The sequence below is a fragment of the Pedobacter sp. 22163 genome, from assembly GCF_052045595.1.
GTDB lineage: Bacteria > Bacteroidota > Bacteroidia > Sphingobacteriales > Sphingobacteriaceae > Pedobacter.
On record NZ_JBQEPM010000010.1, the window covers coordinates 115344 to 173014 of the forward strand.

Below are 57671 nucleotides of genomic sequence, written 5' to 3' on the forward strand. Positions count from 1 at the left end.
ATCCTTCAGCACTGCCCACACGTTTTCGGCCAGGATCTTATCCCCTTCGGCAGTTGGATGTATGCCATCGGCCTGGTTTAATTCAGGAACACCGCCAACCTTATCCAATAAAAAAGGGATCAGCACCATCTGGTTTTTCTTTGCCAGATCAGGAAACATGTTTTTAAAGTCTGCAGCATATTTGGCCCCCATATTTGGTGGAACCTGCATACCGGCCAGCACCATTTTAGCATCAGGGTATTTAGCTTTTACCCGATCAATAATCGCCTGAAGGTTTTTAATGGTTTGCGATACAGGGAACCCACGCAATCCATCATTGGCGCCAAGTTCGAGCACGAAAATATCCACACGCTGTTTAAGTAACCAATCAATCCGCCCTTTTCCACCAGCAGAAGTTTCCCCACTTAAGCCACCATTAATTACTTTGTAAGGCATTTGTAAAGAATCGATCCGATTTTGGATCAATGCAGGGTAAGCTTCCGTTGGATCGAGTCCATAACCTGCGGTTAAACTGGTACCAAAAAAGAGGATATTCTTCTGCTCAGTAACTACAGCAGCCGTTTTTTGGTCAGTTGAATCTAAAGTTTTATCGGTATTGCTTTTATTTTCGCGGTTTCCGCAGCTCAGCAGTACAAGGCTCAAAACAAATAGCCCCATTAATCGTTTTCGTAACATATCTAATTAATCTATATCTAATTATTGTTTAAACCATTATCTTAACAGGCAGTGCCTCGTTATGTTTGGCCACAATCTATACGCAACCCTTAAAAATTCAGCTATTGGAAAGCATATTGAACATCCGAAATGTAAGCAAAATTTACCAAAGTGCCGGACGGGAACTCACCGTTTTGGATAACATTAATTTTTCGATAGCAGCTGGCTCAACTGTGGCCATAACAGGTCCTTCGGGAAGCGGGAAAACAACCTTACTTGGTTTATGTGCCGGATTGGACAGGGCCAGCAGCGGAACGGTTGAACTGAATGGTATTGCTTTAGAGAAACTGAATGAAGATGAAAGGGCTGCGATCAGAAATCAATATGTGGGTTTCATTTTTCAGAACTTTCAACTGTTGCCCACTTTAACGGCACTCGAAAATGTAATGGTACCTTTAGAATTAAGGGGAGCAAAAAACATCCGTGCACATGCACTAGAACTGCTGGATAAAGTTGGCCTTGCCGACCGTTCGCATCACTATCCAGTACAACTATCAGGTGGGGAGCAGCAACGCGTTTCATTGGCAAGGGCATTTTCGAACCAACCGGCTATTCTTTTTGCAGATGAACCTACCGGAAACCTTGATGCAGAAACCAGTGAAAAAGTGATCAAGTTGCTTTTTGATTTAAATAAAGATGCGGGAACCACATTGATTATCGTAACACACGATCTTGAACTGGCTGCCAGAACGGCAAGGAGCATTAAAATTAAAGGTGGCGTAATCATTTCAGACGAAAACCCTACTTATGCCTAATATCACCCCAAAACAATCTATTAAGTTTTCGTGGCTGTTTAAAATGGCCTGGCGGGATAGCAGGAAAAACCGTACACGTTTGTTGCTCTTTATCTCATCCATCGTTTTGGGGATTGCAGCCCTCGTTGCAGTTTATTCGTTTAAAGATAATCTTCAAAAAGATATCGATGCACAGGCAAAAGAACTTACAGGAGCCGATCTGGTTTTAGATAGCCGGAAGGGCGTAAGCAAAGCGATGCAAAAAATGCTCGATACACTTGGCGATGAACGATCGCAGGAGAAAACCTTTGCTTCGATGATCTATTTCCAGAAAGGCGGGGGCAGCCGTTTGGTACAGATGAAAGCGCTAGAGGGAAATTACCCCTATTATGGCACAATAGAAACCATTCCTTTAGCCGCAGCAAAAAACTTTCAATCGGGAAGAAATGCATTGGTAGATCAAACCCTAATGCTGCAGTTTAATGCAAAAGTTGGCGATTCGGTAAAAATCGGCGATCTGTATTTCAATATACTGGGCACTTTAACCAAAGCTCCGGGCCAAACCGGTATTGGTGCAAGTATCGCGCCTACCGTTTATATTCCATTACAAATCCTCGATAAAACCAATCTGATTAAAACCGGAAGCCGGATCAACAATAAATTTTATTTCAGGTACAACGATCCGTCCAAGATAGATGAATGGGTAAAAAAACAGGACAGTAAATTAGAAAAAGAAGGTTTCGATGCCGATACAGTTGAATCGAGAAAAGAACAGACCGGAAGATCATTTAAAGATGTAAACCGTTTTCTGGCTTTATCTGGTTTTATCGCTTTGTTGCTGGGTTGCGTTGGTGTAGGCAGCGCTATCCACGTATACATTCAGGAAAAACTAAGCGCTATTGCTACGTTGAGGTGTTTAGGGTTAAAATCGCGTCATGCCTTTTTAATTTACCTTATCCAGGTCTTTTTCATTGGCCTAATTGCGGCTGTTTTAGGGGCAGTTTTAGGCACAGGTATACAATTTTTGCTCCCTTTGGTACTCAAAGATTTTTTACCTGTAGAGATCACCATGCAGGTTTCGTGGCCTGCTGTTGGCCAGGGGCTGTTACTTGGTCTCATCATCTCGATCCTCTTTGCCCTTCCCTCACTCCTATCCGTTAGAAGAATTTCGCCATTAAATGCCATCCGGATATCTTTCGAAAAAGCAACTGGAAATAGAGATCCGCTAACCTGGTTGGTATACCTGCTTATGGCAATCTTTATTACAGCTTTTACGCACTTGCAGATGAAAACATGGATACAAACGCTGGCTTTTACCGCAAGTATTGCCATCGCTTTTGTGCTGTTGATTATACTGTCTAAAATACTGATGTTCCTGGTGAGAAAACTTTTGCCCAATTCATCCCCTTATTTATGGCGACAGGGATTTGCCAACCTTTACCGGCCGAATAACCAAACCCTGATGCTTACCGTTTCTATAGGTTTATCAACCGCATTTATCTGCACCCTATTTTTTGTTCAGGGAATCTTAATGAGCCGCGTTACACTTTCATCAGGCGCCAATCAGCCCAATATGGTGATGTTCGATATCCAAAATACGCAAAAAGAAGGATTGGACAGTTTAACCAAAGCTTTCAAATTGCCGCTAATGAACCAGGTGCCTGTAATTACCATGCGCATTGAAGAAATTAACGGAAAGAAAGCCAGTGCCGATACCAATAACAGAAGGGCTTATCGCAACGAAATCAGGGCTACCTACCAGGATACTTTAACCGCAGCAGAGAAAATTACATCGGGCAAATGGACGGGAAAAATAAAACCCAATGAAACCGTTTATATTTCACTGGATCAGCGTTATGCCCAGCAGATTCATGTTGAGCTGAATGACAAAATTCTTTTTAATGTGCAGGGTATGATGATTCCAACGGTTGTTGGAAGTTTGAGGGAAGTAAACTGGAGCAGGATGCAGACCAATTTCAGGGTTGTTTTTCCGGCAGGCGTATTAGAAGAAGCACCACAATTTCACGTGCTGATGACCAGGGTACCATCGGGCGAAGTTTCAGCTCGTTTCCAGGGAGAAGTGGTGCAAAAATTTCCAAATGTTTCAGTAATCGATTTAGATCTGGTATTAAAACTCTTGGATGAGCTGTTAAGCAAAATCGGTTTTGTGATTCAGTTTATGGCTGGCTTTAGCATGGTTACCGGTTGGATTGTTTTAATATCTTCGGTATTAACCAGTAAAAACCAGCGGATAAAAGAAAGTATTTTATTGCGGACAATGGGTGCGAGCAGGAAGCAGATTTTAGCGATAAATGCGATTGAATATTTCTTTTTAGGTGCTTTTGCCGCAGGCGCAGGACTAATTTTAGCCATTAGCGGAAGCTGGGCATTGGCTAAATTCACTTTCGATGCAACCTTTGTACCTCCATTTGTACCAACCTTATTGTTATTTGGCTCAATTGTATTACTTGTGGTAATTACGGGTGTATTAAGTACCAGGAGTATCCTGAACCAACCACCGTTAAAGATTTTAAGGACAGAAAGTTAGGTTATGTTAAGGCTAACCTATAAATAGACCAAACTTAATAACTACTTCCAGGTTTAGGAAAATGAGCTTTTAAATTTGATTCCCCTAAACAAACTATATGATAATAGCTTTGTTCCTTTTCAAAAGAATTTAAAGATGAATAAAAGATATCCGATATTATTTTTGGCTTTAGGCGTTGGTGTTATAGCGATAAACCTAATTTCCTGTGTGTCTATTCCAAAGGGAGCCACTGCTGTTAAGCCATTTAAAAAAGATAAATACCTGGGCAAGTGGTATGAGATTGCACGAATGGATTTTAAGTTCGAAAAAGATCTTAATAATGTAACGGCTACCTACTCGCTTAAAGATGACGGCAGTATCAAGGTAGATAACCGCGGTTATAATTATGTTAAAAAGGAATGGAAACAGAGTATTGGTAAAGCAAAATTTGTAAATGAAAGCAACGAAGGAAGATTAAAAGTTTCGTTCTTTGGTCCTTTTTATGCAGGCTATAATGTAATCGAGATCGACACGGATTATCAATTTGCTTTGATAGCCGGCAACAACCTAAAATACCTCTGGATTTTATCCAGAAACAAAAGCATTCCGGAAAACATTAAACAGCAATATTTGAGAAAGGCAGAAAGCTTAGGTTATGACACCGCCACTTTGGTCTGGACCAAACACGATTAATAGACAGGAAGTAAAATATAATCTGTTACCATAAACCAAGTACCTATGGTAACAGACTATAACTGAATAACTATGCAGCATCAATTGCTTCGCGAAGTGCCTTTGCAGCAGCAGCAGGATCTTCAGCGCCATAAATTGCAGCACCTGCAACGGCAACTATAGCACCTGCCTGGATAACAGCAGTAACGTTATCAATATTTACCCCACCAGCAATAGAAACCGGAACTCCAGCGCTTGCAGCTTCATCGATAAGCACCTGAATAGAGTAACCAGCCGTCCACTGTTCATCTAAACCTGCGTGTAGTTCTACAAATTCGACACCTAATGCAGTAACCTCTTGGGCTCTTTTAACACGGTCAGGATAACCAATGGTGTCAACCACTACGCCTTTTCCATGTGCTTTTGCCGCTTTAACCGCACCAATAATCGTTGCATTTCCTGCAGCACCCATTACGGTAACCAAATCAGCTCCTGCTTTAAAAGCGATATCAGCTTCCAGTTCACCCGCATCTGCCGTTTTTAAATCTGCAAAAACCAGTTTATCAGGATGTGCAGCTTTCATTGCGGTAATTACTGTAGCGCCCATATTCTTGATCAGCGGAGTGCCCAATTCAATAATATCTACGTATGGAGCTACTTTTGCTGCCAAAACTAAGGCTTCTTCAGTTGTTAATAAATCTATTGCTACTTGTAATTTTGCCATGTTTCTATTTTATCTATAATTAAATTAATTGTTATTCAAGGTTGGCGTGTCTCTTCCATAGTGTTTCTGCAGCTTGTCCGCTCATTTTCCAAAGTGATTGAAAAACGGCATCATTGAGTAAAAGCAAAAACTGCTCGAATAGGCTTCCTGCATATTGAGTAGATACTTTTGCACTGTGGTCTTCTTTTTCTGCCGCTGGCACCCATACCACGTGGCTGGCTAGTTTTGCCAGTAACGATCCGGCATTCGTTGTAATGGCTACCACTTCAGCACCTACCGCTTTCGATTTTTCGGCCGCCCTTACAATCGATCCGGTTGTTCCTGAACCCGAGGCAGCAATTAATAAATCGCCCGCTTCAATGGCCGGACTTGTGGTATCTCCAACATAGTAAACAGTAAGACCAAGATGCATTAAACGCATTGCTGCCGATTGCATGGCGAAACCGGAACGGCCTGCGGCAGTAATAAAAATCCGTTTTGCCCGCTGAATGTGATATACAAAAGGGATTAACTGGTCTAACCCCATCTGTCTGGCCAATCGGGTATTCTCCTCAATAATCTTATCCAGGTTCATTTGCAGATCCCAGGCCAGCTGCTGATTATCAAGGCTATCTATTGCTAACTGGCTGTCTGTAATTGCTATTGGGGCTTTTAAGTCCATTTTATACGCGCTGTTTATTGGCCCAAAGGTATGGGCGCCCCTTAGCATTATGGTTATACATTTAGCTACTTATATGGGACAATCAGGAAATATATAACTACAAAAGTCATCAATTAGCCATATTAAAGGCATGGTTTCCGAATAGTCCACCATTATTACCAGTTAATCCAATCGCTAAAAAATTAAGTGTTTAACTTTAACATCATGAGTTTATCCCCCGAAGTAACCCATCTGGAAAAATCTATTATCTATATCCGCGATCTGAGCAATTGCCCACCCAGTTATCTTAATGACCCGGGCAGAAAAGAGTTCTTCGAAATCGTTTGGTTAAAAAATGAAGAGCCCTTACACGCCCTGCAAGAATCAGCATTCGACAGTAAAGGAGACTGGATTTATCTCATTCCTCCGTACCGCGTGCATCAGCTTAACAAAGCCGGTAAAAACGGTGTATTAATCTCCTTTAAAAGATCTGTTCTTGAAGGGGAAGAAAAAGAATTCCTCCTCGATCTGTTTAAGATCTTTAATGTTCAGGGCGAATTTTCCTGTTTAAGGTTAAACCAGGAAACCGCTTCTGAGCTTAGCGATATTTACAAATTAATTGAGGGTGAATACCAGAAAGCAGGTAATACTTTTATCATTACCAGGGCACTGCTAAAAGTATTTTTATTAAAACTGATCCAGGTAAAAGAACATGAATTTACCAGCCATGATGTACAGCAAAAAAGAGTCTACGAATTTTTGATGTTACTTGAAAGCAATTATCAGCAGGTTAGGAATACCGATTTCTATGCCGGCAAAATCGGCATCAGTTCTAAAAGATTAAATCAGATTTTAAAAGAAAAACTAAATAAAACAGGAATGCAGATCATCCACGATCGCATCATCCTGGAGGCAAAAAGGAAAATCATCCATAGTGCGCATACCATTAAAGAAATTGCATACGAACTGGGTTTTTCGGATCGGCCTTATTTTAGCCGTTTCTTTAAAAAACAAACAGGTCAAACGCCCGAAGCGTTTCAAAAAGAGGCCAGAAACCACATCGAATCAAAATTTAATACACTGGTTTAACGGATTTTTTGTTTTGATTTTAACTTGGCGGCCCCGTTAAAGTTTTTCTTTTATACAGCTTTTGGCAAATTATAATACTTTTACATCATGATCAGATTAAACAACGATACGCCTAACGATATTCTCCAAGATGTAAAAATCGGCGATATGGTAACCGATACTTTTAGCAAAACCGGCCTTGTTGAAAATATAGAGATTAGCGACGATGGCCTATACCGCGTTTACGAGTTTCATCTCGTTACCGGAAGAACCATTACCGTTAAAAAGTAAAAGCGCTAAAAAATGAAAAATTAACCACATATAAAAAGGATAGGCATAGATAATATTAAAATCAGTGTTAATCTGTGTGCATCCGTGGCAAAAGCTACATTTAATCACATAACCTAAGCCCTAACCAAATGTCATTACTTATCCTACTCTTCGGCATCCTGTTGCTTTTCGTGCTGATCTTGAAAAAGATCAATCCAATGATTGCCCTAATTGCTGTGGCAATTATTACTGGTCTTTTATTGGGCATGCCTGCCACAAAGGTAATGAGCTCCATCAGCAATGGTATTGGGAGCACGCTGGGCAGCATGGTAATGGTTTTGGCACTCGGTGCGATGATGGGCAAATTAATTGAAGATAGCGGATCGGCAAAAAAGATCGTTTTCATATTAATCGGGGCCTTTGGCAAAAAGAACATTCAATGGGCTGTGCTGTTAACCGGTTTATTGGTGGGCATTCCTTTGTTTTATAATGCTGGTTTTGTGGTGTTAATCCCTTTAGTTTTTGCCATTTCTGCCACAACAGGAGTATCAAAATTATACATTGGCATCCCGATGGCCACAGCCCTTTCGGTAACACATGGTTTTTTACCGCCCCACCCTGGTCCAGTTGCATTAGCTGGTATTTTTCATGCCGATATTGGTAAAACACTAATTTACGGTTTAACTTTAAGCGTACCTATTGCGGTTATTGCCGGAATCTATTTCCCAAGGTTGATTCTCAAACGGGATCAATCGGTAACTGTTCAGCACTTCAGTATCAACGAAGAAGAAAATCTCCCTTCTGCTTCGAGGAGTTTTATTACCGCATTATTGCCGGTATTCTTAATCATTGCCGGAACAATAGGAAGCAGCTTCCAAATAGATTATATCGGTAAACCGCTGTTTATATTTTTAGCCGATCCAACGGCAGCCCTTTTAATCTCTGTTATTATTGCTTTAGCCGTTCAAAAAACTTCCATTACAAAAGCAATGGAATCGTGCGCGGAAGGTGTTAAGAGTATTGCCATGATTATCCTCATTATTGCAGCTGGCGGTGCCTTTAAACAGATTTTGATCGATAGTGGGGTGGGCGAAACCGTAAAACAGCTTACTGGCGGTCTAAATTTATCGCCATTATTACTCGCATGGCTAATCACCGCATCGCTTAGGGTAACCTTGGGTTCAGCAACAGTGGCCGCACTAACCGCATCTGGTATGGTATTGCCTTTAATAGGGCCTGGCGTACCACCAGAGTTAATGGTATTATCAGTCGGTGCAGGGAGTTTGATGTTTTCTCACGTAAATGATACAGGTTTCTGGATGTTTAAAGAATACTTTAACCTAAGCCTTAAAGAAACCTTTAGCACCTGGACTATGATGGAAAGCCTGGTTTCGGTTTTAGGGCTTATTGGGGTGTTGGTACTTAATCAGTTTGTGTAAGGGGAAGATAGCGTTGTAAACTTTTAATAGCCATCTCGCCAGTAAGTTGACAACGCTTGTCAAGCGCTTATCCCCCATTACACTTTGCTCCAGTCGGGATGACGACCTATCACATGCATTATTTTTTTTGGAAAGCATCGGCAGAAGCGTTTAGGCAGAAACAGCCCCGCTCCCGCTTCTGCCAATTAGAAGAAATTGGCATCCCGCTCAGATCGGGTTTAGTGATCTTAAACAATGCTACTATCCAGGGTAAAATAAACCCGACCGACAGCGTTATTCCTCCAGATTTTACATCGGGATTCAAAGGAATTAAGCAAAGGGCGGGGCTAGCGGAACCAAAGCACCACAGACATTGCTTTTCAAAAAAAATGGTCAACGCTATAGATCCCTCCATTTCGCTACGCTCCAGTCGGAATGACGAATTGTTCCATTAATTCTTTACCCTGTTCTTTTCTGCATCGGCACCAGAAGACTCGTGTTTAGCCGGCGAAGAAAATGCTTTACCAAAACGGTAACTATAACTCACCACAACCGATCTCGAATCCTGACGGTTAACCCAATTTGCTTCTGTATTCGCCAGATTATTGATTATACCATTATAAATCCGGGTTCTGAAAATGTCGTTAGCGGTTAATTTCAATGTACTTTTTGCTGAAAGTTTTTTCTGCACCGCTGCACCGAACTCATGTACTTCGCCCAATAAAAACTGTACATTAGATAGCTTACTCTGGTAACGCATATTTACCTCTGCATTCCAGGTCGGACTGATTTTGAACTGCAAATTTGGATTCGCCCTTAAATAACTTCCATTAGTGACCAAAAAGCCTGTGTAGAAATCTGTTTTCGAAACTATTTTTGCATACTCAACATAAGCATTCAGTTTAACCCACTTGGTGAGGTCGATCTCTGCATTTACCGAAACATTGGCCACTCTTGTTTTGCCCACATTTGCTGGCCTGCTATAATAGGTGCCATTTAAAATTTCGATGGTTTCGTTCACCTCATCTCTCACCCAGCTGTAACCAAATGTTGTGGTAATCTTACTTTTATAAGTATGCGACAGTTCGATACTTTGGGTAAAAGAAGGCTTTAAAAAAGGATTACCAACATAATAAGTAAACTTATCCAAAGGAGAAAAGAACGGATTAAGATCCTGATAATATGGCCGATCGATCCTTCTCCCATAATTAAGTCCCAGTTGATTGTTACCTGTAGTATCGAGTTTATAGGAGAAATAAAGCGTTGGAAATAAACTGTTATAGGTTCTTTTAAAACTCGAATCGGGTTTAATTAGATTCCCTAATTGATGGCCATTAGAAACCGTGTTTTCATACCTCAAGCCAGCCTGAAGCGAAAACCGCTTTCCTTCCCGGCTCATATTTAGGTAAACCGCATTGATGTTTTCTTCATATAAAAAGTGATTGCTCTTTTCATAATCGGCATTGGTTTTCCCGTTTGCCGTATTAAAGTAATCGGCAATGTTATCGGTTTTGGTATAAGCGGTTTTAACACCCGCATCAAGCTTCCACTTATTTTCCAGTGGATGTGAATAATCTGCTTTTGCGGTATAGATATCAATATTTGAAGGCAGGTTACCTGTTAAAATGTCCTGGTATTTTAAGGCTCCACTGGGCAGGTAACTGAAATTGTAATAAGTTTGATCGGTTTGATTTCGGTAAAGCAGGTAATCCGCATCAAAGGTCAATTCTCGTCCTGCCTGCTTAAATTTGTGCCTGTAATTTAAATTTACACCTGCATTTTGATATTTGATCTGATCGATATTTTCAGCCCTGATGACCGAATCTAACTGCATCGAAGCATTAGACAGGTTACTGGTATTGTTGTTTACCTGTTTGGAAATCCGGTTCATTCCGGTAAGTACCACACCCCAGGTTGTGCGGTCTGATGCATAATAATCAAGCCCAGTTTTCAAATTAAAAGTATTGCCGTGCCTGCGGAAATAAGAATTCTGATTGAAGTAGGATTTGGCACTACCATCGTCATTTTTATATTTCCGGTTCAGATCAAGATCAGTAAAACTGTTATTTAAATTATAACTCAGGTTTCCGAAAACATTGATTTTATCCTTGCGGTAATTAAAGTTGAAACTGTTGTTCGAGCGACTTAATTTACCTTGATTTAAACTCAGGTTAATCCCTCCATTAAACCCAGCGATTTTGGTTTTCTTGGTTTTGATATTAATTACGCCTCCATTGCCAGCAGCATCGTACCTGGCAGGTGGATTGGTCATCAGTTCAATCTGGTCAAGCGAAGAGGAAGGCAACGAACGCAGGTAATTATCGAGGTCGGCACCTGATAAATAGGTTGGTTTATCATCAATGAAAATAGCCACCCCACTCTTGCCTTTGAGCGAGATTACCCCATTCTGATCTACATTTACCCCAGGCGATTTACTTAGCACATCCATTGCGGTTGTACCCGCGTTGGAGATCAAAGCATCAACATTAACCACCGTACGGTCTATCTTTCGTTCTACAAAAGCCTTTTGGCCTGAAATATTCACATCTTTTAAATTGGTTGCTCCAGCTTTGATCTTGATGTCGGCCAAATTGATCACGGCACGATCGGCAGTTAAAACCAAGGTATCGGTCTGATAAATAGGCGAACCTACAACCGATACCTTGATGAGGTATTTTCCATAACTGATCTTATCGAAACTAAACAGCCCGTCCTTTTCGGTGAAGGTTGTTTTAACCAATACCGAATCTTTAAGCAGTGCAGCAGTGGCAAATTCTATATTTTTTCCATCGGCATCCAATACACGACCGTAAATTCTGGATTGAGGAGTTTGGGCTTGAGCAAAGGTAAGGGCAATATTCATCCATACGGCTAAAAAAGCCATGAGCTTAAATTTCATGATGTGAATTGGGTTAGCGCTTAGAACTTAGTTTTTATTGTTTTCGATCAGGAAATTATACATCAGCGAATGATTTTCATTTTTCAAAAATCTTTGCTTGTATTTTTTCTGCACATCAGCATTTTGTTTTACGCCATTTACAATTAAATCGTCTTTATTGAGTTTGTACGACAATTTATTGGTACTGTTGATGATACCGTCTTTCATCAATTGCTGATTGATTTCGTTGGTATAATCGTGACCGTCTCCATTGGTTACGCTTTTCGAAGTAACCGTTCGCTGTACGCCCGTTCTGGTACTTGTTTTTCGGTTATATACAGGTGGCGTTGGTGGGGTTGGTGGAATGGTTGGGGTTTGAGGAACCGAAGGCAACGGTGGGGTTGCTGGTACGGCATACGCAGCACGGGGCGCTCTTGGTGCTCTAGGGGGGCGCGGCGGACGTGGTGCTCTTGGTACGCGGTTTCCTCTACCCTCTTTATCATCCTGGGTCCATTTACTGTCTTCCTTTGCCCATTTGGCATCTTCTTTTGCCCATTTGGCGTCTTCCTTTGCTAATTTAGCATCTTCTTTTGCAAGTTTCTCATCCGCAATACGGAGTTTTTCATCGGCTATCTTTGCTTTGGCATCTTCCTTCTGCATTCGCTCATCCGCTGCTGCCTTTCCAGCATCATCTTTTCTGGCTTGCTGGTCAGCAATTCTTGCCTTTACATCTTCATTCGTTTCGCTGCTTTTGCGTTTTTCGTTTAACTGTTTCAATTGACGATCCATTTTCGAATTGATCTCCTTTTCCAATTGATCGGCAGATTTCGCTTCAATAGGCTTAGCCTTTTTCGCCGTATCCTGCAAAACTTGTATTGAAGTGGATATTTTTTTTCTGGTAACTGTTTTTGCATTGCCCACGCTCTTGAACGCAGCACTACAAACCACAACCGATACCAGGGCGATGGTTAATATTGTCTTTTCCATTTTGTTTAAAGTTGAATTGGTATTGAATAACATCCTGCTTGCTCTATGCAGCAGGCTACCTTTCTTACCCGTTATCGCCATGGCATAAGCAGGTGCACGCTGCTTAAACTCCTGACAGAATATGAGGGCCTGAACGTAGTTTTTCCGATCGCTTACACAGGTAATGGCCAAATCATCACAGCAATGTTCGCGTTCTGTTTTTATTAATTGTGATACCCAAAGTACCGCTGGGTTAAAGAAGAAAACGATTTCGATAAAACTTTGCAATAGGTTTACCAGGTAATCTTTACGTTTAATGTGGGCCAGTTCGTGAGAAAGAATAGCCTCAACCTCTGTATTTGACAGGCCGGTAAGCAAACCTAGTGGAACCAGAATTAAAGGTTTAAAATGCCCCACAACCATTGGCGCCTGCGCAATACCCGACTGCATAATTTTAACGGACTGATTTAAACCTAATTTTTCGGCCAGCATGGCTAACTTTTCATCCCACTGTTTACCTGCAGCATAGGTTTTATGTTTACGCAAATGATATACGCCATTTAAACCCACCATTAACTGAATGCTTTTTCCGCATATAATTAAAAACCAGATCAGTACAATCTGATAGGCATAGGCATTCCATAACGAAAGAATTTTGGTCAGTCCCGAATACATATCATGCTGTACGTTTGTAATTTCGGCCTGATCGGTGGTCCCACCAGGGAGATTAATTGTCACCTGACCGGCTATAGAACCTATAGGCTTTTGCAGTTCTTTGTAAAAGGTGAAGAATATGGCTACAACAAACAACGCCAAACATATAGTGAGGAGGTTATAGCGCATTGCCGCACTTGCTTTTCGGGTAGTAAACATAACCAAACCAGCAAGCAAGGCCAATATTACCCCAAGCCATAGCGAGTGGAACAAAGTAGCACCAAGGGCATGAAGCCAGTTTTCGGGTAAAAGGTTAATTAACTTAAATTCCATCATTATGGTTCTTTAGAATCTGTTATGATTAATTATTCCATGCTATCCAATAGCCGCTTTATCTCTTCTATTTCTTGTTTAGAGGTTTTTTCGTTACCCAGAAGCTGCATCATTAACTGTGAGGCAGACCCTTTATATAAGGTATTTACAAAACGGTCTAACAACTGTACTTTGGTTTTCTCCTCAGCTTCAACAGGAATATAAATGTGCTTCATTTGGCTTTCATCACGTTTTAATATTCCCTTTTCGGTTAAGATCTGCATCTGCTTTAAAGTTGAGGTATAATTCACCTCCCGCTGTTCGTTCAATTTATCGTTCACAAACCGAACGGTAGATGGCCCGAATTCCCATAGTACCTGAAGAATTTCTAATTCAGCTTTTGTAGGCTCAGGCAGATTATTTTCGGGTTGATTACTTTTCATATTCTAAAGGTACGATATTTTTCGTACGATACAAATATTATGTTTATTATTTTCTAAAAATATAATTAAAACACTCATTACCAATTAATTAAAAATTATTTATTATTTAAATCCCGACAGGCAGGTATTACCTCTTTAGAACCAGACAATTTTATAATTCAACCGGATCCAGAAAGTATAAACAAGGCTCGAAAAGAATATGCTTTGACAACAATCATTAATCGCATTAATTCTTATCAATGGATATAAGTTAAGGCTTAAGCAAATTTGGGAATCAAAATCTATCCTATGTCGCGCATTTTTGTTTTATGGTTACATTTTATCGCTTATAATAATTAAGATGGCAGATAAAAGAAATGCCATTCATATTCTGTTTATCAAATATTTGATATTAACAGTAATTTACCTCGTGCTGCTGGCCATTTTTGGTGAATATTATTTTTTTACCAAGTTTAATATCGAGATTTTAAACCTTGATGGCATTGCCGACCTTTTATTATCACAAAGAGGGCTTTCACATTGGGAAAAATGCGCTTTTTTAATCTTTATACCATTTATCATTACCATAGGTTTTATCATTCACTACTGGATTTACGATACAACCAACCAGCTATTTACCAGAAATCTTGCCTTTATGATCGGCATATTGCCATTTACATTTTTACCGTTCCTCATCAGCTTTCAGGATACTAAGCTTTTATTGGTGCTGTTTGGCATCGTCCTTTTTCTTTTATTGTTGTTATGGATTATTCTTTTCCATGTTAGGATGTTTCAGTTCAGCTATTTGTCATTTCATTTGTTCATCACCTGCTGCCTGATCACAACCTTTGTTGTACTTGCAAGAATCGATCTGGAAGCACAGAATTGTTTAAACAACAAAAAAAACACAAACATCCTTAAAAACTTAAACACATCATCGGTTGATAACAGTATTATTTTCATTGGCAACACAACATCTTTTGAGTTTTATTACTCACGTACTCAGCAAAGAAGTATTATCCTCCCTAAAACAAACTAAAAAACGGTTATTTAGGTTAATTTCTAGCACTAAGCAGACTTTTTAATTGGTTGTTTTTGCCATCTTGACTACAATCAAAAATATAATTGATAATTATCAACCTGTTTATCCGTCAGAATAACGATTTTTATTGGATATTTGTCTATTAATCCCTATAAAAACCTAATAAATGCCTTCTCTAAAAATGCTTATTAAAAAACTGCATCATTTTTTTAATAAAGCCTGTAGTATTATCTTCACTTCCGTCAAGATAATTTTTCCGCCCAGCGACTTGAGTTTTTTGCTACCCCTATTATTCCAATTGTCTATCTTCTTTTCTCACAGACCTTAATTTAGTCTATCGAAAAGCTTTAACAACGTAACAACAAGGTCCAGAAATCAGGGTTAACACCTGTTTTGCCAATCTAAAGGAAACTATTGCCTTCAGGATTAAACATAAAATTTAAATGGAGGGATCTAAAATCTTGATTATACTTGAGGATTTCGATCTAAGGATAAAAATCACCGAAATACTAACAATCGGAAAATACCATGTAAAATCAACAAATAGCGGTAAGCAAGCAATCGACATTCTCAGAAAAAGTCCGGTAGATGTAATTATTTCGGAGGTAAATGTAGCTGAAATGGACGGAATTGGGGTATTGCGTGTTGTTAATAAATTTATGGAAACTGCGAGCATCAGTTTTATTATGATATTGAACAATCAGGATTATGACCTTGCCCGCAGAGTAATGGAATTGGGCGCTGATGGCTACCTCATGGCTCCTTTTGATGATGGCGAGCTGCTTAATCATGTAGAAGTAAAGCTCAGAAAAAAAAGGCTTCAACATGAATTATTTTTAAAAAGGCATACTCAATTAAAGAATATCCACAAAAGCGGCGATGAGTTATCCTGGTTAAGATCAAGGTTTGAAGGTTGTTTACCCAGATCTTTAAAAAAAAACCAGGTTCTTTATCATAAGGGAGAGAGACGATCGCTTGGATTACATTACATTATATCAGGAAAGATAAAAACCTATGTAGTTGATTCCGCCGGCAACATATTTATCACTGGCATTTATGGCCCGCATGAATATTTCGGACTTCAGAGTGCGCTATTGGGCACTGAAAATAAGGAAATTGCAGAAGCCATTGATAGTGTTGAAATACTGACCATCCCTTATACCGATCTCCAGAATTTAATTACAGACTATCCAGACATGTTCAGCTTTTTTGCTAAAGCGCTTGCCCATGGCTTAAGCAACCGTGATGAAAAGCTACTGAACATCGCCTATTACTCTGTAAGGAAGAGGATAGCAAAAGCAATTGTTGAACTGACTAAACTAAACCATGAGTCTGAAGAGCATAATAGATTTATACTCCCCAGATATGATCTGGCATGCTTCATAGGCATTGCAACCGAAACACTGAGTAGGGTGCTTGGAGATTTCACAAGAGCAGGGTTAATTGAAAAAGACGGCAATAATATTATTATACTGGATATGAACGCTTTGAAAACGATGAAAAATTAGTATATCCTTACCTGAAATATCCACTTAGAAACTTATCGCTCTGCTCACATTACTGCCTAGTTTTAGCGATGAGTAAAATCAAGATATTTCTTGATCAAAATCAGAGGAAAATTAATTTTTAATATAGAATTTAGTTGTAGCCGATCTTAAGTAAGATTAGCGCAATACCAAAAAAACGATCGCCGCACAAAAATACTAAATCGATTTATTCATGTGCGGAGATGTTCCAATGCTGATGCTTCGGGTAGATGAATTAGTTTTCTACTGGTCTTAGCCCATAGCACCTTGCAGTGCCGTTAAAACCTACGAAAAAGAAAGAGCCGATGATTGGTAACTGACAGGAAATTATACCCTTTTAATTCGGGTGAGGATTGGAGCCTTGAGCATGATCGGTTTGTAGATGCGATTTACCCAATAAAAAACAAATCAATATGTTAATCACAAAACTAATTAAATCAACATGGAAGTAGGCTACATCAGATATTTTTTAAAGGTATTTCTTCCATTGTTAGATCGGAAGAAAGATAGGGCAGCTATTCGCTTTATGTACAGACATACAGCCTTTCTCAGCATTCGCAAAGGAAAAACGCTTTTTAAGCCAAACAGTTCAGTTGCTAACGATAACATTATAATTGTAGCAGATGGCCTGGTTAATGGCTATTTAGTGAATGAAGAGGCCGAGCAGGCCAATATATGGTTGGGCACGAAAGGTAGCGTATATATCCCGAATGGTTTTAAACAAGCAGACGGTAATTTCAATCTTTTTGTCATAAAGGATACTATCGTTTTTTTGATAGACAAATCTGAGCTGGAGGAAGGCTGCGAATGGTATCCTGTTCTTGATTCTTTATTTAATACTTATCTCCTCCAAACTGCCATATCTGATGTAAACAATAGAAACGTCTTATTTAGACTGCAGAATACTGAAAACAGAATATCGCTATTTAAACGTATTTATCCTGGACTATTTGACCAGATCCCTACTGACCTGCTTCTCTCTTATCTCGATATTGATTTAAGCTTAACACCTAAGCAAAACTTGCAAATAAATAGCGTATATAGCAAGGATATACTTGCTAATTTTTAAGATCACGTATTAAGAAAGAGCAATTTTCTGTTAGGCAATCGCAAAAAAGCTGTTGAATAATGCAGCATATAACCGTATCTATTCAACAGCAGGTCTAACTAAAATTAATCAACATTCGTTAATCATCAGCTGTTTGCATTTATACTCGAAAAGGATAAACTTACCATAATTGTACTGGCAATTCTATACAGCACTTTTGGCGGTCTAGAATATACCCATCTAACATTTATACGATATACATGAAACTTTTTGTATTTTTGACAAAAGAATACGACATACATGAAACCTATTGTCTTTTGATAAAAATATACGATATACATGAAACTTATAAAAAGATCAATATATACGAACCGGATTATTCCGTTTATCAATAAACAAGTAATAAAGGTACTTACTGGTCAAAGGCGTGTAGGCAAAAGTTATGTTATGCTTCAGTTGATGGAAAATATCGAGACCGCAGATAACAATGCTAACATCGTATATATCAATATGGAGGTGAGTGATTTTTCGCACATTAAAACACATGAAGATTTATCTGCTTATCTTAAAGACAAATTTCCATCAGATAAAAACAACTATTTCTTTATTGATGAGGTTCAGGAAGTAAAAGAATTTGAACGGACTTTACGGAGTTTACTGGCAAAAAACACCTGCGATATTTATTGTACCGGTAGCAATGCCAATATGCTTTCTGGTGAACTTGCTACCCATTTATCAGGTAGGTATATGGTTTTTCAGATCCATGCCTTAAGCTTTCTTGAATTCCTTGAATTTCATCAGCTTGAAAATAAATCAGAGTCACTCATGCTTTATCTTAAGTATGGGGGAATGCCATTTTTACCAAATATTGGATTACAAGAAAACCTGCCTTATGAATATCTTCGAAGTGTTTACGCTACAATATTGCTAAAAGATGTTGTGGCCAGAGAGAATATCCGTAATGTTTCCTTTTTAGAAAACCTAGTTACCTATCTCGCAGATAATACAGGCAGTTTATTCTCGGCCAACAATATCAGCAAATATCTAAAATCCCAAAAAGTAGATATTTCTACGCAGCTAACCATAAATTACTTACGGGCATTAAGCAATACTTTTTTTGTACATAAAGTTCAGCGCTCTGAAGTTGGGGGGCTAAAAATATTTGAAATCGGAGAAAAATATTATTTTGAAGATTTAGGCCTCCGAAATGCCATTATTGGTTTTAATCAATTGGCGGATATTCATAAATTGATGGAAAACGCAGTTTACTTACATTTAAGACAACAGAACTTTAATATTTTTGTTGGTAAACTAGGCGACAACGAAATTGATTTTGTAGCAGAAAAAAACGGCAAAAAGATATACATACAAGTTTGCTTGACCATACAGAGCGAGAATACTGCAGCCCGGGAATTTGGAAATCTTTTAAAAATAGAAGACAACTATCCAAAATATGTTATTACTTTAAATGATACCATATTCGGGCAAAACAAAGACGGTATAATGCAGAAAAACCTACTAGAATTCTTATCTGAACAGAGCGACAACTAATAAGTTAGATGAATTATTTAAATAAATAACCATAGGAAAAGCAAAAATCTCCTATGGTTATCAACTTTAGTATTAAAAAGGATCGCTTTATTCTTTAAGCTGTTTAATTACCGCAATAATATCTTCTTCTCCATATTTTGAGGCTGCCACTTCGAAAGTATTTAGTGCTGTTTTAGCCAATGGCGATGAAATACCTTCGGCTTTTGCCAGGTTAAGATCTTTTACAATATGTTTAAGGGCAAAAGCAGCTTTGTAATTATCCGCAATAATGGCATCACCTTTAATTTTGGTAAAAATATTGCCAATGGCTGCATTGTTGATCAATTCTAACAAATCCGCTGTTCTAATTCCTTGTTCATTGGCGAACAAAACAGTTTCGGCCAAGCCCTGTGCATATAAGGCCAAAAGTGAATTGATAGCCAGTTTTGCACTGTTACCCGCACCACTACCGCCAACAAGTTTGGCAAGTTTGCCCATTTTTACCAGAATGGGTTTTACCTGACTAAAAGCAGCTTCTTCACCGCCAACCATGATAACCAACTGACCGGTTTCTGCCTGCTTCACACTCCCTGAAACTGGTGCGTCTAAATAAAAGTTTCCTTTTGCTTTACACTGCCTGGCCATTTCTTTTGAAATTGAAGGAGAAACCGTACTCATATTGATGATGATCTTACCGGAAGTATCTTCACTAAAAAGACCCTCTTCTCCATTAAAAATCTGTTCTATTGCGGCATCATCAGAAACCATAACAATTACCACATCAGTAGCTGCAATCAGCTCTTTAGGTGTTTCAGCGATTGATGCACCAATTTCTTTCAAAGAAGCTTCCTTGCCCTTGCTCCTGTTATAAACTGTAACCTCATATTCTGCTTTTATCAATTGCGCTGCCATCGGGATCCCCATATTCCCTAATCCGATCCAACCTATTTTTGTTGTATTCATTTTGTTATTTTTATAATAAGCAAATGTGCCAAAGAAAAAGCTGAAATTCTTAAACGCTACGTAAAAATGATAAGATGAAAATAATTATTTGAATGAGCAGCCCTGACATACTAATATTTTTAGTAAATTAGCGCCGCATTAAAATAATTTTCCTCTTTGTAATTATCAAACCATATGGCCAGCCCCCTTAAAGATTTATATTCTCCAGCCTTTTACGATAGATTAGCCCATGCACTAACGGTTACCGTTCCAGGTTTCGACAAAGGAAAATTTGTTAAAAAGGTTTTTACTGCTGAATTTGAATCAAAAGAATTAAAAGAGCGGATGAAACACACCTCAAAGTTATTACATGATTTTTTGCCTGAAGATTATTCTCAAACGATAGCGTTGATTAAAAAAACTATCGCACAATTAAGGATTCAGGGTATTGGAGAAGATGGCCTGGCCTATATGTTTATACCTGATTATATCGAAACCTATGGTATTAATGATTTCGAAGGCTCCGTTGAAGCGCTCGAATTTGTTACGCAGTTTGTAAGCTGCGAGTTTGCCGTTCGTCCTTTTATTTTAAAATACGAAAATGAGATGATTTTAAAGATGCAGCAATGGTCGTTGCACGAAAGCCATAAAGTGCGGAGACTTGCGAGTGAAGGAAGCCGTCCGCGATTACCCTGGGCCATGGGTATCCCCTTTCTGAAAAAAGACCCGACATCCATTTTACCGATACTGGAAAACCTTAAAACAGATCCATCAGAATACGTAAGGCGGAGCGTTGCCAATAGCTTAAACGATATTGCAAAAGATCATCCTCAGGTTGTTTTAAATGTTGCTAAAAGCTGGTCGGGTTTGGGTGCCGAAACAGATGCCATTATTAAACATGGCAGCCGTACATTACTTAAACAAGGCCATGCCGATATCCTTAAACATTATGGCTTAGATGACACAGGGATTTTATTAAAAGATTTCAAAATCTTAACGCCCCAGATTAAAATTGGCGAAAGTCTGGAATTTTCATTTTCTATTCTGAACGAAAACCCGACTGAACAAAAAGTGAGGTTAGAATACGCCATTTACTATAAAAAGCAAAACGGGCAGAACACCAAAAAAGTGTATAAAATTTCTGAGCGCATTTATCCTGCAGGTGCAACAGTAAACATTATCCGTAAACAAAAATTCGTGTTGATTACTACGCGTAAATTTCATCTGGGCGATCATCAGATTTCGATGATCATCAATGGTGCCGAGAAGGAAATTTCACACTTCGAATTAAAGGCTTAGTTTGGATTTTACTTCATCGAGCAAAGCAATCTGCTTTTCATTTATGTATTTAACAGCATCGGGATAGGCAAACCACCGGGCTTTATCTATTTCAGCAAAACTTTGCCTTTTACCCGATCTCGGCGGCCATTCTATTTCGAAGGTATTACTAACAATTGTTGAAGGATCAAGATCTCCTTCCACAGCCCAGCACAATACTTTTTTACCTCCCTTTTGCACAACTGAAGTTAATTCGATGAAGTTGCCGGTTAAGCTTTGACCTGTTTCCTCTTTAAATTCGCGGATAGCAGCCTTTAACGGCTCTTCATCTTCATTTAATTCCCCTTTAGGTACTGTCCAGAAGCCAATATCTTTTTTGGCAAAGAACGGCCCGCCCGGATGAACCAGAAAAAATTCCACCTGCTGATCTTTTCTTCTGAAGAGTAATATTCCGGCACTTTGTTTCATAAGGGTAAGGTAGGGATTGTATACATAGAAGTCAAGTTTTAAAAACTTGACTTCTATCAAATTGAATTAATGAAAATTTGATGCTCTAAAAAAAATTGATAAATTCAATTATGCCAATTAATGAAAAATACATTGAAGATTTTGTCGAAGAGGAATTTATGCATATTATCTGCAAATCCGTTAGTGGCTCCAAATTATTTAAAGACGACGACAATAGGTTATATTTTCTGCTAAAATATGCTCAGTATTCTACAGGCTATTTAAACACTTATGCTTATATCCTATTGGATAATCACTCTCATTTCTTGATAAAAAACACAAGTTCAGATGAACTTAAATTGCATTTAGAATCTTTGAATGAAGATTCTTTAAAAACGCACCAGAAAAAATACTTAGCTAATGAAATCTGTTATAGCGAAGCTCTTGAATTTCAGATGAAGGATTTTTTCATTGCCTATGCAATGGCGTTTAATAAGAAAAATGACAGATCTGGATCTTTGTTTGTCAATCCCTTTCGAAGAGTGAGAATTATTGACGAAATGCATTTACATCAATTGGTTATTTATATCCATGCAAATGTATTAAAACATGGCATCTGTACAGAATTTGAGAATTACAAATGGTCATCTTATCAATCGATTTTGTCCGAGAAAAAGACAATATTGAAAAGAGAAGAGGTATTAGATTTTTTTTGGTGGTAAGGATAATTTTGCTAAACAGCATCAAATTCAAAGCCAATACTTCTATATCTGCAATCATCAAATCGAATAGCTGCTATAGAATTCAATATATCCGAAGAAGTCAAGTTTTAAAAACTTGACTTCTTTAAAACTCAATAAAAAAAGCAGCCAGTTTTTTTTAAGTCCTGGCTGCTTTATATAATCTGGTATGATGAGATTTTATTGGAGGCGTTTTACAACAACCCGTACAAACCATGGGCGTAATTCCTTAATGAAGAGGATACCGTCTTCATCTTATCCGGAGATGGGCCTTTCACTTTATAGGCTTCTGGATGAAGTTCTAAAGGTTGTTCGTTAATTTGTTCTAATGTGTTTCTATTGCTTAATGTAGCATGCTGTTCTTCGCTTAATTTTAAAGGTGCCATGATCTTGAAATTTATACTAGAACAACAGGATTGTCTGGAATAAGTTTGCAGTTTTTTGTAAATTTTTAAAATTATTGTCCAAGACTCGAAATCCAGTTTTCGGTATCCGAAATTTTAACCGGCACGGCCGAACTAACGATTTTTAGCACCCCTCCGGCATTAATATCTTCTTGGGTAATATAGTTCCTTTTAAAAGGCTTTCCGTTTAGGAAAACAGCCTTGATATATTTGTTTTTCAGGCTAAAATTTTCAGTTTCGATCGTAAAAGTCTTTCCTTTCGGCAGGTTATAACTTAGCGATGGAAATAATGGCACATTTAAATAATAAATTGGCCAACCTACACAGGCAGGAGAAAAACCACTTGCCGCAAACACATACCAGGCACTCATGGCACCAGCATCATCGTCCATCGTGCGCAAATAGGCATGTGGCTGGTTTCTGTAAATTTTACCGATATAACTACCGATTCCACGGCTGTTATCGTTAAAATAATTCTGGATTACCGTATCAGCAGCCAATTGATGCATCCAATACTGCGATTTATAACCAGACTTGGTAACATTATACATCAGTGGTACCTGCAAATCTGGTTCATTGGCATGGTTGTATAAATCACGTGCAAAAAACTCGTCGAGTTTTGCCAGATAAGATTCCTCTCCCCCGTCCAATTCAATCAATCCTTTAAAATCATAAGGCACAAACCACCGATATTGCCAAATGGTACCCTGGTATAACCCTCGGGCCTGCATACGGTCGACATCGTTTTTGGTCATATCTTTAAAATCTTTATTCCAATATTTCTTGTATTCTAGCGCTTTACCGAGATAAAAATCAGATTTTTCTTTATTCTTTAAAATCTTGAAGATTTCTGCCAATGCCCAGTTATCGTAACTCGATTCCAGTGCTTTATCTGGAGATTTATAATCCAGACCATTAACCTCTTTCACTAACGAATCGGCAATCTTGTTAAAAGCTACCGGATAACCCTTGCGATAGGCATCAAGCAAAACCACAATGGCATGTTCAGAACGCACGGTATTTGATGGCTCATTCTGCCCGGCATAATCTTTTTTGCCCGAGTTATACAGATCAGCGATAGAACTGACCATTCCGGCATACCTATCTTGTTCAATTAGCGAAAGCAAAGGTAACTGCGTACGGTAATTGTCCCAAATGGCCCAGCCGTTGTAGCGGATTTCTTTATCTTTCTGAATTTCACCCTTCGTATTGCGATATGTTCCATCAGTTTCGGAAATTACATAAGGCGATTGCATGGTACGGTATAAAAGCGAGTAGAATAGCTTTGCACTTTCCAGATCGCCATTTACGGCAATTTTTGAAAGATTTGTATTCCAATCGGCTTTGCTTTGTTCTTTTACAGTATTGAAAGGGTTTTTATTGACAGAAGCTTTTGCGGCTTCGACACTTACCGACGAAAGTGCAATGTTGATTCCTACCGAAGTTACCTCCCCTTTGAGCATGGCCATCATTTTATGATCGTCTATTACTTTCCATGATACATTATCGCCGATTTCCATATAATAAAACAGCTTGTATTTACCTGCACCACAAGTGGTTTTCGAGGTAATCCATCCGCTTAGGGCATTACCATTTACCTCGTGAGATTCGGCTACAAAAGCACCATTAAAAGCATAACCCAAATCGAGATAAAAACCTTTTGCTCCTTTCGGGAATTGGTAGGCATGCTTCCCGGCTTTGCCCAATACAGTAAAACTGGCTTTAATTTTATTTTCAAAACCCACTTCATAATAACCCGGACTGGCTTTTTCAGCAATCTTGATCAGTTCTGACTTCGTTGGATCACTACCTAAAAACGGTTTGATGAAAATATTACCACCCGAACCCTGACAGCCTACTCCTTCGAAACGGTTGTGGGTAAAGCCTTCAAATTTCTTAGCCAGGTACTCGTAACCGGTGTGTGTTTTAGGATAAGTTTGAGGGCCAATACTCAACATGCTAAAAGGGGCCGATGCAGCTGGCGACATCTGCCCATGATCTGCTGAAGATCCTAAAAAAACATTAACCTGATCTACAGGCTTTGCCATTTTAACAGAAAAACGCTGTGTTTTTTGTTGCGCTAAAACGTTTAACGAAAGAAGCGGCAATAAAGCCAATAGTTTAATGGTAAGCTTCATTATAATGTTTGGTTTTTAAATCGGCCTAAAATAGCATTTTAACATGAAGTAGATATTATGTTTTAAGTTCTTTACAGAAGGGGAGAAAACGCTTTAACAAAATATGTTTTTTAGAGCGCAAGGGCTGTAAAGCATAAGAAGTTTCTTTCCTTTTTCTTTTGCTTTTACGCTTCACTGCCTCGTACCTCGTTGCTGCAAGGCAACGCTCAATGTCATTAAGTTAAGCGTTTTTAACCACAGATGAGCACAGATAAACACGGATTTTCATATCTGTGTGCATCCTTCCTATCTGTGGTTAAATTTGCTTGTGTCGAATGGTTTGACTTAATTACATTGGTAACACTACAACCGGGCCAGGTGGCTACTGCAGTATTTCATTTGTTGGGTTGCAGGGTGCAGAAACCTTTATCCTTAAACCCGACAGCAGCGGCAGCTCCCGATTCTTCATCGGAACTATAGCGAATGGCGGGACTGCAAACCGCCAAGAACCACAGTCCATTCTTTTCCTATTAAAAAACGATCGTTTTCAATTGAAGCGCGAAGCCTGTACTAAACAAGAAGTTTCCTCCCGTTTTGCGCTTTTACGCTTCGCTTCCTCGTACCTCGTTGCTGCAGGGTAACGCTTCAACCGGGGCTAAGTGGCTACAGCAGTGTTTCATTGGTTGGGCTGCTGGGTGCACAAACCATCAGAAACAACTGCAAAGTCATCTTCAAAAAAAATAATACATAAAAAAGCCGTCCAAATATGAAATCTGGACGGCTCTAATGTAATTTTATCTAATTATTTAATGTTAACCGGAACAGAAATTTTATCCCATTCTAAAGCGAATCCGCCTTTGGTAATTTTATAAACCAAACGTTCTTGTGTAGCTTTCAAAGCTTTGGTTTTAACATCAACACGCAAAGCATCTTTAGCTTCTTCGTATTTGTAAGCACCCCATTGTTTTGGTTCTTTGTTAAAAATAGCAGTCCAGGTTCCGCTTTCTTTAGGGATTAAAAAGAAGCTGTATTTTCCAGCTGCCAAAGGTTTACCTTCAACCATGATATCTTTATCGGTTTCGAAAGTAGTCGCCTCGTTTGCACCTGCACGCCATACTTTATCAAAGGCTTCTAAACCGCCCCAGATTTTACGTCCTTTTACAGCAGGGCTGCTGTAGGTGATGGTAATGGTTGCACCTTTAACTTTTCCCGTTGCTGTAGCCGCTGGACTTGGCTTAGGCTGAGCATCTTGTGCCATTGCACTTACAGAAATAGTAATTGCTGTAAATAGCAATGCGATTGATTTAATCATCGTTTTCATAGTATTATATTTATCTGTTTTTGTTGTTTTTGATTTTACGAATTTATGGCTTTAGGTTGATAAAAACTATAATGCAAGTGTCGAAAAAAATTGAGCGAAAATTTACTGTCTCTGGGTTATAGATCAAACCGTTTTATTTCTTTCTTCCAACAAATCTGATTACTGAGCCCAGGCCGTTATGAAACAAACCCTCATTCAGTTCAATTTCTTTTTCTTCCAGCACCAGAATCTCATAATTTTCGAAATCGGCTCTTATTTCCTCGATCGAAAACAGCATATCTATTTCTTTTGGTCCGCCAACTTTTTCGTTTTTGGCAAGATAATCAAGGTGTTTCTTGCTAAAAGCTTCGAAAATAAGCAAACCGCCCTTGCATAAATAGTTACTTAATGTTTTGTGGTAAGTTGATTTAATTGCCGATGGAAAGTGTGCATAAATTAAGGCAATGGCATCAAACTGTTCAGCTTTATAGTCTAGTTCCTGGAGTTCTCCCACCTGGTAATCAATACTAACATTGTTGTTTTCTGCGAGTTGAAGTGCTTTATTCTTTCCTTCAATACTGATATCAAAGGCCGAAACCTTCCAGCCGAGTTTAGCGGCAAAAACAGCATTTCGGCCTTCCCCTTCTGCCGGAAAAAGTATTGCTCCGGTATTGAGCTGCATCAACTGCTCTTTTAGATAGTTATTCGGCTGTTCGCCATAAGCAAACTCATCGGTACTGTATCGGTCATTCCACCTGTCAACCCAAGCTTCGTTCATATTTAGTGTTATCTATTTTGTCCAAAATAAAGGTATTAAATTTTAGGCTCGTGCCCGGGAGCAAATATCTGCTGCACGTAAAAATTAAATTATTTGTCGACTACTGTTTTTGGATTAGAAAACAAGAGGCCAATTACCGAAAACATAATTACTGCTGCTGCGCCAATTACATTGAGCCAAAGGAATGAAACAATATCGAACTCATATACAGCGATAACGGCAATTTCGGATAAGATGGCCGCAATAAATACGATAGGTCCGTTTATCTTTTTAAAATAAAATGCTACTAAAAAAATACCAAGAATTGGCCCATAAAAGAGCGAGCCCAGTACATTAACAGCTTCGATTAACGACCCCATCTGTGTAGCAAACATGGCAACAGCTATTGAAAAAATACCCCAGGCCAAAGTATGTAAACGGCTATATTTCAGCTCAGTTTCGTCGTCTACTTCTTTTTTACCAAAAATGAGGTGTACATCTTTTAATGAGCATGCCGCCAGCGAATTTAATGCAGCAGAAATAGAGCCCCAACTAGCCAAAAAGATAACGGCGAAAAGCAAGCCGATCATCCCAACCGGAAGGGTATTCTTTACAAAGTATAAAAAGATATAATTGGTATCGGTTTTCTCCGCATTGTAATTCGACTTATTGATTGCCTCTTCTACCCTGCCATGCAGTTCTTTCACCTGTTTCTGGGTCGATTTAAAATCCGCTATTGAAGCATTTAAAGATGGTAATTGCTTTTTCTTTTCTACCAGGATATTTTTTGATTGCTGGTTAAATTTCTGCGCTAAAGCGGTATGTTCTTTCTCGAAAGCAGCCGCCTGCTGTGGCTGTGTTTCTTTTAAATACTGGTAGGATCGTTCATTGAAATAAATCGGTGCCGGCTTTAATGAGAAGAAAGCAAACAATAATGCGCCGATTAACAGGATAGCGAACTGCATCGGAATTTTAACCAGTCCATTTAACAGTAATCCCATTTTAGCATTGGTATTGTCTTTCGCGGTAATGTACCTTCCCACCTGGCTCTGATCTGTCCCGAAGTAAGAAAGCGCGAGGAAAAAGCCTCCAATTAAACCGCTCCAGATATTGTATTTATCCTTCCAATCGAATTCGGTGGTAATTACATTTAATTTACCCGATTTCCCGGCCAGGTAAAGTGCATCTTTAAATCCGATTCCATTAGGCATATTCTGCACCAGAAGGTACCCAGCAAAAGCCATTGTTCCCAAAATAATCAAAAACTGCAGTTTCTGTGTATGTGCAATTGCCTTTGCACCACCAACATAGGTATAAATTAATAGAATCCCACCAGTAAGGATATTGGTTAAATAAATATTCCAGTTTAAAACACTGGAGAGGATGATACTTGGTGCATAAATGCTGATCCCTGTCGACAACCCCCGCGAGAACAGGAACAGCAACGAAGTTAAAACCCTTGTTTTTTTATCGAAACGGTTCTCTAAGTATTCGTAGGCCGTATATACATTCAATCTTTGAAAAATCGGGATGAAAGTAATGCAAATGACAATCATTGCCAATGGAAGACCAAAATAGTACTGCACGAAACGCATGCCATCGGTATAAGCCTGCCCTGGTGCTGATAAAAAAGTAATGGCACTGGCCTGCGTAGCCATAATACCCAATAGCACAATGTACCAGGGCATTTTATTATCGGCCTTTAAATAAGAAGCATTGCTTTTTTGTCCACGACCAATAAAAACGCCATAGGTTACCACAGCAAGCAAAGTAAATATCAGTACTGCCCAATCGATATTACTCATGCCCAGAATTTAGTAAACAGGTAATAAAATACAATCTGAAATACCAGCGCCAAAGCGAGTAAAATATACCAGGTATTCCAGTTTTTGAATTGATTTTTCATTTTTAAGGACACATTCCGAAAAATTAGATCACAAAATGACAACTATATCAAAAGTTCCTGATTTGTTATACTTTGTTAACCTCATCTTCAAAAAATGATGAAATTGTTTTAATATTTGTCTTGCCGATCTTTTCTATCATCAATAAATCTTGATCGCCAGTTAACAAGAAGTCAGCTTTCCCATCAACAGCGAGTGAAAGTAAAAAATTGTCCTTTGCATCCCGACAAATTTCAATTTTAGATTTGACTACAATGAATTCTCCATACTCATCTATAGTTTCAAGTAATTCTTCAATGTCTGTTTGCGCAAAATAACGCCTAAACTTTGGGCGCTTAGCAACTTCAAGAAATTCTTCTAATAGTTCTTGGCTAAAGATTAAAATGCTCTTTTTCGAGAAAATTATTTCATCAAGCTTGGAAAAATCTTTTGAGATTAGAAAGCTAATCCAAAGATTAGTATCGAGAATTATCCTACTTTTCAGATTTTGCATAACGCTTAGATCTAACCAACTCTACTTCATTTGTTATATCTTCGAATGTAGGGATGGTTTGAGATTTAGCACGTAGTTTTTTCAATACCTCTGCAAATCCATTTTTGGAAACATCTTGAATAGCAATAAGTTTTAAAGCAGCTAAGTCTTTCAATAATTTAGTAGCTTTTGGGTTTAATATGTTAATTCGCATAGTGTCCATATATCAAATTTAAATAAAAGAAACCAATTTTCATTGTTTGCGGCGTTTAGTTGTCGTCTATTTTCCAACCGATAAAAAATTAAAAAACAATCTGGCTGCACCAACATTTCCGGCAGGCAATTGCCTGAAAAAAGCTAAAGGCGTATAAATAAAATTCCCTTTACCATATTTTGCATACAGGGTCGATCCTTGAAGCGGCTCTTCATCGGTATCGTGCATCTCGAAAAGCGGTTCGTACTTAGCATCCCATTTATCAGGGAAATAAGCACCGCGCTCCTGCACCCATCCTTTAAAATCCTCAGCAGTAATTTTATTTGGGTAGTTTAACAGTTTATGTTCAGGTTTTAAAAATTTAACTTCTGCATTTTCTTCGGTCACCCTTTTACCACTGATGCTAAACGGATAAACACCAAAATCCTGTAGCGCCATATCTTGTGTGGTGTTGTACTGCATTACAATGGTTCCACCGTTTTCTACATAACCGCGTAAAGCAGTTTGCCAGTTTTTAATTCTTTTTTCGGTATTGATTACCCTTACTCCTGTTACCACGGCATCGTAACTTGCCAGTTTTGCTGAGTTAAGAATATCAGCTTCTGTTAATACATCAACCTGCAAGCCTGCCTGTCTTAAAAACTCAGGGATCAGATCTCCAGCCCCTTCAATATACCCAACTTTTTTCGCCAGCACCTTTACGTCTCCCTTAATCAACCAGGTTGTGGCCGGAACAAAATACTGTAGGGTGGGCAAATGCGGATACTGAATTAATACCTGGCCTTTTGAATATTCATTCGATTCTGATGAAAAAACAGCTTCTAATTTATTCTGGCTGGTTTTAATTTTTGCTAAATCTTCAACCGGGAGAAGAAAATTCATTGTATTGATGGTGTTCTCGGCCAGGTTAATCCCTTGAAAGGTTTTCACTACCTGATTGCCGATCTTGAAACTTACCTTACCATAATTAATATTCTTATTTGCCCGTAAACGAAGGCTAACATTTAAAGCTTCTTTTTCTTTAGCGAAATAAACCGGCTCGCTAAAACTTAAATCGAGCGCAGGGATGATCCTGAGCGCTTCTACAACATCACCTTTAACAGGATCTAATTTTTTATAGGATAAAGGCAATTTGATTTCAAATTTTTCCGATTCTATTTTTAGTGACAACCGCACGTTAACGGGCGATTGCATTTCCGGAAGCCCGATTAAAGTATCATTGGCTACGCTGAATGTTGCCGCATCTTTTGCAGGCTTGGCTAACCAATAAGGTTCAGTAATTGCCGCATCAGCAGGAATCTGAATCTTGCGTTCAATGGTAATCAACGAGTCGTTAGCGAGCTTTCTATTTAAATTATCCGTCTGGTTTAACCAGTTTACATTTTCAATCGTAACGGGGGTGGCCGATCTTGAAATTAAGTTTAAACGGAAATTATAACTGTTGCCGGCAATTGCTTCGGGTTGATTGGTTACTACCTCGCCCATAAAACCTACACTGCTTAAAATGATGTTATCGATAGCCGCAAGTTTATCTTTTCTCAGGGCTGCATCCTGCAATTCAGCAATTCTCTTTCTCAGCATCAACAGTCCGTGCAGACTCTTATCGGGTTGGTTATAATTGAAAGATAATAGTATAATATCAATCAGTTCATCAATATCGCCTATGCCTTTGTCTGACCAGTTAAGGCTTAAGCCATCAAACAAAGTTTTTTTAGCAGGCTCGCCTAAAACATTTGTAAAATAATCGGAACGTACACCAGCCACCGACTGCGTTCCTGCTCCCTGGCTTTTGTGTAAACTTCGGCTTAATCCTGCCAATTCACCATAGCCCATTCCCAGTTGTGCGTCGTATTGCCCAACAGTTGCCTTTAATTGATTTTCGGCTGTGGTATTAACAGAACCAAACCTAAAGGTGTTCCATAACAATCTTTTTGGCTGCCAAACAGAAACATATTTAAGCTGGTTTGGAAACATGTTCTTATCGGCAGCAGCCTTAAATGCCTTCTCTGCAACAACAGCCGAAGCTGCATGTTGTCCGTGACCCGCAGCAGCAGTTGGTGGGAATCGGCAGATAATCACATCGGGCCTAAATTTTCTGATCACCCAAACCACATCGGCGGTAATGCTATCGGCATCCCACTGTTTAAAAGTATCGTTGGTATTTTTAGAGAAGCCGAAATCGATTGCCCTGGTGAAAAATTGTTGTGCACCGTCCAATCTACGGGCTTCCAAAAGTTCGTGTGTCCTGATCAGTCCTAAGGCAGCACCTTGTTCTGTGCCCAAAAGGTTTTGTCCGCCATCTCCCCTGGTAAGCGACAAATAAGCCGTTTCTACATTTTGATCGTTGATCAACCAAGATAATAAACCAGTATTTTCATCATCGGGGTGAGCAGCGAGATATAAAACTTTTGGAAGGTGTTTTAACGTTTTTATCTCTCTATAAATTTCAGATGATTTGGCTGGGCGTACTTGTTGGGCAGCACAAAAAACTGCTGGAAAGCAAAATATAAATATTGCGGTTAGTCTCTTAAACATAGAATTTGTTTTGCAAAAACCAAATATGCTCAAAAAGCTTTTACTTTAATGCTTCGGAAACGAAAAAGGTACAAAATAAGTCCGGAGTCGGGAGTCCAGAGTCGGAAGTCCAAAGACCAAAGCTTAAAGATCAAAAATAACCATGCATTTGTCAGTCTGAACGTAGTCGAAGACCCTTACGCTGTTTTTCGAAAATTCGATTAATCTCAACCCTTGGTCTATATCACCACAGCCCCTCTTTCTTTTGCAAATCCAATTTGCAATATTTATCCTTTCGTTCTGTGGGACACAGACCGGAGGAAGAAAAATAAGTCCGGAGTCGGGAGTCCAGAGTCTGAAGCATAAAAACCAAAGCCGTTTATTTTATCCACCCCGTCATCTTTCGATATTTTTATACTTAATATTGCAGCATAAATTTTACCTATGAATGGCATGGTGCTCATCATCGATGATGAAAAGAAAATCTGCAGTTTACTTTCCAGGATTATAGAATTAGAAGGATTTAAGACCTTACAGGCCAATACTGGAAAAGAAGGCCTTAAATTGCTTAAAGATAACGATGTCAGCATTGTAATCAGTGATGTTAAACTACCCGATGTTAATGGAGTAGCGCTGGTTAAAGATATCAAAGCCATAAAATCTTATGTCGAAATTATAAATCTTACCGCTTATGGCACCATTGCCGATGGCGTTTTGGCAATTAAAAACGGGGCATTTGATTATCTGGTAAAAGGCGATGATAACGACAAAATTATTCCGCTTTTGTACAAGGCGATGGATAAATCAAATCTGCAGCGCAGGGTTTCCGATCTTGAAAACAAAATTGCTAAAAAACACAGCTTCGAAACCATAATCGGTCAATCAAAAGCTTTAAAGGAAGCGATTGATCTGGCTAAGAAAGTAAGTGCAACTGATACTACTGTTTTGTTATTGGGCGAAACCGGAACCGGGAAGGAAGTTTTCGCTCAATCTATCCATTACGAAAGCCCTAGAGCAGCAAAACCATTTGTGGCCTTAAACTGCAGCGGCTTTAGCCCTGATTTATTGGAAAGCGAACTCTTCGGATATAAAGCCGGGGCTTTTACAGGCGCCAATAAAGACAAGAAAGGTCTATTGGAAGAGGCTAATGGTGGCACATTATTACTGGATGAAATCGGCGAGATGAACCTCGATTTACAGGCAAAGTTGTTGCGTGTACTCGAAAGCCAGACTTTTATCAAAGTAGGCGATACGCAAACGCAGCAGGTAAACGTTCGGATTTTAGCCGCCACAAATAAAGATTTAAAAGCTGACGCAACTTCTGGAAAATTCCGCTCCGATCTTTATTACCGGCTCTCGGTTTTCACCATTACCTTACCTCCGCTACGCGAGCGCAAAGCAGACATCCCTGCATTGGCTAAGTTTTACCTGAAAGAATTTGCAGATAAGGTAAACCGATCAGCACCAAAAATGGATGATAAGATATTATCAATATTCGGTGATCATAGCTGGAAAGGAAATATCCGGGAACTTAAAAATGTGATCGAACGTTTGGTAATCCTTTCAGATGGAGATACTTTAAGCCCTACCGCCTTACCTCCTGAATTTTTTGAATTTGCACCAATAGAAAACGATTATAATCTACAACAGATAGAAAAGCAGCACATTCAAAAAGTGCTCATCCATACCAAAGGGAATAAAACAGAAACCTCGCGATTGCTGGGAATCGGTTTAACCACACTTTACCGCAAAATAGAAGAGTACCAGATTAAGGAAATTTAAAGGCTGGAAGGTAGAGGGCCGGAAGGTTAAAGGTAAAAATTGGAAGGTTTACAGGCTGGAAGTTGTAAAATTTTCTGGTGCTGTCAGATATTTCTATCTGACAGAAAAACCAATCTTTTAGCTAACAGGCTGCCAACCTACCCATAAGATTAGGCCACAAGCGTTGAATTGCTTATCGTCTCAAACGACTAAATCGCTTTACTATTTATGCACTCGTTTGGAAACGAGCGCAAGCATGGAAGCATGGAATGTTGTGAAGTTGCAAAGTTTTCGTCTCCAATCTCAAATCTAACATCTCAAATCTCAGAATCTCTATGCGCCAAACCTGATCCATTTATCACCTTCGTGGCCAAAGATAAAAGAACCCGGGTGTAACATTTCGGCGATATCTTCTATTAGCGAAACGGCATTTTCGGCAGTTCTTTCGCGGTTAACATCGTCATTCAATAAAATGATTCTGTTGTTCTGCACCGCTTGCCAATCGGTATTTAATGCCGCAGGAACTTCTCTCATTAAATCGGTTAGAGTTTTACCCGGCTGATAATAAATAATAAAAACAGCGCTTAGTATGTCAGTCTCTATCATTCCACCTGCCAGCGAAATTTCTTCTGATAAAAAATATTCCGGATTGTTGCTCGTATCTAAGCAGACTACAGGCATTTTATCCATAAACTTAATCTTATGCTCCACTAAATCTAAACGTTCCTGTAATTCTTCTTGTTGAACAGCATCGAGGCCGATAAATAAATCGTTTAAAAAAGACATCTGCATTAAATTTATTAATTTGTGCAAAAATAACATTCCTAATCGCATGCGAAGCTCATTTAATTATATATTTTGGTTTTTTTGTGTAAGCTTATTCTTTTCATGTCAGGAGAATGCTGATCATCAGGACAAAAAAGTCTTTAATATTAATCTTGATCAGGGTTTAACCTCTATTGATCCGGCCTTTGCGCGCAACCAGAATGCGATCTGGATGACCAACCAGATTTTTAATGGTTTGGTACAGATCGATTCATCCTTGCAAACACTGCCCTGCATAGCCAAAAGCTGGCAGGTTTCGAAAGATGCCTTAACTTACACTTTTAACCTGCGCAACGATGTTTACTTTCATGATGATCCTATTTTTAAAAATGGCAAAGGCCGAAAGGTAACTGCAAGTGATTTTGTATATAGTTTTTATCGTTTAATTGACCCAAAGGTCGCCTCATCGGGCGGGTGGATTTTTAGTGACAAAGTGAAGGATAAGCATAATTTTATCGCGTTAAATGATTCTACTTTCCAGATCAAACTGGTGCGTCCTTTCCCGCCGTTTATGAGTTTACTCACTACGCAATACTGCTCTGTTGTACCCAAAGAAGTTGTAGAACATTATGGTAAAGATTTTAGAAGCCATCCTGTTGGTACCGGCCCTTTTAAATTTAAATACTGGAAAGAAGGTGAAATATTAGTGCTTTTAAAAAACGAGCATTATTTTGAAAAAGATGCCAAAGGGATTGCACTACCCTATCTTGATGCCATAAAAGCCAGCTTCATCACCGATAAACAAAGTGGTTTCATGAGTTTCCTGAAAAAGGATCTGGATTTCTACTATAATGTAGACGGCAGTTACCGCGACGATATCCTGACCAAAAGCGGAAAGATGACCTCGAAGTACAAAGGAAAATTTACATTAACCAAAAGCCCATACCTGTGTACCGAGTATGTTGGTATATTGGTTGATACCAATCTTTCGATTGTGAAGAAATCGCCATTGCGCTTAAAAAAAATCAGGCAGGCTATTAATTATTCAATAGATCGTGACCGATTGATTAAATACCTAAGAAATGGCATTGGCATAGCGGCAACATCTGGTTTCATTCCTAAAGGCATGCCTGGTTTTGATAGTTTGGCTGTTAAAGGGTATGCTTATAACCCAAAACTTGCTGCTAAACTTTTAGCGGAAGCTGGCTTCCCGGAAGGTAAAGGTATGGGAGAAGTAACCCTTAATACAACCACAACTTATAAAGACCTGATCGAATTTATTCAGGGCGAGCTTACTGCCGTAGGTATTAAAGTTAAAATTGATGTAAGCCCAAGTGCTAGTTTAAGGGATTTAATGTCGAAAAACAGCGTAAACTTTTTCCGTGGTTCCTGGCTGGCCGATTATGGCGATGGAGAGAATTTCCTTTCTATGTTTTACTCAAAAAACAAAGTCCCTTATGGACCAAATTATACTGCTTTTTACAATAAAGAATTCGATCAGCTGTTTGAGAAAAGCTATTATGAAACCGATAACGAAAAACGCTTTGAGCTGTACCGCAAAATGGATCAGATGGTAATGGATTATGCGCCGGTTGTTCCGTTGTTCTACGATCAATCTGTAGTGATGCTTCAAAACAACATTAGCGGATATTCTTTTAATCCGTTGAGTCTGATGATTTTGAAGCGGATAAGGAAAACTTAGAAACAAACGTTATTTTTCATTTTCGCTGTATAGAGAAACTTTATCAATTGGAGAATGACAAAGCTTTATTGCTAATGGCAATAATTATCTTTAATTTTGAATATGGATGCTTTAATTGTTTACCCTGAGAATAAAGAACAGTTGACTGCTTTAAAAGCGGTTATGAAAGTTATGAAAATCGCTTTTGAACAAAAAAGTGAGGTAATACCCAAAGCGGTAATAAAGGGCGTTAAAGAATCTTTGCAACAGGCTGACTCAGGTGACCTAACACCATATAAAGGTATAAAGGAAATGATAGGCAATTAATGGCTTTAAATGTTTTTACACAAAAAGAGCAAAAGAAACAATTACCTCGGTTTATCTTTTCATACAACAAAAGTTTGAGGATAGCGTTGCTGATAAGTTTATCAAAAAAGCAGAAAAAACAATAAAATTAATTTCAGAACACCCTTATATGTTTAAAGAGTCCTCATTTGAAGTAAATGTAAGGATTGGTCTGATTACAAAACAAACTTCGGTCTTTTATCGCGTCACTAATAATGCTATCCATATATTGTTTTTCTGGAATAATCAGCAAGAGCCTCTAGATATTTAATTAAATTTTACAAAAAAAGCCTCCCGATTGATCGGGAAGCCTGAACTGTATATTTAGATTGGGTTTTATTGCTGAACGCCACCGCCCATTCCACCTCCTTGTTGCTGATCTTGCTTCACATCGTCGTTTTTGATTTTCTTCTTTTCTGTAAATTTAAGCTTACCGAAAGAATAACTAAAGTTAACACCAAAAGAACGCAATGGGTAATAAATGTTAGTACTTTGATAAAGGGTACTTACCTTATTTCCGAGTGTTGTAACCGAGTTATTAACCGTTTTAATATGCAGATCTTTTGTAAAAGGATTCAGGGTATTAATACCGATCGACCCTTTTTTGTTTAGGATATCTTTCTTGAACGAAGCACCATAAAATACCATCGCATCTGTTTTACCCTGATAAGTTCTTCTTGGCGAGTTTACCACACCAAACAATTCGAAATTATAACCTTTACCAAATCCGTAGGCAGAACGGCCAAATATATTATAGTTTAAAAACGTTCCGGTACTTAAACCTGTTTGTGTATTACTTACCTCGTAAGTATTCACGCCAAGGTTGGTCATCAAAGTCCATTTCGGTTTTGGATTGTATGAGGCAAAAACATTTGCACCATAAGTTTGTGCTACACCGACATTAATATAGGTGGATAATGTTTTTTCAAACCCATTTTCTTTTAATGGAGTGATAGAACTTTCGATTACCCCGCCTGTGCGACGGTAAAATACCGATGCATTGATCACAGATCCTTTAATAAAAGTTGAATAACCCAGTTCTAAGTTATCGCTTAACTCAGGGCGTAATGTTGGTTCTCCCTGTCTGATATTAAACTGATCGCTTTCATTACGGAAAGGATTTAAATAAGCTAAACTTGGTCTTTGTACCCTACGGTTATAGCTTAATTTCAAAGTTGCATTACCTTTGAGTGTTTGTGAAATGATTGCACTGGGAAACACATTAAAATAATCATTTTTCTGTATCCCTGCTTTTTCGGTATTAAAACTGATATCTGTATATTCTGACCTTAAACCACCTTTAAAATTTAATTTTTTACTCAATTTGAAACTGATTACACCATATGCTGAGGCTACATCTTGTTTATATTCAAAATCCTGGTTTGCATTATTGGAAAATTCACTGTTGATGTTTCTGAAAATCCCCTTTGCACCTACCTCTAAAATTGTCGATTTGCTAAATGGATAAGTATAATCTGATTGTATAGTGTACTCTTGATTTTTACCTGTATTGTTATTGTTTACAGCAGGGAATGAGCTGCCGATAATTTCGTTTTGAAAATCCGTTGTATTTCTTCCTGATGATAATTGACCAGACATGGTAAACTCCTCTCCCTCTTTTTTAGTAGTATGTTTATAGTCTACATTCCAGTCGAAGTTATTAAAGCCCATATCCATATCACTGATATTTTTAAACGGCACATTATTTAAAACATAATCTGCTTCTCCGGGGCCACCATTTGAAAAGTTATTGTACTTTATATTGGAGCTCACGTTATTATAGGCATTAAAATCATAATCAACACCAAAACTTCCATTATACCCTTTACGGCTCCATTTAGAAACCCCATCCTGCATGATATTAGTTATCGTTGTTTTACCAATGGTATCAGTACGGGTAGTATTTTCAAATAAAACTCTTGAATCCTGAGCATAGGCCAGGTTTGTACCCAAACTTGCATTTACACTTAAGCGGCCTGTTTTTGCGGTTAAATTAAATGCACCATTATTTTGGCGTGTACCTGCCGAAGCATTAACTGTTCCGCTTACGCCCTGTGCATTAGATTTTTTGGTAATGATATTGATGATACCACCCGAGCCTTCTGCATCATACTTGGCAGATGGACTGGTAATTACCTCTACACTTTTAATCTGCTCTGCAGGGATCATTTTTAAGGCATCAGAAACGCTACTGGCCATAGTTCCAGATGGTTTACCATTAATTAATACACGAACAGCACCACCGCGTAACTGAACATTACCATCTACATCAACCGATAACATCGGCACTTTACGCATTACATCAGTAGCATCGCCGCCGGCATTCGTTCCATCGGCTTCTGCGTTATAAACCATTCTATCGATTTTATTTTCAATAACCGCTTTTGTTCCCTGAACCTGAACATCGGCCAGTGTATTTTCGCTTGATGAGATATAGATTGTACCTATATTATTATCTGGTTTTGAGGGTGTGGTGGTAACCAAAACAGATTTTGTTTTGTAGCCCATAAAACCGATCATTAACTTATAAGAATCAGGCGAGACATTTTGTAAGGATAATTTTCCCTTTGCATCGGTTACACCACCATTAACTGATTTATTATCCTTTGTATTAACCAACGATACAGTAGCATAATCAATCGGTTTTTTGGTTAAAGAATCAAGTATAGTTGCGGTGATACGTCCGGTAACGGTAGATTTTTTTGGTCCTCCTCCCAAGCCGCCAGTAAACTGGGCCTGTGCGGTAAAAAATAATCCAAGGATGAAGGTAAGTAGTAGAAGTTTTTTCATGTTAAGAGTTAGTCTTTTGTAATTAGTCTACGCAAATTGCATTTTGTTACAATTATAACCTATACTTTTTACCCTAACTCTTCTAATTTATCGGCAAACACTCCGCTTTCATCGGTAAAAGGAATTATAGATGACAGTATTTCCCCTTATGCGCGCTGATTACACTCAGGGTTTACTCATTAAAATGAATGCTTCAAGAAGCAGAATATATTTCTTAATTAGAAAGGATGGCAAATTGTAAAGATTAATTCCGTGATTTCAGTGCTTCCGCGGCGAAAAAAGCCATGGTTAGTTTAGTAAACCAAACAGGAAAAAATAAATGATCTGTCAGAACACAGACCATGGAATAAATCCCCAACATTCGGGATAGTATAACGGAGTACTTAGCTTTGAGCTTTAGTCTTCCCTTAAACTTTTCTGATTTTTATAATACGCATCCAGTGCAATACCTTCATTACCGGATAGGTTGGATCGAATTCCCACCATTTGGTAGCAAAGTTAGGACTGTTTGGTTTTTTGTGGTGGTTATTCTGAAAAAGCTCGCCCATTAATAAGAAATCCCAAGGTAATGAGTTTTTGCTATGATCATCATTATCATGGTTAGAATAGCCATATTTATGACCACACCAGTTAACAATTGCGCCATGTAAAGGCCCCATCAAAAAGTGGATCGGTAATAAGATAAACAGCCACCAATGGTTGGCAAAAGCAACATAAAAACCAATATAAAACAGCCCGCACGCAATTCTCCAGGCCCATGAATTTCCAATCTTATCAACGATTGGCCATTCGGGATAATTACCCTGAAAAGCTGGCTCTGGCTGTATTTTAAATTGCAGATAATTCATGTACATATTTTTCGTTGCTATCATCATCCCGAAAACATCCTTAAAAAAATGTGGAGAGTGCGGATCTTTTTCAGTATCGCTATAAGCATGGTGCATCCGGTGCAGGATGGCATAAGCCCTGGGATTTAAAAATGATGAGCCCTGCGAGATCAGTAATATCAGGTAGAAAAACCGCTCCCAAAAAAGCTCCATTTTAAACATCTTGTGCGACGAGTAACGGTGAAGGAAAAAGGTTTGGCTAAACAGGGATAAAAACCAATGGCAAAGAAAAAAAATGAAGATAATCATGTATAGGGTGTATGCTTTATAAACGTAGTTTGAGGGCGTTTAGTTTTTAATCGCGTGGAAAAAAAGCTTTAAATTAAGCGTTTAGATAAAAAGAATCCTGTTCCAATGCATAGAACAGGATTCTTTTTTAAATTATTTATTATCTACCGAAATCGTCTTGAACACGTACGATATCGCTTTCATCTGATGGGTTTGAAGCATCGGTATGTTGCCATATTTCTGCTACAACCCCCCAATCTTCTAAACCGATTAAACGGTGGCGTTCGCCTTGTTGTAATTTGATCTGATCTTTTGGAGCATATTTTTTCACTTCACCTTCTTCATCAGTTTGGCTGGTTTTAATGCCAACAGTACCGGTTACCACCTGCCAGATTTCCGCTCTGCGGTGGTGATATTGCCACGAAAGACGTGTATTCGGTGCAACGATTAAAATTTTAGGGCTTAATTTACCGCCAATTTTAAGATCTTCAACGTTTAATCCATCAAAATAAGTATCGGCAAATTGTTGCGCCTGCGCTTCATCTATTACAAAGAAACCACCCCACGGGCGCGTTTCATCACGGTTTACTACATTAAAACCTTCAATTTTTAAACGTTGTGCTACGCTTTCAAATATTTCTTTTTTGTCGTTTGTCATTGATAAAATATTAGTTTTCTAATGATTGTCGAGGTTCACAGGCATTAATTTATTTACCTGTGTGGTTCTATAATTTGCCGCAAAAATAAGCCTAATAAATTAAAAAAGCCCATTCGGGCTCTTTATTTTTTTGTTTCAGAAATTAAGCGTCCTATTTACTGCATTAACCAGGCGTATGAAATGAGTATAACTATTCCGTAACAGATGTAAAGATCATCGTCGCGAACTGCCCAGTTAAGGTTGTGCGCTTATTTTTGGGAACACTAACCTCAACATATTTTTCTGTACTGCCATACCTAATCCGTATGCCTACAGGAACATGAGTTCTGATGATGTAGTAACTTATGGGGCCATCTTTACTATATTTTAGTGCCGATCCAAAATCATTCTCCATTGCATTATAAGAAATTTGAGTATCAATTCTATATGCAGTGTAATCATTTTGAAGGTCGATAATGTAATTTGGGAGATCGGTTACCACAACATTCAATAATCCTACAATCCTTTCCATTATCACCTCTATAGTTTGATCATTATTTACAGCGATGCCCACCCTTTTTGCGAAAAATGTATCAGATGTTTTATAAAACTTATCCAAAAAAAACTGTGTTGGTTGCCAATATTGAAAGTTCGCCTCTGCGTAGGGCAAATAAACAGGCTTATCTTTATCCGCATCATAAAATTGATTGATGCCAAATTCGCTATTCGATCCAATTGCCACAAAATTATAGGTTCCATTAGGCAGCTCAAAGTTGATCTGGCCAAATGTAGAACTTGTAGCCAGTTGTGTTTGCCTGGCCACCTCAGTACCATCTGCTGTGTTGTAAGCTATAATAGTTAACTGTGCAATGAAATTTCTAAGTGGCTCGGTCGGAAAACCAACATTAGGCTCTCCTACATTGTGGTTTACTCCACCAAGTTTGAAGCCTATTTTGTTCTTTTTCATAGATTCCACTTGTCCACCAAGACCTTTTATACATGACGAAAACATTACCATTACCGCACATATGGTTAGCATGATTTTTTTCATAAGGCTTTTTTTTAAAGTAAAATTAGAATAATCGCAACCCAATAAGGAGTAAGGTTTTAAATTGTACAATTAATTGCCACCTGTGAAATGAAAAATGCACACTTTTTAAGAATCCGTAAAAATTAGAATACCTAAAAAAAAGGCTTATAAAAGACCAGACTGTGCCTTAATATGCCCCTTAGCTTTAGTATGTTTGACAAACACTAGAATAGCATTAAAATGATCCGAAAACTAACGATTTATATTTTCCTCTTGCTCATTTTTACCCAAAAAATCAACGCAAAAGTTTACCGTATAGGCAGTGAAAAAGAATTTAAGGCAATAGAATCTATTTTGGTTCCTGGCGATGAAGTAGAAATCAAAAATGGAAATTATGCCGATTGGGCTTTAGCGATCAACTCAAAAGGAACAGCGGCAAAACCAATCATCATCAGGGCCGAAAAACCGCGAATGGTTATTTTTTCGGGAAAAGTTACTACAGCTGTATTTAAAGTTTCGGGAGATTATATTTTTATCAAAGGCGTCAGCTTTAAAAATTGTGAATTAACTAAAGCAAGTGTGTTAATCGAGTTCAGCGCTACGAATAGTTGCCAGATATCCAACTGCAGCTTTTCTGGAAATAGGGTCACCTCACAGTTTACGCCATTAGTTGTTGTATCAGGAAATGGCAGTCATAATGTTATTGAAGGCTGTAGTTTCGCAGCAAATGTAGATAACCAGGATGTGCAGGTTAAAATCGCCAAAGAATCTTATCCGAAATTTACGCTGATCGAAAATAATGTTTTTAGTGATAAAGTGAAAGTGAGCTGGCAAAATGGTAATGGTGGTGAGTGTGTACAGGTAGGTCAAGATCCGGTATTACTGGGCAATCAGCGTCCGGAAAGTACCGTACGCAAAAACAGATTTATCCGTTGTAATGGCGAAAATGAAGTAATTAGCAATAAAAGTAGCGGTAATAAATACCTGAACAATTATTTCGAAGATAACGATGGGGAATTGGTGATGCGTGGCGGACATGATTGTATAATTGCCGGTAATATATTTAAAGGAGGTACAGGTGGTATCAGAATTAATGGAACGGAGCACATGGTGATCAATAATAAAATTGATGGCATCCAAACGGCTATTCGGTTAATGTACGGCATGGCAAAAGGAAAAGATGAAATCGGTTTTTATATTGCTGCAAGCGATTGTACAATAAAAAACAATACCATATCAAATGCTACAACAGGGATATTGCTTGGCGATAGCAAAGATGCCGACTGGACTGGAAAATTCGACACTAAAAGGTACCCCTCACCGGTGATGCAAAGTGTTGCTCCTCTTAACAATACGATTGTGAATAACCGTTTCGAGAATGTAAAGGCTCAGGTGGTTAAGAAGTAACCATTAGTACGTCACCCTGAATTTATTTCAGGGTCTTCATAACAGGAAAGATGCTGACCACGAAGTAGCTATTAGGCCTTTAAAATAACAAAAACTGCTGATAAAATAAATTCAGCATAACGAACCTCTTTTTAAAAACATCATGAAATAGATCAAACCTATCTCACGATGTTTTAGCTTTTTTTAATTACTGAACCTTATTTACCACAAGATCATCAAAATAAATGTAGCTTGTTTGGCTTGAGCCCCAAACGGCAACATCTTTTCCTCCTCTGAAATTGTGGAATGACAGCCGCTTAATCAAACGTTGTGCATCGTTGGTTGTCCAACGGATAGCTTGATCCAATACGGTAGTTCCGTTGATGATGACCTGTACCTGGCCATTTTTATTCGATCCGGTATTGCTTTTTACATATAGATGAACTGTATAAGTATCGCCTTTTACCAGGCTACCCGATGAAGGGTAAGACTTGCCAAAGGTATCGCCGCAAGGACCAGCCATATCTCTGTGGTAAACATAGGGTTGAAAAAACACGCGGCTACCGGTATTGTACCACATTAAACGCAAACTTCCTCCGTTACCATCGCTGGCAATGTCGCATCCGGTATTCCCTTCGCCAATTAAGAAGCCGAAGCCAACTTTACCGCCTCTACTCCAATCGAACTGGCTATGAAAACGTACTTTAAAGGTAGCTTCGTATGCTGATCCGTCTGATATATCAGCACCAGCAATTAAACCATTCGAAACAGAATTAGGTGCAAGGGTAGCCCTGGCCCAATTGCCTGAAATATAGGCCCTGCTTTCGTTCCAGCCTGTTAAGGTTGCCCCACCAAAATCGGCACTGGCTTCGCCGTAGGTGTAGGTGCCATCGGCATGGGTAAAACCAGTATTGATATTACTTGGAATGGCCTCTGTGGTTGCTTTGGTGTTTGATTGCGATACAACATCAATATTTTCTGGAACTGGTTCTGCTACTTTCTCTTTCTGGCAACCATAAAGGCTAAGGGAAAATACAAGCATTAGTGATGCAATAAAATGCATTGAATTCATTTTCTGACTCATGTTAATTTTAGTTAGATTTAAAATTTGGTTAGTATTATTTTTTAAGTAAGGTGTAATCCCCTATCCTTGACAGTTTATTACTGATTTGATTTGGCAGCTGTTTTTTTATTCTTTTTGGTTAGCTTGATCTGATACACTAACCTAATCAAAAATGTAATTCAAAATAGACGACAACTATCTTAAAAACAGCTAAATGCGATTTAATTGATGTTACAACGATTGAAATATTTAGGACAAATTATTGGGAAACCCTATTTTATAACAGGCCCCAAGATTCGTGAATCTTTAAGCTGCAGTTCACAATTACTTTTTTATAATCTCTGGCTTCAATATCGCCATTAATAAGTTTAACCAGCAACGTAACAGCCTGTTCGCCCAAGGCCTCAGGGTTTTCTTCGATTGATGCAATTGGTGGAGTACTGAGATAGGTAATAATAGGATCGTTACCGAAACCTATACATTCGAGCTTTTTAGCATAAGGATGTTCAACTGAACGCAAAAATTTAATTGTATCGAATAATAACTTCTCTTTAAAAGCCACTAAAGCTGTGGGTCCGTTTTCAGGATCGCTAAAAAGGTTTTTAATGGCTACGCGGGTATTTTCATCATCAAAATCGGTATAAGCTACATGATTAGCATTAAAAGGGATATCGTTATCCTTAAGTGCATTAATGTATCCGGAGAAGCGATCGTGACTGAAATTGACCATTTTTGGCCCACCGAGATAGGCTACTCTTTTATGTCCGCGGCTAATCAGATATTCGGTGGCCATATAGCAGCCCTGATGCGTATTCCCTAACACTTTATGACAGTTAAGGTTAAAGCTTGGATTACGGGTATAATAAACCACAGGAATCCCGATTTTCTCGAATTGATCGAGATGGGCGAAATCGGAAGTATGTTTGGAGATGGCTACAATTAACCCATCTACTCTCGAGCCTAAAAGTGTGGCGGCAGCGGTTACTTCCATTTCAAAATTATCGTGCGATTGGCTGATAATAATATTATAACCGTTCGCTGTAGCCAACTGTTCCATGCCATAAATGCTGCGTGTAAAAAAATGGTCGGAAAGATTTGGCAGTATAATACCGATAATCCTCGATTTACGGTCTCTAAGCCTTAGCGCAGAAATATCGGGTGTAAAATTTAACCTGGCGGCAAGCTCCTTCACCCTCAACTTTGTACTTTCTTTAATCCGTGGATAATCTTTTAACGATTTGGAAACGGTAGAAATAGATAGCTTTAACTCTTTTGCAATTAATTTTAATGTAACAGGTTTATTTTCCATAGGTAAAGGAGGTTAAGCGTTACAATGTGGTAAGCGGTGAGCGTTTGGGGTTTAGCGCCTCGTAATCTTTAAGGTTAGGAAATTAGAGTTTAGCGCAACGTCTTTAAATTAAGGGATAAATCGCAAAAAGATGTCACCCTGAGTGTAGTCGAAGGGCATTTATTTGCGATTTATCAACCTCAAGAAGTCTTCGACTACGCTCAGACTGACAACCGCGGCGCTTAACTTAATGACATTTGGGGTTAGCTTTTATAAACTAACCCCTAACCCACTAAACTGTATGACATTAAGCCAATTAACTATTGAATCTTATCCAGGGCCGGAACATTGTTTTCGTAACCTGTATATCCTTTATTTTGATTGATACGGCCCGCTGTATTAAAGCGCTGCGCTGCTGCCGGAACAGGCCAAAGCACATGGTATGGAGAAATCCTGAAGTTTACCCCCAATACTGTTGGTACTTTGTTGCGGTAAAAATCGTTCTTTTCGATAATCCTGTCGTAAAAGAAATTATTATCAGAAAAGGTTGCAAGACTATAGGTTTTTCCATTATAGGCAGGCTTACCGGTTGTTGCAAAGATATAGGCTATGCGGGTAAGCTCGGTTTTACGTGGTTCTTCGTAAAACAATTCTCTCGCTCTTTCGTCTAATATTGTTCCAATAGTAACTGCTGAGGCATCAGTCAGCAGTGCTGCATTGGCCCTTGAACGCACTTGGTTTAAATCGGCCATCGCCAGAGCTAAATTCCCTTTCCAATAGTAGGCTTCGGCCCGTAGTAGATAGGTTTCGGCCAAACGGAAGATATACCAGTCGGTATTGGTTCCTCTTGGCGGCGTCCAATATTTATCAACCGCAAGTGCATTGGTAGAATTGATAAAAGTTTTATAGTGTGGCCAACCGAAAAAATGACGGATGGTATCTAGCCCCTTGTTCAAAAACATGTTGTTTACATTCGCAGGGGTAACATCTACCAAAGGTTTGCCATATAACGCTCTTTCGGCAACATTACTTCCTGTTTTAATAGCAGGGTTGTTATATACCAGATCGGTCATATTCATCCACATGCCTTGTGCATGGCGGTAATCGGTATTGTCTGTCCAGATATTTTTAGTGCTGTATGCGGTACCGCGGTAGCGCCCGATTCCCCTGCCATACATTAAAGTTAAAGGTATTTCTACATTTACCCCATCAACAATGGCCTGGGTGGCACCAGATGGCGTTTTCAAGTTAGCAAAATGCCAGGCAGGTACGCAGTTACGCATTACCTGCGATCCCAAATCGGTAGCCCCGGCAAGTGTTTCTCTGTCAATGGTTAAAAAAAGTGTCTCCCTGTTAGCCGCAATGGCCTTATTATCCATACGGTGCAAATCCCAAACCACGTTTTTACTTGCATCACCGGCGGTACTCCCGAAACGGTTCCGCATTAAGCTATATGTTCCACTGTTGATTACGTTATTGGCCGATGTAATGGCGGCATCAAAATCGCCAAGTGCAAGATTAACTTTGGTTAGCAGATGGCTACAGGCGCCTTTGGTTACATCGCCACGGTCTACATTATCCTTTAACCACTTCTCGGCAAATAAAAGGTCTTCCTGCATTTTTTTCAATATCACCTCACGCCTGGTCGAAAAATAATCCAGTTTAGGAGATGTGATATCTTTTAAATTCAATGGTACATCGCCAAATTGGTGTACCAGGCGATAATAATAATAGGCCCGGTAAAAATAGGCGGCACTAAGAATGGCATTTCTTTCGGCTTCATCTTTAAAAGTTACATTATCGATATAGGTAATCACGGTATTGGCCATACGTACTCCTCTAAAACCTTCTGTCCAGTAAAACCCAATCCTGTTGAAATCAGGGTTGTCCAGATTGGCATCGGGTGTTACCCGCGTATCCATATCCTGGGCCTGCGTGGTTTTATCGGTGGTTCCGTCTACAGCTACTTCCGAAAATATAGATTCGGTAACAATGGGTGCCATATCGCCGGTAAATTCTCTTCTTACATTGGCTCCGATCGCTGCTATAGCCGCTTTCATAGCTGGTACACTGGTTAAAGCGGTTTGAGGCTCTAATTGCGATAATAATTCTGAATCGAGATTTGATTTTTTACATCCATTTGCTGATAATAGGACGGCCAGGGCCACAAACGGAATTATCTTTTTATATGTAATATTCATCTTTGTCATTTTTTAAAGGGTAACATTCAGTCCGAAAGTGTAAACTCTTGGTGTTGGAACCGGATTTCCATTATTATCTGCAGTTTGCGGGTCCCATTGGTTCCAGTTTGGCGCATATACACCAGCATTACTTACATTGGCGTATATTTTTGCACCCTGTACCCTCAATTTACCCAGAAAATCTTTCGGCAGGCTGTAGGCAAGTGCAATGGTATTTAACCGGATGAACGAGCTTTTACGATACGAATTGAAACTTACGCCACTTAAACCCGAATTTAGGCGGGCATAATCATTAATAGGATTACCTGGTGTCCAATAAGGTAAAACATATGAGCTCGACCTGCCAAAACCTACACTTCCGGGCTGGTTTTTGGTCTGGTTATCGGCCCTAAGCTGCCCCCAGCTTGAGATGAGCTGGAATGAAAAATCGAAATTTTTATAGATGTTAAAATCATTGCGGAACGACCAATTGAACCTTGGACTTCTGTAGCCTATAAATTGTTTATCCAGGTCATTATATACATAATTCCCGTCAACATCGAGAAGTTTAAAATCCCCGGGTTTAATTCCAGCTTTTTCATATTTTTTAGCCTCTGTCATTTCGTTTTCCTGCCATACCCCTAAAATTTTATACTCCCAGATCACATCAATGTCTTTACCGATAAACCATCCGTTACCCGGATCATCATTTGGTGTAGCCAGTCCTACAATTTTATTGCGGTTAAGTGAAAGGTTTGCAGATGTGCTCCATGTAATATTTCCGCCTGTTAAGTTTTTACTGGTGATGCTAAACTCAAATCCTCTGTTATTTACGCGGCCCAAATTGGCAATAACATTTACATAGCCCGAAACATTCGGTAAAGTTTGACCAATCAAGAGATCTGATGTTTTCTTATCATAAAGTTCAAGCGAGCCACTGATGCGGTTGTTCAAAAATCCAAAATCCAAACCAAGATTTAACGACTTTGTCTTCTCCCACTCCAGGTTTGGATTACCCAAACGCGAACTATTTACAACCGTATTCACCTCTCCTGGTGTACCACTGCCGTTAACCGATTGATACTTACCTCCAGTTAAAGTCTGGATAGCTACATAAGGATCAATCACGTTGTTAGCATCCCTGATTTCTCTGTTTCCATTAATCCCATAAGATAAACGCAGTTTTAAAAAGTCGATCCATTTAACGGGTTTCAAAAAGCTTTCTTCACTTACGGTCCAGGCCACCGCAGCGGCAGGGAAATTAGCACGTTTTTTAGAAGCCCCAAAAGCAGAGTATCCGTCTCTACGAACAGAGCCCGTTAAAGCATACCTGCCTTTGTAGGAATAATTTACCCTGGCTAGCAAAGCATCGCCGGTGTACACCTTATCATCGCTGCTTACCGTTGGTTTGTTACCACTTTGAATGTTGTGATAACCCAGTATATCTGTTGGCGCAAAACCTTCATTACTTGCAATGGTATACCAGGTAGAATATTTTTCGGCATTAACCAAAAGCGTTACATCAATGTTATGATCTGTTGCAATAGTCTTGTTCCACTTTAAGAGGTTATCCAACTGCCAGTTGTATCTGGTTTCCTGCGCTCTTGATGCTGAACCGCCTGGGATGGTAACATTTGGATTTTTAGAAGATTGATGGTTAAAGGTGCGGTACTGATCTAAACCCGGACTAAAATTAGCCTGATAAGTAATGCCAAAAGGCAATTGTACTTTGGCATAAAGACTACCAAACAAAGTACTCTGTTTTTGCAACCTCGAATTATAAGTTCGGTCAAGAAAAGGATTACGGGCATTGAGGCCGTTATCATCGGTAGGGATTCTTCTTAAAGAACCATCCGCATTATAAAAATCGCCGTAAGGAGATAAATCTGGCAGTTGCGAAAACTGCGCTTCGATAGCGCCCTCATCACGGTCGGCAAATTGCAGGTTCATGCCAAGGGTTAAAAACTTAGCTGCTTTACCTTCCAGGTTTAACCGGGTACGGAAAGTACTGAAGCCGCCTCCAGCAATAATGCTTTCGTTTTTAAGATAACCAAGCGACATGTAATAAGAAACTTCTTCTTTTTTCCCGCTGAGGCTTAAGGTATGGTCCTGGCGTTGCCCGGTAGCAAAAAGCATATCGTACCAGTCTGTTGTTTTTCCGGCAAGGTAATTGGCCTTCTCGTTGGCCAAAAGACCAAGACGGCTTAACCAAAGATCAGTTGGATTGGTGGTAGTTTGGCCATTTAACCATTGGGTAAGTGTTATACCCTCTGGTAGGTTATTGGGATCATTGTAGATATAAGGTGGATTTACCCCGCCACTGCGCTGTACATCAGCACGCCAGTTTAAAAAACCCGGTCCATCATACACAGGTTGATTCTGGGCCAGGGTAGCCATTCCGAAGTTTGTATTTACGGTAATGGTTGGTGCGCCGCTTTTTCCTTTTTTAGTGGTAATGGCTACTACACCGGTTGCTGCTTTTGCACCGTAAACCGCAAGCGAACTTGCATCCTTAAGTACATCAACCGATTCGATATCGTTGGGATTAATATCAGACAGCTGACCGATAAAAATAACGCCATCTAACACAATCAGGGGCGTTGTAGTACCTGTAAGTGTTGTCTTCCCACGTACAAGCAGATCTCCTCCGCCTTTAGCACTGTTATTAAAGCCAACACTTAAGCCTGGGATATTGCCACGAAGGATATCGGTAACACTATTTGGATTTTCGTTTTCCAGCTGCGTAGCTTTAATACTCGAAACAGCACCGGTAACATCTTTTTTCTGTGCAGTACCATATCCAATTACCACCACATCGTTAAGGCCTTGCGCACCATCGTCCATAGTAATATTGATAGTGCTTCTCCCGTTTATAGTAACTTCTTGTGTAGTAAAGCCTATAAACGTGAATACCAGGGTTTGATTGCCATCAGGAACTTTTATAGTATACTTACCCGAAGCATCTGTTAAGGTGCCAACCGATGTATTTTTTACCCTTACACTTACGCCAGGAAGCGTTATGCCTTTGTTATCTTTAATGGTACCCACAATGACGGTTTGAGCGAAAGCACTAAAACTCCCGAACAGCGTTAAAAGTAATACCGCTAAAATTTTTGCCTTACCCGCACAGATGCGCCTGAAGTATAGCAATATTGCTTTTTGGTTGTAAATTTTATTCATAATTATAGTTTAGTTAATGATTATCTGTTAAATGATCTGATCGGCATCTGCCAAATGCCTATTTGTAAAATTTAGATCGCAATAGGTAAATGGCAACTTGCTGCTGAAAATTAACTGGAATATTAGCCTGAAAAAAAAATGATAATGCCAGCGAATGGTGGCCTTGATTGACTCTTAAACATGGATAATTTGGTTAGACTTATTTTATCTAATATAAAAATCTGTAGAACCAGATGTAAAGGACTATCATTCAAATAAGCTAAAAATGTGCCTCAGATTGCATTTACAACGATGTAATTAATTTCATGATTTGGATATTTAACAATAGGTGCCTTCTAGCACTGTTATCCTTAGGGTTATTTATGTATAAAAACCGATATGAATGAAAAGAGGTTTTGTAGAAGTAATATATTGCGCAGAATCGTCATTCCCAACCCGATAGCTATCAGGTTGATTGGGAATCGTAATGCAATAAAGCTTTAAGATTCCCGCCTGCGCGGGAATGACGAAACGTTCATTAAACCCCTCTAAACAAAAAATGGTGCCTGAAAATATTTTCGGCACCATTTTCTTATTGAAATTTTTAGTTTAATAACCTGGATTTGGTGTCAGGTTAGGGTTATTTTTGATTTCTGGAGTAGGAATCGGGAACAATAAATGTTTGGTTTGCAAAGGTTGGTTTACACTTTGATTAATGTGACCAACAAAATTATCAAAACCATTGGTACTTTCATTGTACACTTTACGCAAGCGGACCATATCGAACCAGGTAACGCCTTCGTAACACAGCTCGTGCCAGCGCTCTCTCCAAACAGCCTCTTCAAACTGTGTTTGGCTCAAACCTGCAAGATCAGCCAATTGCGCTCTTTTTCGTACTGCATTTACCGCAGCATAGGCAGCAACATTCGGACTACCATCTGCCCTGTTCTGTGCTTCGGCATAAATTAATAAGGTTTCAGCATAACGGATCTGTGGAATGTTCAGATCACTCCTGCTGGTACCTTCTACACCTAGTGTTCCATTTGCAATCAGATCGAAGTGTTTAAAAACATAAGGCTTACCTCGGTTAATCAGCGGCATTTTAAATCCATCGGTATAATAATCGGTAAAGAAATAACCTTCTCTGTTTTTAGCCCTTAAATCTCCTGCCTCATACGAACCATAAAAACCTGCAGTTGGAATAGCTGTTCCAATCCCATCAATTTTAGAAACCAATGGCTGATGTAATGGTAGATATGAAGACTGTAAGGGGTTGCCAGATCCGGCAGCGTCATTGTACTGGATGCCGAATAAATGCTCTACTTTATTGTCATTCTTTGCATCGTGCAAAGCCCCATAACCGGGGAACAAGCTAAGTGATGCTGGATTCCCCGTTGAATAATCGATTACCTCTTTGGCCTTATCTGCAGCTAATTTATAATAAGCTGCTCCTTTGTTAAGTGGCTGTCCGGCCATGGTTAAATATACTTTTGCCAGTTCAGATTTAATTGCTGCTGTAGAAACACGTCCACTTGCATCCATAAAAGGCAAACCAGCCGCTTCTGCAGCAACCAGATCGTCGACAATGAGTTTGTAAACCTGTTCTTGTGGCGTACGGGAAGGAGAAAAATTGGGATCGTTAGGGCTGGTAATCGGTTTAGTAATTAAAGGCACATCGCCCCATAAACGCACCAGGTAAAAATAGGCCCATGCCCTGATGAAAGCAGCCTCTCCTAAAATCCTTTTTTTCTGGGCATTGTCCATCGGGTTAATGCCCGGAACTTTATCCAACACCAGGTTGGTTTGTGCAATTACTTTATAAAGTCCGTTCCAGTTTTGGTTAACATGCAGGTTTGTACCATCATAAATTAGTGAATACAAATTGTTCAGATCAGAGTTTTGTGCGGTTTCGGTAGATTGTATGCCGGTTGGCGCATCAAGCATCTGCCAGTTGTTCGAATAAATACCGGCACCGTTTCCAATAAACCGGATCTCTGCATAAACAGCAGCAATACCTGCTTCCGCATGTTCTGGTAAAGTATAAAAATTATCGGGCGAAAGATTAGTGGGATCTGTTTCATCTAAAAACTTCTTACACCCCGAGTTTCCCAGTATAGCGCCGCCTAGCAACAACAAAGCAGCGATATTTTTTATGTTTATTTTCATTTTGATATCCTTTCTTTAGTTAATGTTTATAATCCAATGTTTAAACCTACCATGAAAGTAGTTGGCTTTGGATAATCGAAAAATGTTTGACCTTGTGCAAATGCATTTCCATAAGTCGTTACCTCAGGATCGTTACCTGTATACTTGGTTGCCAGGAAGAAATTTTGAACAGATGCATAAACACGGAGTTTGCTTAAGCGTAATTTTTCGACAAGTGTCTTATCAAAGGTATAACCTAATAAAAGGTTTTTTCCACGAATGAAAGAACCGTCTTCTAACCAGTGGGTATCTACGTTGGTAACATATCCGGCAGATTGATCCCTGATTGCGGCAATCGGTGTATTTTGATTCTGAGGAGTCCAGGCATTTAATACACTGGCAAAACTATTGGCCTGTACCTGTCTGTCTTCACCCGAGTGATGCGTCATATTCAACACATCATTACCATATGAGTATTGAAGTTCTACAATGAGCTCTAAGTTTTTGTAACGGAATGAGTTACCAAACGATCCCCAGCCTTTTGGCGTTCCATTACCAATAATCTGACGGTCGGCATCCGTAATGGCATGATCGCCGTTTACGTCTAAATATTTAATATCGCCCGGAAGCAAAGTTTTACCACCCCGGTAACTTACATATTTAGCGGCTTCTGCCCTTTCTGCCTCGCTCCAGGTTCCTAAACGTACAAGCCCCCAGAATGAACCCACAGGCTCACCTACCCTGATAATACCAGTTTGATTGGTGAAATTTGGGTTACCCACACCAAAAATATCATCAGGAGTGGCCAAAGAAAGTACCTTGTTGCGGTTAAGTGAGATATTGAAACTGGTTTTCCAGGTAAAATTATCGGTTTGTACGTTTATCGTATTAATCCCTAAATCTAAACCTTTGTTCTGCATAGAACCGATATTTTTTCTGATCACTGCGTATCCTGTGGTACGTGGAACCGGGGCATCCAATAACATATCGGTTGTTTTTCTGTAATAAAGATCGGCTTCTAAATTAATGCGGTTGTTAAATAAGCCTAATTCTAAACCCGCATCAACCTGTGCTGTTTTTTCCCAAACCAGGTCCGGATTAGCTAACCTCCCTATACCAATACCGGTTACCCTGCTATCGTTAATAATAGCAGCATTATTAACCAATGTGGCAAGCGACTGATAGGCAGGAAGCTCTGAGTTACCGCTTAAACCATAACTGGCTCTTAGTTTTAAGTTAGAAATGGTTTTGTTTCCTTTGAGAAAATCTTCATCTGAGGCTTTCCAGGCCAATGCTGCCGAAGGGAAAAAGGCGAATTTATGGTTCTCCCCGAATTTGGATGACCCATCTACCCTCCCTGTAAAGGTAACCAGGTATTTATCTTTAAAAGCATAGTTTAACCTTCCAAAATAAGAGTTAAAAGCTGACCTGTTCCGGCTAGAGCCTACGGTAATCGATTTACTTCCAGAGCCCATGTTATTGTTTCCGTAAAAATCGGTCACAAAATTCTCGGCATGGCTGGTATTGCTAAAAAAGCTGGTGGCCTGCCAGGAGATACCTAATAACGCATTAATGGCATGCGATTCGGCAAAACGTTTGTTATAGGTTAAATAATTTTCCAAAGACCAGAAGGTTTCCCGATCATCGGTTACATTCGCCGTTCCATTCTGTCCATCAGAGATCCCGTATAATTGTTTGGCATTGTACTCGTTAATGTTACGGCTCACAATATTGGCCCCTAGCTGGGTACGGAACTCTAAATCTTTGCTAAAGCTAATGGTAGAATAAATACTCCCCAAAGCAGTTTGGGTGACCATTCCATATTTTTGATCGGTTAGGATGTGTACCGGATTGGAGCCTCCTTCTGCCCACGGAATCAGTTTATTATCGCCCCACTTGCCATCTGCCAGTTTAATCGGTAGAAAAGGAAATGCTTCTGTAATCATACGGACTGAATTTAAACCGCCTGTTCCCTGATCAACAATGTTTTCATTTTGGTTATTGTAGCTCAAATTACCGCCTACCTTTAACCAGGGTTTAATTTTACTATCGAAATTAAACCTGCCCGAATAACGTTTTAAATAAGAGTTTAATAAAAGTCCCTGGTCATCGCGATAGCCTGCAAAAACACCGTAAGTGCTATTTTCGTTTCCACCTGTAAAACCCAGCTGGTGATTTTGCGAAAGTTTATTCTGTGTAGATTCTTTTAACCAATCGGTATTATATAATGGATTTCCATTGCTATCGAAAAATTGAGGCAAAGCAATTCTGGCTGCTTTTGGCACAGGTGTGGATGCGTAACTTCCCGCTGCCCAACCTACCGGATCGTAAACTTTAATATTCTCGTAAGCCAGATCCTGTACCTTAACATACTCAAAGGCATCAAGCATCTCGACATGGTGTGCGGCCAATGTATTGATGCCGAAATCTGCATCGTAGGTAATGCGTTGGGCATTTGCTGTTCCTTTTTTGGTGGTGATTAAAATTACCCCGTTTGCACCTCTTGCACCGTATATAGCCGTAGAAGAAGCGTCTTTTAACACCTCTACTGAAGCGATGTCGCTTGGGTTAATGTAATCGATAGCGTTACTGTTCTGTGTTTGCGACCCCACTGGCAAAGCTACACCATCTACTACATAAAGTGGATTGTTGCTTGTATTGATTGAACTAAATCCACGGATTTTGATATTCGTCTGTCCGCCGGGTCTTCCCGAATTGGTGTTTACCTGTACGCCGGAAATACGGCCAGCCAGTGCCTGGTTTAGAGATGAAGACGGACGTTCCTGAAGTTCGCTTGCTTTAACCACACCAACAGAACCCGTAAGGTCTGTTTTTTTCACCGAACCATAACCAATTACCACTACTTCATCTAACTTATTGGCTTCGGCAGGTGCCATTTTAACGCTTATGTTGGCTTCATTGCCTACTGTTACATCTTTATTTTGATAGCCCACATAAGAAAAACGGATTACATCGTTTGGGTTGGCCTCAATGCTGAACTTACCAGCTTCATCAGTTACAGCGGTTTTGCCTGACGAAATGTTTTTAATGCCAACACCAGGAATAGGCATGTTTTTTTCGTCTAATACGGTTCCTGTAATTACTTTTCGGTTTTGGATATGCACTAAAGGCATATCTGGCCCGGAAAATCCCTCGGATTTCTCAGCCATCGAAAAAGCAGGACTATTGAGCAAAAAAAGCACAGAAAGCCCTGAAATCTTTAGTAGATTGATTTTCATTGGTTTAGGTTTAGTAAATGGTTAGTTAATAATATATAATTCAACTGCTAGCAGCTAAAACGTTTTATCAATTATTCTATAAATAACAACTGATGACAAATAGTCATTTTTAATCAGAAGGCTTTGAGTTAAAAGCAATTGTGTGATGGGAGATCGTATTTTTAAACGGGTTAAAAACTACACACAAATAAACTACACAGACATATACTGTACCACAGGGCGCAAATATTCCTAAGCTCATCATCATATTTGGTTACTGATAAATCGATTTATCAATTCAATATTAAATATTTTATCACAAAATCAAGAATATTATTTTGATCATTAGAAGTACGCCAACGTATAAATCAGATTACAGTATGATTACTTTTACAGGTACAAAAATTTTTGAATAAATATTTCAGGTAAATAAAAAATAGACAGGCTGAAATCCATTATGTCTCACCTACTTAAGTATCTTTTAAAGAATTTGATAAAAAAATTATTTTTTTTATCTAGAGAAAATACATCAGGTTTCTTATCGTAACATTGATCAGCATTGCTGTTACCAATATTGTATTTGGTCTAGTGCCTTATATAAACGAGAAAGCCCCATATTTCTATGAGGCCAATTATTTTGTTTTATTCGCATCCACCAATAAAACTAAACCAAACAAACTAATGAAATTAAAAGACAAATAAGTTTGAGAATTGTTTTTAATAAATAAGAAAAACTTTCAATATTTTTTATTTGGTTGTAGGGAGAAAAACAGATGCTGCATATTGATATCGGTATCAGACCATGATAAAAATCGATAGTACAAAAAAAGCACCGAAATTTCCGGTGCCTTTAAATGTTGCGCTGTAATTCTAA

General features: G+C 39.0%; 46 protein-coding genes (1 of these 46 only partly in view). 18 read left to right on the forward strand and 28 right to left on the reverse strand.

Annotation, left to right across the window (positions count from 1 at the left end; translation table 11 throughout):
- Nucleotides 1-675: the 5' portion of an arylesterase gene (locus tag ACTJKN_RS22825; protein WP_440828013.1), read on the reverse strand. Its footprint begins 9 nt before the window's first position; only the first 675 of its 684 coding nucleotides appear in the window; it begins with the start codon at nt 673-675; the stop codon falls past the left edge of the window.
- Between the two features lie 104 nt (nt 676-779).
- Here ACTJKN_RS22825 and ACTJKN_RS22830 point away from each other — a divergent pair, with 104 nt between their 5' ends.
- The 3 genes from ACTJKN_RS22830 to ACTJKN_RS22840 all read left to right on the forward strand — a co-directional run bounded on the left by ACTJKN_RS22830 (nt 780) and on the right by ACTJKN_RS22840 (nt 4668).
- Entirely contained in the window at nt 780-1469 is a 690-nt protein-coding gene (locus tag ACTJKN_RS22830; protein WP_440828014.1) for an ABC transporter ATP-binding protein, read from the forward strand.
- Complete coding sequence (locus ACTJKN_RS22835) at nt 1462-3996, forward strand: ABC transporter permease (protein ID WP_440828015.1); 2535 nt, start codon at nt 1462-1464, stop codon at nt 3994-3996. Before ACTJKN_RS22830 ends, ACTJKN_RS22835 begins: the two co-directional genes overlap by 8 nt.
- A 135-nt stretch (nt 3997-4131) precedes the next feature.
- Nucleotides 4132-4668 (forward strand): lipocalin family protein, encoded by a 537-nt coding sequence (locus ACTJKN_RS22840; RefSeq protein WP_440828016.1) that lies wholly within the window; start codon nt 4132-4134, stop codon nt 4666-4668.
- Between the two features lie 70 nt (nt 4669-4738).
- Here the strand turns inward: ACTJKN_RS22840 and hxlA are convergent, their stop codons facing one another.
- Both hxlA and hxlB read right to left on the reverse strand, forming a co-directional pair.
- Nucleotides 4739-5371 carry a 3-hexulose-6-phosphate synthase gene (hxlA, locus tag ACTJKN_RS22845; RefSeq protein WP_440828017.1) on the reverse strand — a complete coding sequence of 211 codons (633 nt, stop codon included), beginning with the start codon at nt 5369-5371 and terminating at the stop codon, nt 4739-4741.
- A 31-nt stretch (nt 5372-5402) separates the two neighbouring features.
- Entirely contained in the window at nt 5403-6032 is a 630-nt protein-coding gene (hxlB, locus tag ACTJKN_RS22850; RefSeq protein ID WP_440828018.1) for a 6-phospho-3-hexuloisomerase, read from the reverse strand.
- Between the two features lie 204 nt (nt 6033-6236).
- Between hxlB and ACTJKN_RS22855 the strand changes: the two genes are divergently transcribed.
- The 3 genes from ACTJKN_RS22855 to ACTJKN_RS22865 all read left to right on the forward strand — a co-directional run bounded on the left by ACTJKN_RS22855 (nt 6237) and on the right by ACTJKN_RS22865 (nt 8788).
- Entirely contained in the window at nt 6237-7100 is an 864-nt protein-coding gene (locus ACTJKN_RS22855; RefSeq protein WP_440828019.1) for a helix-turn-helix domain-containing protein, read from the forward strand.
- An 87-nt stretch (nt 7101-7187) separates the two neighbouring features.
- Nucleotides 7188-7370 (forward strand): hypothetical protein, encoded by a 183-nt coding sequence (locus tag ACTJKN_RS22860; protein ID WP_121282208.1) that lies wholly within the window; start codon nt 7188-7190, stop codon nt 7368-7370.
- A gap of 128 nt (nt 7371-7498) precedes the next feature.
- Nucleotides 7499-8788: a gluconate:H+ symporter gene (locus ACTJKN_RS22865; RefSeq protein ID WP_440828020.1), complete on the forward strand. Its 1290-nt coding sequence runs from the start codon at nt 7499-7501 to the stop codon at nt 8786-8788.
- A gap of 430 nt (nt 8789-9218) precedes the next feature.
- On the opposite strand, the gene ACTJKN_RS22870 is transcribed toward ACTJKN_RS22865, so the two are convergent.
- The 3 genes from ACTJKN_RS22870 to ACTJKN_RS22880 are packed head-to-tail and all read right to left on the reverse strand — an operon-like array spanning nt 9219 to nt 14020.
- Complete coding sequence (locus ACTJKN_RS22870; protein ID WP_440828021.1) at nt 9219-11666, reverse strand: outer membrane beta-barrel protein; 2448 nt, start codon at nt 11664-11666, stop codon at nt 9219-9221.
- 27 nt (nt 11667-11693) lie between these two features.
- Nucleotides 11694-13601: a M56 family metallopeptidase gene (locus ACTJKN_RS22875; RefSeq protein WP_440828022.1), complete on the reverse strand. Its 1908-nt coding sequence runs from the start codon at nt 13599-13601 to the stop codon at nt 11694-11696.
- Between the two features lie 29 nt (nt 13602-13630).
- The gene (locus ACTJKN_RS22880; protein ID WP_440828023.1) at nt 13631-14020 is read right to left on the reverse strand and encodes a BlaI/MecI/CopY family transcriptional regulator; all 390 of its coding nucleotides are present in this window, start codon (nt 14018-14020) and stop codon (nt 13631-13633) included.
- Between the two features lie 340 nt (nt 14021-14360).
- Here ACTJKN_RS22880 and ACTJKN_RS22885 point away from each other — a divergent pair, with 340 nt between their 5' ends.
- The 4 genes from ACTJKN_RS22885 (at nt 14361) to ACTJKN_RS22900 (ending at nt 19166) form a co-directional block, all read left to right on the forward strand.
- Nucleotides 14361-15038: a hypothetical protein gene (locus ACTJKN_RS22885; protein ID WP_440828024.1), complete on the forward strand. Its 678-nt coding sequence runs from the start codon at nt 14361-14363 to the stop codon at nt 15036-15038.
- A gap of 446 nt (nt 15039-15484) precedes the next feature.
- On the forward strand, nt 15485-16549 hold the full coding sequence (locus ACTJKN_RS22890) for a response regulator (protein WP_440828025.1): 1065 nt from the start codon (nt 15485-15487) through the stop codon (nt 16547-16549).
- Between the two features lie 460 nt (nt 16550-17009).
- Nucleotides 17010-17636, forward strand: a complete 627-nt coding sequence (locus ACTJKN_RS22895; RefSeq protein WP_440828026.1) for a hypothetical protein — start codon at nt 17010-17012, stop codon at nt 17634-17636.
- 318 nt (nt 17637-17954) lie between these two features.
- Nucleotides 17955-19166 (forward strand): ATP-binding protein, encoded by a 1212-nt coding sequence (locus ACTJKN_RS22900; protein ID WP_440828027.1) that lies wholly within the window; start codon nt 17955-17957, stop codon nt 19164-19166.
- Between the two features lie 87 nt (nt 19167-19253).
- Here the strand turns inward: ACTJKN_RS22900 and ACTJKN_RS22905 are convergent, their stop codons facing one another.
- Entirely contained in the window at nt 19254-20108 is an 855-nt protein-coding gene (locus tag ACTJKN_RS22905; protein ID WP_440828028.1) for an NAD(P)-dependent oxidoreductase, read from the reverse strand.
- Between the two features lie 174 nt (nt 20109-20282).
- On the opposite strand from ACTJKN_RS22905, the gene ACTJKN_RS22910 reads away from it, so the two are divergent.
- The gene (locus ACTJKN_RS22910) at nt 20283-21386 is read left to right on the forward strand and encodes a DNA alkylation repair protein (RefSeq protein WP_440828029.1); all 1104 of its coding nucleotides are present in this window, start codon (nt 20283-20285) and stop codon (nt 21384-21386) included.
- Here the strand turns inward: ACTJKN_RS22910 and ACTJKN_RS22915 are convergent.
- Nucleotides 21375-21833 carry an NUDIX domain-containing protein gene (locus tag ACTJKN_RS22915; RefSeq protein WP_440828030.1) on the reverse strand — a complete coding sequence of 153 codons (459 nt, stop codon included), beginning with the start codon at nt 21831-21833 and terminating at the stop codon, nt 21375-21377. The genes ACTJKN_RS22910 and ACTJKN_RS22915 overlap by 12 nt on opposite strands.
- Nucleotides 21834-21943: 110 nt before the next feature.
- On the opposite strand from ACTJKN_RS22915, the gene ACTJKN_RS22920 reads away from it, so the two are divergent.
- Entirely contained in the window at nt 21944-22534 is a 591-nt protein-coding gene (locus tag ACTJKN_RS22920) for a hypothetical protein (protein ID WP_440828031.1), read from the forward strand.
- A 212-nt stretch (nt 22535-22746) separates the two neighbouring features.
- Here the strand turns inward: ACTJKN_RS22920 and ACTJKN_RS22925 are convergent, their stop codons facing one another.
- Together ACTJKN_RS22925 and ACTJKN_RS22930 are read right to left on the reverse strand one after the other, a co-directional pair.
- Nucleotides 22747-22938 (reverse strand): hypothetical protein, encoded by a 192-nt coding sequence (locus ACTJKN_RS22925; RefSeq protein ID WP_116249330.1) that lies wholly within the window; start codon nt 22936-22938, stop codon nt 22747-22749.
- A 71-nt stretch (nt 22939-23009) separates the two neighbouring features.
- Entirely contained in the window at nt 23010-25094 is a 2085-nt protein-coding gene (locus ACTJKN_RS22930) for a glycoside hydrolase domain-containing protein (protein WP_440828032.1), read from the reverse strand.
- 240 nt (nt 25095-25334) lie between these two features.
- Between ACTJKN_RS22930 and ACTJKN_RS22935 the strand changes: the two genes are divergently transcribed.
- Nucleotides 25335-25553 (forward strand): hypothetical protein, encoded by a 219-nt coding sequence (locus ACTJKN_RS22935; RefSeq protein WP_440828033.1) that lies wholly within the window; start codon nt 25335-25337, stop codon nt 25551-25553.
- Nucleotides 25554-25875: 322 nt separating this feature from the next.
- On the opposite strand, the gene ACTJKN_RS22940 is transcribed toward ACTJKN_RS22935, so the two are convergent.
- From ACTJKN_RS22940 to ACTJKN_RS22965, 6 genes are all read right to left on the reverse strand, one after another.
- On the reverse strand, nt 25876-26394 hold the full coding sequence (locus tag ACTJKN_RS22940) for a DUF2911 domain-containing protein (RefSeq protein ID WP_440828034.1): 519 nt from the start codon (nt 26392-26394) through the stop codon (nt 25876-25878).
- 133 nt (nt 26395-26527) lie between these two features.
- Nucleotides 26528-27151, reverse strand: a complete 624-nt coding sequence (locus ACTJKN_RS22945; protein ID WP_440828035.1) for a class I SAM-dependent methyltransferase — start codon at nt 27149-27151, stop codon at nt 26528-26530.
- Nucleotides 27152-27240: 89 nt separating this feature from the next.
- A complete protein-coding gene (locus ACTJKN_RS22950) occupies nt 27241-28935 on the reverse strand; it encodes a sodium:solute symporter (RefSeq protein WP_440828036.1) in 1695 nt (564 codons plus the stop codon).
- A gap of 166 nt (nt 28936-29101) precedes the next feature.
- Nucleotides 29102-29527 carry a putative toxin-antitoxin system toxin component, PIN family gene (locus tag ACTJKN_RS22955; protein WP_440828037.1) on the reverse strand — a complete coding sequence of 142 codons (426 nt, stop codon included), beginning with the start codon at nt 29525-29527 and terminating at the stop codon, nt 29102-29104.
- Nucleotides 29508-29729: a hypothetical protein gene (locus tag ACTJKN_RS22960; protein ID WP_440828038.1), complete on the reverse strand. Its 222-nt coding sequence runs from the start codon at nt 29727-29729 to the stop codon at nt 29508-29510. Before ACTJKN_RS22960 ends, ACTJKN_RS22955 begins: the two co-directional genes overlap by 20 nt.
- Before the next feature lie 57 nt (nt 29730-29786).
- Nucleotides 29787-32255, reverse strand: coding sequence for a PIG-L family deacetylase (locus ACTJKN_RS22965; protein WP_440828039.1), 2469 nt, complete (start codon nt 32253-32255; stop codon nt 29787-29789).
- Nucleotides 32256-32678: 423 nt separating this feature from the next.
- Between ACTJKN_RS22965 and ACTJKN_RS22970 the strand changes: the two genes are divergently transcribed.
- Entirely contained in the window at nt 32679-34016 is a 1338-nt protein-coding gene (locus ACTJKN_RS22970; RefSeq protein ID WP_440828040.1) for a sigma-54-dependent transcriptional regulator, read from the forward strand.
- Between the two features lie 312 nt (nt 34017-34328).
- Here the strand turns inward: ACTJKN_RS22970 and ACTJKN_RS22975 are convergent, their stop codons facing one another.
- Entirely contained in the window at nt 34329-34781 is a 453-nt protein-coding gene (locus ACTJKN_RS22975; protein WP_440828041.1) for a hypothetical protein, read from the reverse strand.
- Nucleotides 34782-34827: 46 nt separating this feature from the next.
- Here ACTJKN_RS22975 and ACTJKN_RS22980 point away from each other — a divergent pair, with 46 nt between their 5' ends.
- The 3 genes from ACTJKN_RS22980 to ACTJKN_RS22990 all read left to right on the forward strand — a co-directional run bounded on the left by ACTJKN_RS22980 (nt 34828) and on the right by ACTJKN_RS22990 (nt 37057).
- On the forward strand, nt 34828-36462 hold the full coding sequence (locus ACTJKN_RS22980) for an ABC transporter substrate-binding protein (protein ID WP_440828042.1): 1635 nt from the start codon (nt 34828-34830) through the stop codon (nt 36460-36462).
- A 102-nt stretch (nt 36463-36564) separates the two neighbouring features.
- On the forward strand, nt 36565-36768 hold the full coding sequence (locus ACTJKN_RS22985) for a DUF2683 family protein (RefSeq protein ID WP_440828043.1): 204 nt from the start codon (nt 36565-36567) through the stop codon (nt 36766-36768).
- The gene (locus ACTJKN_RS22990; RefSeq protein WP_440828114.1) at nt 36764-37057 is read left to right on the forward strand and encodes a type II toxin-antitoxin system RelE/ParE family toxin; all 294 of its coding nucleotides are present in this window, start codon (nt 36764-36766) and stop codon (nt 37055-37057) included. The genes ACTJKN_RS22985 and ACTJKN_RS22990 overlap by 5 nt, the downstream gene beginning before the upstream one ends.
- 65 nt (nt 37058-37122) lie before the next feature.
- Here ACTJKN_RS22990 and ACTJKN_RS22995 read toward each other — a convergent pair whose 3' ends face one another.
- The 4 genes from ACTJKN_RS22995 to ACTJKN_RS23010 form a co-directional block, all read right to left on the reverse strand.
- Nucleotides 37123-39576 (reverse strand): TonB-dependent receptor domain-containing protein, encoded by a 2454-nt coding sequence (locus tag ACTJKN_RS22995; RefSeq protein WP_440828044.1) that lies wholly within the window; start codon nt 39574-39576, stop codon nt 37123-37125.
- Between the two features lie 407 nt (nt 39577-39983).
- The gene (locus tag ACTJKN_RS23000) at nt 39984-40712 is read right to left on the reverse strand and encodes an acyl-CoA desaturase (protein ID WP_029275826.1); all 729 of its coding nucleotides are present in this window, start codon (nt 40710-40712) and stop codon (nt 39984-39986) included.
- Nucleotides 40713-40851: 139 nt separating this feature from the next.
- A complete protein-coding gene (locus tag ACTJKN_RS23005; protein WP_025142534.1) occupies nt 40852-41349 on the reverse strand; it encodes a phosphoheptose isomerase in 498 nt (165 codons plus the stop codon).
- Nucleotides 41350-41539: 190 nt separating this feature from the next.
- Nucleotides 41540-42379, reverse strand: a complete 840-nt coding sequence (locus ACTJKN_RS23010) for a FimB/Mfa2 family fimbrial subunit (RefSeq protein WP_440828045.1) — start codon at nt 42377-42379, stop codon at nt 41540-41542.
- A gap of 219 nt (nt 42380-42598) precedes the next feature.
- Here ACTJKN_RS23010 and ACTJKN_RS23015 point away from each other — a divergent pair, with 219 nt between their 5' ends.
- Nucleotides 42599-43765: a chondroitinase-B domain-containing protein gene (locus ACTJKN_RS23015; protein WP_440828046.1), complete on the forward strand. Its 1167-nt coding sequence runs from the start codon at nt 42599-42601 to the stop codon at nt 43763-43765.
- Between the two features lie 187 nt (nt 43766-43952).
- On the opposite strand, the gene ACTJKN_RS23020 is transcribed toward ACTJKN_RS23015, so the two are convergent.
- The 7 genes from ACTJKN_RS23020 to ACTJKN_RS23050 form a co-directional block, all read right to left on the reverse strand.
- Entirely contained in the window at nt 43953-44816 is an 864-nt protein-coding gene (locus ACTJKN_RS23020; RefSeq protein WP_440828047.1) for a polysaccharide lyase, read from the reverse strand.
- A gap of 268 nt (nt 44817-45084) precedes the next feature.
- Nucleotides 45085-46116 (reverse strand): LacI family DNA-binding transcriptional regulator, encoded by a 1032-nt coding sequence (locus tag ACTJKN_RS23025; protein WP_440828048.1) that lies wholly within the window; start codon nt 46114-46116, stop codon nt 45085-45087.
- Nucleotides 46117-46415: 299 nt separating this feature from the next.
- Entirely contained in the window at nt 46416-48296 is a 1881-nt protein-coding gene (locus tag ACTJKN_RS23030; RefSeq protein WP_440828049.1) for a RagB/SusD family nutrient uptake outer membrane protein, read from the reverse strand.
- A 12-nt stretch (nt 48297-48308) separates the two neighbouring features.
- The gene (locus ACTJKN_RS23035) at nt 48309-51455 is read right to left on the reverse strand and encodes a SusC/RagA family TonB-linked outer membrane protein (protein WP_440828050.1); all 3147 of its coding nucleotides are present in this window, start codon (nt 51453-51455) and stop codon (nt 48309-48311) included.
- 360 nt (nt 51456-51815) lie between these two features.
- Nucleotides 51816-52022, reverse strand: coding sequence for a hypothetical protein (locus tag ACTJKN_RS23040; protein ID WP_440828051.1), 207 nt, complete (start codon nt 52020-52022; stop codon nt 51816-51818).
- 21 nt (nt 52023-52043) lie between these two features.
- On the reverse strand, nt 52044-53600 hold the full coding sequence (locus ACTJKN_RS23045) for a RagB/SusD family nutrient uptake outer membrane protein (RefSeq protein WP_440828052.1): 1557 nt from the start codon (nt 53598-53600) through the stop codon (nt 52044-52046).
- 26 nt (nt 53601-53626) lie between these two features.
- Nucleotides 53627-56818: a SusC/RagA family TonB-linked outer membrane protein gene (locus ACTJKN_RS23050; RefSeq protein WP_440828053.1), complete on the reverse strand. Its 3192-nt coding sequence runs from the start codon at nt 56816-56818 to the stop codon at nt 53627-53629.
- Between the last annotated feature and the right edge of the window lie 853 nt (nt 56819-57671).

Bases quoted from the DNA above. Each gene is read 5' to 3' on its own strand.
- ACTJKN_RS22835 (WP_440828015.1), top strand. From the start codon at position 1,462: ATGCCTAATATCACCCCAAAACAATCTATTAAGTTTTCGTGGCTGTTT.
- ACTJKN_RS22840 (WP_440828016.1), top strand. From the start codon at position 4,132: ATGAATAAAAGATATCCGATATTATTTTTGGCTTTAGGCGTTGGTGTT.
- hxlA (WP_440828017.1), bottom strand. From the start codon at position 5,371: ATGGCAAAATTACAAGTAGCAATAGATTTATTAACAACTGAAGAAGCC.
- hxlB (WP_440828018.1), bottom strand. From the start codon at position 6,032: ATGGACTTAAAAGCCCCAATAGCAATTACAGACAGCCAGTTAGCAATA.
- ACTJKN_RS22855 (WP_440828019.1), top strand. From the start codon at position 6,237: ATGAGTTTATCCCCCGAAGTAACCCATCTGGAAAAATCTATTATCTAT.
- ACTJKN_RS22860 (WP_121282208.1), top strand. From the start codon at position 7,188: ATGATCAGATTAAACAACGATACGCCTAACGATATTCTCCAAGATGTA.
- ACTJKN_RS22865 (WP_440828020.1), top strand. From the start codon at position 7,499: ATGTCATTACTTATCCTACTCTTCGGCATCCTGTTGCTTTTCGTGCTG.
- ACTJKN_RS22870 (WP_440828021.1), bottom strand. From the start codon at position 11,666: ATGAAATTTAAGCTCATGGCTTTTTTAGCCGTATGGATGAATATTGCC.
- ACTJKN_RS22875 (WP_440828022.1), bottom strand. From the start codon at position 13,601: ATGATGGAATTTAAGTTAATTAACCTTTTACCCGAAAACTGGCTTCAT.
- ACTJKN_RS22880 (WP_440828023.1), bottom strand. From the start codon at position 14,020: ATGAAAAGTAATCAACCCGAAAATAATCTGCCTGAGCCTACAAAAGCT.
- ACTJKN_RS22885 (WP_440828024.1), top strand. From the start codon at position 14,361: ATGGCAGATAAAAGAAATGCCATTCATATTCTGTTTATCAAATATTTG.
- ACTJKN_RS22890 (WP_440828025.1), top strand. From the start codon at position 15,485: ATGGAGGGATCTAAAATCTTGATTATACTTGAGGATTTCGATCTAAGG.
- ACTJKN_RS22895 (WP_440828026.1), top strand. From the start codon at position 17,010: ATGGAAGTAGGCTACATCAGATATTTTTTAAAGGTATTTCTTCCATTG.
- ACTJKN_RS22900 (WP_440828027.1), top strand. From the start codon at position 17,955: ATGAAACTTATAAAAAGATCAATATATACGAACCGGATTATTCCGTTT.
- ACTJKN_RS22905 (WP_440828028.1), bottom strand. From the start codon at position 20,108: ATGAATACAACAAAAATAGGTTGGATCGGATTAGGGAATATGGGGATC.
- ACTJKN_RS22910 (WP_440828029.1), top strand. From the start codon at position 20,283: ATGGCCAGCCCCCTTAAAGATTTATATTCTCCAGCCTTTTACGATAGA.
- ACTJKN_RS22915 (WP_440828030.1), bottom strand. From the start codon at position 21,833: ATGAAACAAAGTGCCGGAATATTACTCTTCAGAAGAAAAGATCAGCAG.
- ACTJKN_RS22920 (WP_440828031.1), top strand. From the start codon at position 21,944: ATGCCAATTAATGAAAAATACATTGAAGATTTTGTCGAAGAGGAATTT.
- ACTJKN_RS22925 (WP_116249330.1), bottom strand. From the start codon at position 22,938: ATGGCACCTTTAAAATTAAGCGAAGAACAGCATGCTACATTAAGCAAT.
- ACTJKN_RS22930 (WP_440828032.1), bottom strand. From the start codon at position 25,094: ATGAAGCTTACCATTAAACTATTGGCTTTATTGCCGCTTCTTTCGTTA.
- ACTJKN_RS22935 (WP_440828033.1), top strand. From the start codon at position 25,335: ATGAGCACAGATAAACACGGATTTTCATATCTGTGTGCATCCTTCCTA.
- ACTJKN_RS22940 (WP_440828034.1), bottom strand. From the start codon at position 26,394: ATGAAAACGATGATTAAATCAATCGCATTGCTATTTACAGCAATTACT.
- ACTJKN_RS22945 (WP_440828035.1), bottom strand. From the start codon at position 27,151: ATGAACGAAGCTTGGGTTGACAGGTGGAATGACCGATACAGTACCGAT.
- ACTJKN_RS22950 (WP_440828036.1), bottom strand. From the start codon at position 28,935: ATGAGTAATATCGATTGGGCAGTACTGATATTTACTTTGCTTGCTGTG.
- ACTJKN_RS22955 (WP_440828037.1), bottom strand. From the start codon at position 29,527: ATGCAAAATCTGAAAAGTAGGATAATTCTCGATACTAATCTTTGGATT.
- ACTJKN_RS22960 (WP_440828038.1), bottom strand. From the start codon at position 29,729: ATGGACACTATGCGAATTAACATATTAAACCCAAAAGCTACTAAATTA.
- ACTJKN_RS22965 (WP_440828039.1), bottom strand. From the start codon at position 32,255: ATGTTTAAGAGACTAACCGCAATATTTATATTTTGCTTTCCAGCAGTT.
- ACTJKN_RS22970 (WP_440828040.1), top strand. From the start codon at position 32,679: ATGAATGGCATGGTGCTCATCATCGATGATGAAAAGAAAATCTGCAGT.
- ACTJKN_RS22975 (WP_440828041.1), bottom strand. From the start codon at position 34,781: ATGTCTTTTTTAAACGATTTATTTATCGGCCTCGATGCTGTTCAACAA.
- ACTJKN_RS22980 (WP_440828042.1), top strand. From the start codon at position 34,828: ATGCGAAGCTCATTTAATTATATATTTTGGTTTTTTTGTGTAAGCTTA.
- ACTJKN_RS22985 (WP_440828043.1), top strand. From the start codon at position 36,565: ATGGATGCTTTAATTGTTTACCCTGAGAATAAAGAACAGTTGACTGCT.
- ACTJKN_RS22995 (WP_440828044.1), bottom strand. From the start codon at position 39,576: ATGAAAAAACTTCTACTACTTACCTTCATCCTTGGATTATTTTTTACC.
- ACTJKN_RS23000 (WP_029275826.1), bottom strand. From the start codon at position 40,712: ATGATTATCTTCATTTTTTTTCTTTGCCATTGGTTTTTATCCCTGTTT.
- ACTJKN_RS23005 (WP_025142534.1), bottom strand. From the start codon at position 41,349: ATGACAAACGACAAAAAAGAAATATTTGAAAGCGTAGCACAACGTTTA.
- ACTJKN_RS23010 (WP_440828045.1), bottom strand. From the start codon at position 42,379: ATGAAAAAAATCATGCTAACCATATGTGCGGTAATGGTAATGTTTTCG.
- ACTJKN_RS23015 (WP_440828046.1), top strand. From the start codon at position 42,599: ATGATCCGAAAACTAACGATTTATATTTTCCTCTTGCTCATTTTTACC.
- ACTJKN_RS23020 (WP_440828047.1), bottom strand. From the start codon at position 44,816: ATGAATTCAATGCATTTTATTGCATCACTAATGCTTGTATTTTCCCTT.
- ACTJKN_RS23025 (WP_440828048.1), bottom strand. From the start codon at position 46,116: ATGGAAAATAAACCTGTTACATTAAAATTAATTGCAAAAGAGTTAAAG.
- ACTJKN_RS23030 (WP_440828049.1), bottom strand. From the start codon at position 48,296: ATGAATATTACATATAAAAAGATAATTCCGTTTGTGGCCCTGGCCGTC.
- ACTJKN_RS23035 (WP_440828050.1), bottom strand. From the start codon at position 51,455: ATGAATAAAATTTACAACCAAAAAGCAATATTGCTATACTTCAGGCGC.
- ACTJKN_RS23040 (WP_440828051.1), bottom strand. From the start codon at position 52,022: ATGGTGCCGAAAATATTTTCAGGCACCATTTTTTGTTTAGAGGGGTTT.
- ACTJKN_RS23045 (WP_440828052.1), bottom strand. From the start codon at position 53,600: ATGAAAATAAACATAAAAAATATCGCTGCTTTGTTGTTGCTAGGCGGC.
- ACTJKN_RS23050 (WP_440828053.1), bottom strand. From the start codon at position 56,818: ATGAAAATCAATCTACTAAAGATTTCAGGGCTTTCTGTGCTTTTTTTG.